Origin of the sequence: Glaesserella parasuis, assembly GCF_002015085.1 — a bacterium.
GTDB classification, from domain to species: Bacteria; Pseudomonadota; Gammaproteobacteria; order Enterobacterales; family Pasteurellaceae; genus Glaesserella; species Glaesserella parasuis.
In genome coordinates, this window is record NZ_MUXW01000031.1 from 1 (window position 1) to 55552 (window position 55552).

A 55552-nucleotide genomic window follows, 5' to 3' on the forward strand; every position below is an offset into this window, starting at 1 on the left:
TTTGCGTTTTGGTTGAGAATTTACCTTTAACATTCACCACTGGAATTAACTTAATCGAACCATCTTTAGCAGGTTCTTCCAAATAGAAATTACCGCCCATATTGATAATTGATTTGCCGTCTTCCGTTGTATACTCCATCGGTAAACCGCTGACACTCACATTTCCTCGCTCACCCTTAGGTCCCTGAATACCTGCTGTTCCCTGCGGTCCTTGTGGTCCTGCTGGACCCGTAGGTCCTTGAATACCTTGTTCACCTTTAGGACCCGGTTCACCCCTAGGCCCTGCTGGACCCGCAGGACCAGCTGCACCCGCAGGGCCAGTTTCTCCTCGGTCACCCCTAGGCCCTGCTGGGCCCGCAGGTCCAGCTGCACCTGCAGGGCCTCGTGGTCCTGCTGGACCCGCTTGTCCTGGATCGCCTTTATCCCCCTTCTGTCCCGGAGTACCCGGTATTCCTTGCGGTCCTTGTGGTCCCGTTGGACCCGGTTCACCCCTAGGCCCCGTTGGACCCACTGGACCTGTATCTCCTTTTTGACCCGGTTCACCCTTAGCCCCTGCTGGGCCCGCAGGGCCAGTTTCTCCTCGGTCACCCTTAGCCCCTGCTGGGCCCGCAGGTCCAGCTGCACCTGCAGAGCCTGTTTCTCCTCGCTCACCCTTCTGTCCCTGAATACCCGGTATTCCTTGCGGTCCTTGTGGTCCCATTGGACCCGGTTCACCCCTAGGCCCCGTTGGACCCGCAGGGCCTGCTTCGCCTCTATCGCCCTTAGGACCTGCTACCCCTGGAAGCCCTTGTTCACCTTTAGGACCCTGTTCACCCTTAGGTCCCGCTGGACCCGCAGGGCCAGTTTCGCCTGCTGGACCCGCTTGTCCTGGTTCGCCTTTATCCCCCTTAGGTCCCTGAGCACCCGCTATTCCTTGCGATCCTTGTGGTCCCGTTGGACCCACTGGACCAGCTTCGCCTCTATCGCCCTTAGGACCTGCTACCCCTGGAAGCCCTTGTTCACCTCTAGGACCCGGTTCACCCTTAGCCCCTGCTGGACCCGCAGGGCCAGTTGCACCTTGTTCCCCCCTAGGACCCTGCTCGCCTCGCTCTCCCGCTGGGCCTGTTGGTCCTGTTGCACCTTGTGGGCCTGCCGGACCCACCAGACCTTGATCTCCTTTTTCACCTTTCGGACCCACTGGACCCATCGGACCTGTTGAACCAGCTTCGCCTCTAGGACCTGCATCACCTTTTGGACCAGCAGGCCCCGTTGGACCCGCAGGTCCTCGTGGTCCTGCTGGGCCCGCAGGGCCAGTTTCTCCTCGCTCACCCGCAGGGCCTCGTGGTCCTACTGGACCCACTGGACCAGCTTCGCCTCTATCGCCCTTAGGACCTGCTACCCCTGGAAGCCCTTGTTCGCCTCTATCACCTTTTGGACCTTGTATGCCCTGAGCACCCGCTGGGCCTGCAGGACCCATCGGACCTTGAGCTCCTTTTTCACCTTGTGGTCCTCTTGCTCCAGCAGGACCAGTTTCGCCTTTTGCTCCTGCCTCTCCTTTTGGACCCACAGGACCAGTTTCACCTTTCTCTCCCCTAGGCCCCGCCGGACCCACAGGGCCAGTTTCACCTCTTAGACCTTGTTCGCCTTTATCCCCCTTAGGACCAGGTACACCTTGTGGTCCAATTGGACCTGCTGGACCCGCAGGGCCAGTTTCACCTTTATCTCCCCTAGGACCCTGCTTGCCTGGCTCTCCCGCTGGACCTGCCGGACCCGCAGGACCAGTTTCACCTTTATCTCCCCTAGGACCCTGCTGGCCTCGCTCTCCCGCTGGGCCTGCAGGGCCAGCTTCTCCTCGCTCACCCCTAGGACCCGTTGGACCAGGTGCACCTTGTTCCCCCTTAGGACCCTGCTTGCCTGGCTCTCCCGCTGGACCAGTTTCACCTGCAGGGCCTCGCTCACCCGCAGGGCCTCGTGGTCCCGCTGGACCCGCAGGGCCAGTTTCACCACGATCTCCTTTTTCACCTTTCTTGATAGTGTCACTCGAACCATCTGTATAGGTAATTGTTAGATCGCCATTTTGTTCATTTTTCGTACTTTCAATTAACTTACCCATAGCGGCAATCTTATCAATTTTATCTTTGAGTTCTTGCTCTAATTTAACCGTAATCGTACTGCCCTGAGCATGGGAAGTAATACCATTTTCTCCTTTTACAGTGAGCATACCACTCCAAATGCCTACCTTGCCACTGCTGCCGTTATCGCCTCCTATTTGCATGGTGAGCGATTGAAGCTGTGCCACGTTTACTGCATCGGTTAATTCTTTACCTGCCGCAACGTTGACGATTTGGCGTTTGATTATGCTACTACCATCCTTTCTAAAAGTATTGATACCAACAGAAACCGCACCAATCCGATTATTATTAGCACTTTCTGTGGATTTAAATCCATTCTCAACAGTGCTTGCTCCCTCTGTCACAGAAAAAGTTTGTTTTGCTCCTTCAATACCCCCTGCCGTGTCTGCTTTAGAGTAATAACCCAATGCAACACCACCGATAACGTTAACAGATGAATTGTTACCCAATGCAGTGCCTCTATTTTGATTTGCAATAGCATTTTCACCGACTGCAACAGAGCCTATTGCTCGTGCTTGTGCTCCATAACCATAAGCCGCAGAATAACCGAATGCTTGTGCAGTTGCCCCAACGACTACGGCCTTGGGTTCGTAAAGGACTGCTTCAGCTTGATAACCTATCGCAATACTAGTCCTACCTTCAGCTTTTGCGTACCGACCGATGGCAATAGAACCAGGCCCAACATTACTCCCTTGACCAATACCAATAGTACCATCGTCAGCTGATTCACTCCTTCCGGGTCGAGAACCATCTTGATACCATGCAGCTGAACCTACTGGACTAAAAAATATACCTAGTAATACTAGACTTAAAAGACTTAATTTAAATTTATCTTGCTGTTTATCTAAAAAATAATCTGAGGTGCATACTTGAGCTCTTTTATCCGTGTGAGTGGATGTTTTGGTATGAGACTTTACTAACTCAGATACAACCACCCAAGCCTGTTGAGCATGACTCCAAATAACTCTAAATATTTTATTCATAATAATCTTCTCTACCGCTTTTCCTAATAAGCATCATAAACCTTTATTTACATTTTCAGGATGCACAAATGAACCCTCCCATTGTAAAAAAAAACAATGTAAAGATAAAATAACAGGAATTTTTCAACTTTTATCAATAAAAGTTAGAAATAATAGGCGGAAATCTAATGAAAGCGGTGATTTAGATAAGGTATCTATTAAAACTGATACACCAAATTCACGACCAAAGAAGGTCACGTCTGCAATAATATTGAGATAGGTTTGTTGTAAAGGAATTAATTTAGCTTTGGGGGATTTTTCAATATAACGTTGAATAGTTCTAATGGAACAGTGATATTTTTGGATATTGTTCTTAAGGCAAAAAGGACAGTTTTTTGTTCATATTTCAAAAAGCGGGCTAAAGCCTTGTGCTATAAGGCTTTAGCCCACTTTTTACCAACACTTTTGTCTACTATGCCGCATACCAAATGCTTAAAAAGTGATTGAAGTAGACTAATCCCAGTATAATCTACTTCAATATTTTCATTATTTTAGTGCACTCTTCAATGCTTCTGCTTTATCCGTTTTTTCCCAAGGGAAATGCTCACGACCGAAGTGTCCGTAAGCGGCAGTTTCACGATAAATCGGACGGATTAAATCTAACATTTTGATTAAGCCGTATGGACGTAAATCGAAATGTTCACGCACTAAACGCACTAACACTTCATTACTCACTTTACCAGTACCGAAGGTTTCCACCATAATTGATGTCGGCTCTGCAATACCAATAGCATAAGAAAGCTGAATTTCACAACGATCTGCTAAACCTGCTGCGACAATATTTTTCGCAACATAACGTGCAGCGTAAGCAGCTGATCTATCCACTTTTGACGGATCTTTACCCGAGAAAGCCCCGCCACCGTGACGAGCTGCACCGCCGTAGGTATCAACGATAATTTTACGACCCGTTAAACCACAGTCGCCCATTGGACCGCCGATCACGAAACGACCTGTCGGGTTGATAAAGTATTTGGTGTTTTGGCTTAACCATTCGCTTGGCAATATTGGCTTGATGATCTCTTCCATCACACCTTCAAACACGGTTTTCTGATCAACGTGTTCTGCGTGTTGGGTTGAAAGCACCACAGTATCAATGCCTTTAATTTTGTTATCTTCGTAAATAAAGGTTAATTGGCTTTTCGCATCTGGGCGTAACCAATCTAATTTGCCTGACTTACGCACTTTCGCTTGTTGTTCCATTAAGCGGTGAGCGTAAGTGACTGGAGCTGGCATTAACACTTCCGTTTCATTTGTCGCATAACCGAACATAATCCCTTGGTCGCCTGCACCTTGCTCTAACGGGTTAGCACGATCTACACCTTGATTGATGTCTGGCGATTGTTTACCGATAGCATTTAATACCGCACAAGAGTGTGCATCAAAGCCCATATCTGAATGGGTATAACCGATGTCGCAAATCACTTGGCGAGTTAAGTTTTCAATATCCACCCAAGCAGAAGTGGTGATTTCACCGCCCACGAGAGCCATACCTGTTTTTACATAGGTTTCACACGCTACACGTGCTTTCGGGTCTTGTTTGAGGATTTCATCTAATACTGCATCTGAAATTTGGTCTGCGATTTTATCTGGGTGACCTTCAGATACCGATTCTGATGTAAATAGATTGATAGCCATAATTATTCCTTGTAGGGTACGCAACTAACGCACCATGATTGTTATTTGGTGCATTAACGCACCCTAAGAAATTCAACAAGCAGTAAGATATTGCAAAAAAATACGACAATGCTTACCGCTTGTAAGAAATTTGTTTTAGAAGTTTTTCCGTCTAGATGGCTATAATACGTTGTTTAAGTAATAATGACAAATATTTTTTGAATATTTATGCTTTCTAAACATAGAAATAATTCTCTAGCTCTTAGAAGAAAAAAAGGGGAGGACCATTTATGAAAATCTCTTAAGAAATATAGGAACAATAGTATATTTATTGCTTTTTTCAAAAATCACCTTAGAATGTCTAAGTTATTTATTTCTACAGGAGTATAAAAATGGGTACACTAGGCTATGCATTATTAACAGTCGTTGGTGCATTGGGCATAATCGTGATGTTTGCAATCAACATTTTCTAATGTTGCATTTTATGAAATGGTGAGTTGGGTGACTGGCTCACCATTTTTATTTATGGGATAAGCTATGTCAAAAATTACCTTTGCTTCTTTAAATTTTAATCAATCAAATACCCCTGTTTCAGCACAGTTTGATGATATTTATTTTTCTACGCAAGATGGGCTGGCGGAGAGCCACTATGTCTTTCAAGAGGGTAATCAACTGTGGGAAAAATGGCAACGACACCCCCGATCTTTCTTTGTGATTGCTGAAACGGGCTTTGGAACAGGACTGAATTTTTTTGCAGTGGCAGAAAAGTTTAAGGCATTTTTAGCGGAATATCCGACTTCACCACTTAAACGGCTCTATTTTATCTCTTTTGAAAAATTTCCGATAAAAACCGAACAATTACAGCAAATTCACCAACATTATCCGCAATTTGCAAACTTTTCGGCACAATTAACCGCTTGTTGGCAGCCTAGACAGAGCGGTTGTCAGCGTTACCATTTTGAACAGATTTACCTTGATATTTGGTTTGGTGACCTATTAGAGAATTTGCCACAACTGGGAGACTATTATAACAATCTGATTGATTGCTGGTTTTTAGATGGTTTTTCGCCAGACAAAAATCCTGAAATGTGGAACGAAACCCTGTATCAGCAAATGTTTCGCTTAACACAAGCGGGCGGATCTTTTGCGACTTTTACCGCATCAAGCAATGTCCGCCGTGGTTTGCAAGCGGTCGGTTTTGAAGTGAAAAAACACAAAGGCTTCGGAAAAAAACGAGAAATGCTGTGGGGCGAGAAGCCTGACAATCAAACGGAAAACCACATTCGCTTTCCTTATTTTTATCAATCTAACCAAACAGAGAGCGATGATGTGGCGATTGTCGGTGGCGGTATTGCAAGCCTTGCTGTTGCCTTGTCTTTGCTAGAACGGGGCAAACAGGTCACACTTTATTGTAAAGATGAACAGTTAGCAAAAAATGCGTCTGGCAATTTACAGGGGGCGATTTACCCACAGTTAAGCGACGATGATGAGCGAAATGTGCGTTTTTATGTGCATAGCTTTGATTATGCGTTGCAACGTTTTAAGCAGTTGGCTCAAGTGGTCATATTTGAACACAATTTTTCAGGGGTGGCGTTATATGCTTATAACGATAAAACCGCACACAAACTACAAAAAATGGCGGAGCAAGGTTGGGATAGTGAACTTTATCAACTCTGTTCAGCTCAAGATTTGAGTGAAAAAATAGGCTTAACGGTACAAAATGGTGGTGCTTTTATTGCTCAGGGCGGTTGGCTTTCACCTGTGCAGTTTGTACAAAATGCTTTTACCTTATTGCAACAACGAGGTTTGAAAGTGGTGTTAAACCATCAGGTGGAAAACCCTGAGTGGTTTGCAGGAAAATGGCAATGGCAACATCAAGGGCGAACCTTCGCCCATCAAACCTTAGTGTTGGCAAACGGGCATTTATTAACTGACTTTACTCAAAGTCAAGGCATTCCCCTTTATCCTGTGCGCGGGCAGGTCAGCCAAATCCCAACGACAGAAGCCTTGTCGAAGTTAAAATGCGTGGTTTGTTATGATGGCTATTTAACGCCGATCTCAGCTCAACAAACCCATTGTATCGGGGCAAGCCATTTAAGAGATAATGCCGATGAGCAGTTCAGTTTAGTTGAACACGAGCAAAATATTGCAAAACTTCAGCAGAATTTGACCGCTTGTGAATGGACGCAACAGATTGATTTTTCAGGAAATCTTGCCAAAGTCGGCATTCGAGCGGCATTTCGAGATCGTGTGCCGATGGTGGGGGCTGTGCCAGATTTTGAAGCACAAAAAACACAATATGCCAACTTGTATAATCAACTTCGCCGTCGAGAGCCGATTGAAACTGCCAACTGCTATCCAAATCTCTATTTAGTGGCAGGGCTTGGCTCACGAGGTTTAACCACCGCCTTTTTATTGGGCGAGTTGTTAGCCAGCCAAATTTGCGGTGAACCGCTTCCCCTTAGCCAAGATATTTTGCAAGGGTTAAGTACAAATCGAACGTGGATACGGAATTTGTTGAGGGGAAGACAGATAACATAAAGGGCCAAATATATAGGCATAATAGACAAAATAGTTGCTATGCCCCCAATGAAAACAACTTTATTTGTTCAGGCCCCTATCAAAAGTGCTTTTGGGTTTCAAGAGAAAGTAACTTTATGGGGCTTATCAGGCGGGATTATCAATATCAATAAATTCGACCTCTAATCCATACTCTTTTGCCAGCCATTCACCTAAGGCTTTCACGCCATCTCTTTCGGTTGCGTGGTGTCCGCAAGCAAAATAGTAAATGCCTTGTTCTCGTGCCGAATGGGTCGTTTGCTCTGAAATCTCACCGCTAATAAAGGCATCGATCTGTTTATTTGCGGCTAAATCAATATAACCTTGTCCACCGCCGGTACAGATAGCAACAGTCTTAATTAATTTTTGTGGAAAATCTGCAATAAATTCGTCACATAAAATCGGTTTACGCTTAAGAGCTTTTTCTAGTCTGTTCGCTAACTCTTGTGCTGAAATCGCTTCATCTAATTCACCATAGACGGGAATAGAGAGAGCTTTATCTTCCAAACCTTGTAAGTTTTTTACCCCAATATGTTTTGCAAGTTGAGCGTTGTTGCCTAATTCCGTGTGCATATCAAGGGGAAGATGATAGCCAAACAGATTGATGTCGTTGACTAGCAGTTGTTTGATCCGCTTTCCTTTCATACCACGAATACAAGGGTTTTCGCTTTTCCAAAAATAGCCGTGATGAACAAGGATTGCATCGGCTCTTTTCGCAATAGCCTGTTCAATTAAGGGTAAACTAGCGGTGACACCTGTGATAATTTTGCGAATTTCACGACGACCTTCGACCTGTAAGCCATTTGGAGCATAATCTGCAATGGCTTTACTGTTGAGTTTTTCATCAAGAATTTGTTCAAGTTGTAGATTAATGAGCATTGTCACTCCTCTAGGGTGATCTTTTATCTAGGATATAGATGCATACGCCATACATTTAGCGAAATAATTTATTGCTTAAAAGTCAATACGTTATAAGTAATTATAAATTTAGATATGGAGGCGTGTACCGATATGTTGGATCTGTTCATTGCCTTTACTTATCAACAGGATAAGTATCAATTATAGTGTTAATACTCCAACCTTACTACCATAATCAAGCCCGATCATAAATATACTGCAAAATTGCGAAAATTTGTATAAAAATGAGTAAAAAAGATCTGAATTAAAGATCTAGTTCGCCTTTTGTGTGGCTTGGGAAGATCGAGATTTTGCACTTGCGTAAAAATCGACACATTTAGTGTGCGGGCGTGGCGAGGGTTTGACTGCGATTTTTGGGGTGGGAAAAGGGTGAAAAAATGGGCGATTTTTTATTTTTTCACTTTGGTTAGCAGATCGGTTTAGTATAATAACGTGGGGCGGAATTATTTATCATCAGGCAAACGAAGGCTTGATATTTCAGGCGTAAATGATAGGCAGGTGTGGTTGTAGGCAATAAAAAGCCCCGACAATTCGGGGCGGTAGGTTATTGTTTGAGAAGTATGTAAGGCTTGAAGGTAATCACTTCTTTGCCTAGCCATTGGTTAATCTCGGCAAGTCGTTGTTGCAGTGGTAAGATCTCATTAATGAAGAACACTTTGCCAGCTTTTTCAATGTCCCCAAAGCCGCCTGTATTATTCGGGATAATACCCATCAGTTGAGGTGGCACTCGATGGGCTGCAAGAATATCATCTCTGCTGGTGTTTTTAATGTTTAGAAACTCATCTTTTGCGACCACATCTGACAGCGGAATCACTTTAATCCCATTCTCTTTGCCGTCAGGGGCATATAAAAACAGGTTTTTAAAATTGCCCTTGCCCTTAGCTTGTTGGAGTTGCTCTTTTAAATCATCAACGTCTGTTTCACTTGCCATCGGGTCGGTCATATAAATAATGCTTCCTGCGTGCGCCCCATTTAAATAATACTTACGGCGAAAGAGCGTGGCAGATTCATTGAGAAAAGCAGATTGAAGTGAAGCCAAATAATCAGGCAAGCCGTAGATTTCTTGATTGACATCAGGCTGTTTCAAATGGAAAACGCTATCGCTTGGAAATTCGTACTCCTGATAGCCATTAGCCAGCAAAAAGAACTTACCTTGCTCTCGACCACGGCGGACATATTTCGCAAGCGGTGCGTTTAGCCCTAAAATTTGCTTTTCCTTGCCCATTCGTTTTTCAAGGTAAGCATTACCGAAAATCAGATAGTCCTGCACCACTTTTTCCAACTCATAACGTGGCAACAACGGCGATGTTTGACAGGTGCTCATCAGAATATTTTTCTTCACTGCTAACGCACTCTGATGATGTGCAGACGATTTTACTGCCCGTGCCAATCCTGAAAAATCGACAGGCGGATTGTAATATTTCTCATACATCAACACCGATTCGAAATAATTCAGAATATCGGCATTGTCTAATACTGGCGTTGGATCGCCAAAAGTAAATTGTTCAATTTTCATAAATCACCTAGTTATTAAAAGGAATAATGGTCCGCTTAGAAGCCTGTGCATTGCCGTAAGGTTCATTCACTAAACAGCTCATAATCGCCCACGCAATATCGCCGTGACTGGCTTCGGCAGAACGGTCAGACACATAAGTCATCTGCCGACCGCTTCGGGTGGTCTGTTTCTTAATCGTCATAAAACTTGTAGCGATCTCTTTGCCGTCAAATTTCAACCGTTTTTTCTGGATAAGATTGAGCGTTTTTAGCACCATCTCATTTTTTAAATCCACGTTGTAAGTAATCCCGACGGCACGGGGAAAGAATTTTTTCACATTTTGGTAAACGCCATCGCCCATACCTGTACGGTCAATGGTGATTTTCGTCACATTGTAAGATTGGGTGTAATGGCGAATTTTGTCGGCTTGTTTCTCAAAATCTAAGCCGTGAAAGGTTTCCGTATGCAACACACGGTAATCACCGCCTTCTACTCTTGGTGGTGCAATAATTGCCAAGGCGGCACGGTCGCCCGTAAATGCTGGGTCATAACCGATCCAAACTTCCCGATTACCAAAAGGGCGTTGATAAAATGGCTTGAAGTCTTTCCATTCTTCGTACGAGTCCACCTGACAATATTGCAACTCATCAAATTTAAACACGCTGGAATTATCATCGGCGAACTGGCACATAAATAATTGCTCAAATTCTGCCGTTGAGTTCTCAAACTTCAAATCGTCAATATTGAACAAGTTACAACCGCCTAATTCGGCATCATAGATGTTCACAATCTGTCGCCATTGACGGTCGGCACACAATTTACCTGCACGCAAATTAGCGTGAGAAATATCAATTTCCACCCGTTCACTTTCAGGGCGATCACGGTTGAAGGCTTTGCCCGACCAAAAGTCATAGGCAGAATGGGCAATAGTCGTTGGGGTTGAAAAGTAGGTTTGACGATACTGTTTCTGTGAAGCCATTGCGGAAGCGACTTTACGCATTTCGTCAAATTTCGCCACCCAAAAGATTTCATCAAAGTACAAATTGCCGTGATAAGACTGAGCCGTTGCCGAATTGGTACCTAAGAAAATCAACTCAGCCCCATTCGGTAATAAAATCGTTTCGCCTTTCAGCTCCACATCGGCGGTTTTGCGTGCATACTGGGTAATGTAAGAGCGGAACATTAACGCCTGCTTCTTACTTGCCGACAAGAAAATCTGATTTCGCCCTGTTTTTAACGCATCAATAAAGGCTTCGTGAGCGAAATAATAAGTCGCACCAATCTGACGACTTTTGAGAATGTTACGAATACGGTGCTTTTCACCTGCTTGATACCAATTCCGCTGATATTGGAACATTCCTTGCATAAAGCCATTAATCAACAGCTCTTCTTGCTCAGGGCTAATCGGATTTTTCTCAGCAGGTTTACGTTCACCCCGATTACGATTACGATTTTGAATTTTGGGATTGAGATCGGCTTCATTACCGCCGTTGTTATATTTCTGAATGCGTGCGGCATCTTTCATTTGACGCATTAAAAAATCCAACTCTTTTAGGTCGGATCCTGTTTTTACGTCCTTTTGTAACAGCAACACATAACGGGTTTCAAGGCTACCGCTCACCCGTTCAAAAATTGTAGCTTCGTCCCATTTTTCCCGTTTTTTCCAGCTGGCGATAGTGGACACAGGAATGTTAAGCATTTTGGCAATTTCCGTGAGTGAATAGCCAGCCCAATACTTTAATTGTGCTTCACGGTGGGTATTCATATTAATTAAAGCGGTCTTTTCTGCTTGGTTTGTTGCAATATCCGTCATTGTTTTGCGTCATCGTTGAAAATATGGCTATTGTTATGAAACGGACGGCGTTTGTAGAACAGTCCCTTTTGTTAAATCCTGCTTAACAACCGCAACGCTTTGCACCTGTTTGAAAATCCAATCACCATATCGGCAATTTTGAACATTAATCGCAAAGGGTAATTTTATGGGAACAAAATCAAAATGGTTTGTGGTCGCAACGGAAGGAGCAACCACAGATGGACGAGTTATTAATCGTACTTGGATTGAGCAGATGGCGAAGAACTACGACCCCAAAAACACCTACGGGGCGAGAGTAAATTTGGAACATCTTCATTTTCGTCTGTACTGGAAAGATGAACCACATTCACAATGTTATGGCGACGTGCTTGCGGTGAAAGCTGAAGAACGTGAAGATGGCAAATTACAATTACTTGCTGAGATTGCTCCTACTCCTGAATTGATTGAACTCAATAAAAAAGGGCAAAAAGTTTATACATCTATTGAAGTAGATCCAAATTTTGCTGATACGGGCGAAGCCTATTTGGTTGGTTTAGCGGTAACGGACAATCCTGCAAGTTTAGGTACAGAAATGTTGAAGTTTGCAGCAGGTGCAAGCCAAAACCCATTTAACGCACGCAAAATTAAGCCTGAAAATCTATTTACTGCAGCAGTCGAAACTGTACTTGAATTTGAAGAAGTCAATGAAAAGAAAGTCGAGCCGTCACTGTTTGATAAGGTTAAAACCTTACTCACCGGCAAAAGCAAAAAAGACGATGAACGCTTTCACGACCAAACTCAAGCTGTGGAATTGTTATCCAATCATTTAGCCGAGTTATCGGAAAAATATGCAACATTGCAAACACAAGCGGTCGAACACGAGCAGAAAGTTGCAAAATTATCCTCCGATCTCACCGCTTTACAAAGCCGTGTTGATGTTATCGGCAGTGAGCCAGAACACGGCTACACGCCACGCCCTGAAATTACGGGTGGTCCTGCAGTCATTGAAACCGATTGCTAATTAACCTTTAACGTACCTAGAGAGCCAACATTTATGAAGAATGAAACCAAACAACTGTATAACGCCTATGTTGCCCGTATTGCACATCTTAACGGTGTAACAGCCGATGATGTCAAAGAAGGTTTTTCCGTACAGGCAGCACCTGAGCAAAAATTAAAAGAGAAGGTACTTCAAAATTCGCAATTCCTACAATGGATTAACACGCCAACCGTGACCAATATGAAAGGCGAAATGATCGGTTTAGGTGTGGCACAAACTATTGCAAGCACCACCGACACCAACGCACAAGATCGTCAAACCAAAGATTTACTCAATTTGGATAAACGTACCTACAATTGTGAACAAGTCAATTTCGATAGTCATATTCGTTGGGCTCGTTTAGACGAATGGGCAAAACACCCTGACTTCCAAGAAAAAGTTGCCAGCCAAACGCAAAAAACCATTGCACTTAACTTAATTATGATGGGTTGGAATGGTACAAGCCGTGCAGCAACATCAAATCCAAGTTCAAACACCTTATTACAAGATGTGAAAAAAGGTTGGTTGCAACAGCTCCGTGAAGATACGGGCGACACAAAAGTAATGAGCGGTGCAGATACCGAGAATAAAATCAAAGTCGGTAAAGGCCAAGGCACAGGTGAGAATGCTGGTAAAGGTTATGAAAACCTTGACGCGCTAGTGACCGATGCCGTCAATAATCTTATTCACGAAGTTTACGCCGAAGACACGGATTTAGTGGTTATCTGCGGTCGTGAAGTGTTGCACGATAAATACTTCACTATGATTAACCAAGACTTAAAACCGACAGACCAACTGGCAAGCCAAGTGATCGTATCGCAAAAACAGATTGGTGGCTTAAAAGCTATTCGTGTGCCATTCTTCCCGAAAAATGCGATGTTAATTACTCGCTTAGATAACCTTTCAATCTATATGCAAGAAGGTACAACACGTCGCTTTATCCAAAACAATCCGAAACGTGATCGCATTGAAGATTACCTTTCACAAAATATCGATTACAAAATCGAAGATTACGAATGTGCAGCATTGATTGAAAATATCGTACTGGAAGATGTGAAATAGGTAAGTAATGGAACGACTTTCCCCTGCGCAAATTCATCTTCGTAAGGCTTCCGCCGCACTTGCTCACTCTAATGAGCAAGTGTTGCTAGAAAACCTCGACGAATACGAAAAAATGCTCTACTTACTGGCACGTCATAAAAAAGACCTGAAAGCCATTGCCTCAATGGAACAGCGAGCCAGTTATAAAAAAAGCATTCTTCACCACTATTTGCCGTGGATTGAAGGGGCATTGAGTGCTGGCAATGGCAAACAGGACAATGTGCTGATGACGTGGCAAGTATGGTCGGTGGATTGTGGCGAGTATCACCTTACTTTACAAATTGCCGATTACGCTATTCATCAAGACCTGACATTGCCTGACGGCTTTAGTCGTTCGCTTTGTTCAATGCTGGCTGAAGAGTTTGCTGACGCAGCGAAAAAAGCCCTGAAGGTGCAAAAGCCGTTTGAAGTAAGCTACTTGTTACGAGTGGACGAACTCACCAAAGAGAAAGATATGCCAGACGAAAGTCGAGCAAGGCTCTATCGTGAAATCGGCTTACTACTTGAAACGACACAGCCTGAAAAGGCACTCAGCTACTTAGAACGGGCATTAGAACTGAATTTAAATATCGGTGTGCAAGGCAGTATTAAAAAATTGCGGAAGCAGTTAAACCAAGCCGACACCGACTAAACCGAGCAAACCACGCAGCCGACGGGGCGGGCGAAAAAGCGATCTTGATTGCCTTGATTAGCCCCCACCCCGTTTTTTTATTGGCAAGCGGTCAGATTATGGAGATAGATTGCAAATGAGCCACGTCATCAATATACCTAAAGTGGTCGTGGATAAAAATCAGGTATCTTCACCCACGCAAATTACCATTAGCAATAACGGCTTTTTCCCAGATATAGAGCTTGTCGACGTTCGCCACGCAATGCGAGCCGATGGCACAGTTACAGATGAACGCCTAACGTTTGCCGTGATTGAAGCAATGGCAACCGTCAATGCGGAATTACACACGTTACAAATGGAATACGCCACCTTTGACGACATACCGTCAGATCATATCAACGGCGAAAACCTGATGATTACTCGTTACAAGCGAGCCGTATTCTGTTTTGCAATGGCAAATCTCTATGAACGCTACCGCAGTTTTGACAGCACCAAAGAAGGTGCAGAAAAAGCGGAGCAGTTTGAAAATTCCGTAGATGACCTACGCCGTGATGCATGATTTGCTATTCGAGATATGCTCAAACGTAAACGTTGGACATCGGAGCTTATCTAATGATTTTAACCGCAACCCAACACGACACACTCGACCAACTGATTTTCAGGCATTACAGCAGAACGGCTGGCTTGGTGGAAATTGCATTGGAATACAATCCGCAACTGGCAAATGTGGCAATTTTGGAAATGGGGCAACGGGTCGAAATGCCAGACATCACCACCACAACCACGATTACCAAGCAAACGGTGAGCCTATGGGATTAATCAAAATGGATAGAAATGACAACACGTCACTATTGGGGGCATTCGTGACCGTTTTAACCAGCCTAAACCTTCCCGATTGGGGCGTGATTATGGGGATTTTATTCGGCTTGTTTACCCTATTGATGAATTGGTACTACAAAGACCGAGAAATCAAACTGAAAGAAAAAGCCCTTGAACGTTACAAAATCAACTTAAAGGACATTTTAGACGATGAACAAAAATCTTAAATTCGGCGGAGCGATGGTCTGCGGTATCGGTGCAATTATCGGCTTAGTACAGCTTAATCACCCTGAAATCCGCACCAGTCAAAAAGGCTTAGACATTATCGGCAACGTTGAGGGGTGCAGACGAGATCCTTATGTTTGCCCTGCGAATATACTCACCGTCGGCATTGGCTCGACCGAAGCCACAAGCGGTAAGATTGAACGCAAAATTTACAGCGACAAAGAAATTGCTGACCGCTGGGCAAAAGATTTAGCCGAAGCGGAACGGTGCGTAAACCGCTACGCCAACGGCAAAAAAATGCCACAAGGGGCGTTTGATGCTTTGACATCTATTACCTTCAATGCAGGTTGTGGAACAATGCGACATTCGACCTTGTTCAAACTCGCCAATCAAGGTTACAGCCCTGCAATGTGTGAACAGTTTAGTCGTTGGGTTTATGCCAATGGCAAAAAACTGCGTGGCTTAGAAATCCGACGTGAAAAGGAAAAAGCATTATGTTTAGCATTATAAGCGGTATGATTGAGAAAAGTTTTGGCAAAGCGATGATTATCGCCTTGCTGATTGGTGTCTGCATTAATGCCTTTCTCTGTTATGAACGCAAAACACTGCAGGCGGACAACCAATCCAAACAAGAAGAAATTGCTTTAGTGCGAGCGGATAACCAAAGCCTAGCCAACCAGCTAGAACAGGCAAACCAACATATTCTGCAGTATCAAAAGCAGGTGGATAAATTACATCAACAAGTTTTAACTAAGCTCACCCAAGCGGAGAAACGCACCAATGAAATTTTACTTGAACTGGAAAACAATTCATCTTGGAGCTATCAGCCTGTGCCTACTGACGTTAGTCGGTTGCTCAACCAAAGAAGCGGTACAGTATCGAACAGTAAAGCCAATTCCGCTACTTTGCCCCCAAATAAAACAGTGCCACAGCCCCAAGTTCGAGATAAAGACCAACGCTGATCTTGCAAAATCCCTCGACCAAAGTTTAACGACCATTGAGCTTTGTCAGGTGGAAATTCAAGGCTGGGAAGCGTGTGTGGAAAGTTACAATAAGCGCATTCAAGAGTAATGATTGCCCCGAATAGTCGGGGCTTTTTGTTGACAGCTGAAAATAAAAAGCCGACAATGCAGAATATATTGTACGTTTTCTATGTAATGGAGGGACAATATGAATAAAAATGCACCTTATATTCGTGAAATTGTTGAACGCACAAAACAAGTTGGTGGCACACGAATTGTCGGTAAAACCAAAGAAGAAATTCAAAAAAATGCTATGTTGGTACTACAACAACAATTAAAACAATCAAATCAAAATGTTAGAACGCAAACATATTAAATTTGTTGAAATCCATCGCCTGTTTACTGAAATTAGCCTTGCTTTAGGTTTTAGTGAACAGGATATTGAAACCCATTCGGCAAATTTGGCAGAATTAATCGCCTTATGGCAACAACAGCAATTTGTTGAAATTTACATTGAAAACCAAGATCGCCTATTTGGTCGGGCAAAAGATAGTAGCTTATCTTATGGTGCTTCGCCCTATTATATCGGTTTATACCACGCTCGCCTAAGTTATACTGAAAACGATCCACTTGTTGTCCTTACTTTTGAATATGAAGATAACCCAGAAGAAACAGCTGTATCGGTTCGTTTTATGGTAGATCACGACACTTTATTTGGAACCAAAGAAGAGAAATATATTCAACAAAGAATGAAAGCTATTCGAAAACGGATTGATGATTTTATTCAGCTAGGTAATCAGAAATAATCATCGCCCCGACCCATCGGGGCTTTTTGTTACCACCAAATCCACACCCACAACCATTCGCCCCACCTTTGCCAGTTGCTCACAATATCGCTATTTAACTCAACGAGAAAAAGCGATGAAAGACCAAATTGACCGAGCCAATGAGCTTGCCGAAAAAGAAAGAGAGTTCGCCCTTGCAAAACTTCGCAACAAACCGACCGCTTACAGCCTGACCCATTGCGAAGATTGTGATGAACCAATCCCCGAAGTTCGTCGCCAAAACGTGCAAGGTTGCACCCGTTGCATTGAGTGCCAACAAATTTACGAATACAAACAAAAAGGCTATCGCAAATGATTAAACCTGACAAACTGCGTGACCTGCTCACCAAAACCATTCCTTATTTTGCGAAAAATCCCGAACAGTTACAGATTTACTATGCCAACGGCAAAATTTGGACGACAGGGGCGACATCGCTCAGTTACCAATATCATTATGACTTAGAAATTGTGGTGGAAGATTTCCCAGAACACCCCGATTTGCTGTTTGTGCCTGTGATGGAATTTGTCCGCTTGCAACAACCGGAGCTGATGACCAATCCGAACAAACAGGACAGCATCACCTTTGAAATTGACCCAAACAACAACGCCACCCACGACATTTACATCAAAATACCGCTGACCGAACGTGTTATTGTCAAACAAGAAGGCGATCATTACCAAGTTCACCACGCCGAAGAGCCACAACCGACCGAATGGCAAGCAATGGAACGTCTGACAATTTTTGTGAAAGGGGAAAAGGTGTATGAGCAAATGGGAGCGGTGGAATAATGGCGACAGACGACATTATCAAGGTTAAATCAGCGTTTAATGCGTTGCTCAAAAATATCAGCAAACCACGGCGACGCTTGCTATATCAACAAATCGGGCGTGAATTGGCTCGTAGCCAACGCAGACGCATTACCGCACAGCAAAATCCTGACGGCACGGCGTACACTCCACGCAAAGTACAACGTAAAAAACGCAAGGGAAAGATTAAACAAAATGCGATGTTCTTAAAATTGAAGTCGTCCCGATTTATGAAGTTAAGAACCGCTGGGGATAATATCGAGTTGGGTTACAGTGGCAGTGACGCACATATTGCACAAATTCACCAATACGGGTTAAAAGGTCGAGTGGTGAGAAGTGCAAATTGGAAGGTGAAATACGATCAGCGTGAGTTGTTAGGCTTTACCGATGAAGATATTGAAATGATTGAAAATTTTGTGATTAAGGCGTTGGCTGATGGTTAGCTATTTGCAAAAAAACGGTCGAGTATGACCGCTTTAGGCTTTAAAAAAGGTCATAGATAGTTTTGATTAGCACTTTAAAAAATTCACATATTTCCGCAATGAATACATATATAACACTAATCAATATTAGCCAACCTAAAAAATCGATAAGTGAAACTAACATATTACCCCCTACTCTTGATAAGGACACTATATGAGCAAAGATTTAAAAATTCAAGTGGTTTTATCTGCGATTGATAAACTTACTGCACCATTTCGTAATGCTACACAAAGTGTACAAAAAACAGCAAAGACATTAAGTGAACATCAAAGCAAGCTAAAATCTTTACAAAAAGAGTATAACAGCAATGAGGCACAGATTAAAAAATATGCTTCAACGCTTAACCCACTCAAGTCTAAATTGAGTGAAAACACATCTCAGCTTGCAAAAGCCTATGCCGAAGTTCGTCGAATGGAAAGTGCAATGAAGGGAATGAACCAGCCAACTGCGGAATTTGCTAAAAAATTAGAGAAAGCAAAGCAAAATGTGGTTCAATTAAAAAGTGAGCAAGCTAAAACAGTAACTAAATTGAGAGAAGCTAGAGCTGAATTTGTTAAAAATGGCTTTAAAGCCTCTGAAATAGCAAATAAGCAAAGCATACTACGCAGAAGTATGCAAAGTGCAAATAACGAAATTGACAAGCAAAAAAGCAAGTTGGAAAAACTTAATGCCGTAAAAGTTCGCAATGAAAAATACCGTGCAAATATTGAAGCATTGAAAAGTGGTAGTGAACGCCTACACAATTTAGGATCTCGCTCAATGATTACAGGTGCTGCTTTAGCTGCTCCCGTTGTTGGTATGGGAAAAGGTGTAGCAAGTATGGCACAAACAGCAGGTAAATTTGAACAATATAAAACGGTACTTGAAACGGTGGAGGGTTCAAGTGAAAAAGCCAATCAAAGTTTTGAATGGGTAAAACAGTTTGCCGTAGATACGCCAGCAAATTTAGATGATGCAATGGAAGCCTTTGTACGATTAAAAGCCTACGGTTTAGATCCAACTAACGGTTTAATGCACACCTTATCAGATACCTCTGCTGCAATGGGTAAACCAGTAATGCAAGCGGTGGAAGCTATTGCTGACGCAGTAACAGGTGAAAATGAACGTTTAAAAGAATTTGGTATTAAAGGTTCTGCCATTAAGGGGACGAATTTTATTGAATATAGTTATACGGACAAAGATGGGAAACAACGAGTAGCAAAAGTAGATAAAAACAACCGTAAACAAATTGAAAGTACGTTACAAGCTATTTGGAACGAAAAATATAAAGGAGCCGCAGAAAAACAATCCAAAACGCTATTGGGTATTTGGTCCAAATTAGGAGATGTATGGACAAACTTTCAAATGCAAGTGATGGATACAGGCGCATTTGATTGGATTAAAGGCAAAATCCAAGGGGTTTTAGATACCTTAGACAAAATGCAACAAAATGGTGAATTACAAAAATGGGCAGAAGCATTTGGTTCCGTGATTATGGAAGTTGCTCAAGGGCTATGGGCATTTGGTGAAAAAGTCTTTACGGTGGTCAAATGGGTTGCTGAATTTGCTAAAGAAAATAAAGGTATCATTGCCACTTTTGTTCAATGGAGTGCTTATATTGGTAGTGTACTCATTATCGTTGGAATACTTAGTACCGCTTTAAGCTTTCTGTTATATCCTGTTTCCCGAATTGCCTTTGGTTTTGTACAATGGGGTTCAAAAGCAAGCATAGTGTTTTCGGTCCTACAAAAGGGAATAAAAATGTTAAGTGTTGCCTTCGCCTCTAACCCAATCGGGCTAGCCATTACTGCAATTATTGGCATTCTTGCCTTACTCTATTTCAACTGGGAAAAAGTCAAAAACGCCATTGGCACAGCGTGGGATTGGCTCAAAACGAAGTTTGCAGATAGCTGGTTTGTGAACGCAATTAACGGAATTATTTTTGCCGTAAACAACTGGAATGTCGTTGTTGATACAGTGACTAAATCCATTGGCAATAAATTTGAAAGCCTGAAAAATACCGTGATGGGATTATGGAATGGCATTACCTCATCTATCACCAACGCTTTTAATAAGGCAATGGAATTTTTAGGGCTTGAAACTCGTATTAATAGTGTCAGTGATGGTGTGGGTAAAGTGGCAAGTAAAATTGTTCCACCTGAACACGTCAACCAAATAGAAAAAACGGCACAAATGGCAGCTAATCAAGGTTTTGCTCAAGGTGGCTACACAGGCAACGGTGGCAAGTACGAGCCGAAAGGCATTGTACACGGTGGCGAATATGTTATGACCAAAGAAGCCACAAGCCGAATTGGTGTGGCTAATCTCAACCGCTTAAATTACGGCGGTGTTGCAGGTATGGCTGCGTTAGCTTCTACGGTGGCACTGGCACAGCCTATGCCTGCGGTAAAAGTGGATAACCGTCCGCTGATTGCCCCAACGCAAATCCAACGACAAACCCCACCGCCTGTTAATCAGTCGGTCAATATCACCGTCAATGCAACCGCAGGACAGAGTGCTGAAGAGATTGTTCGCCTTGTTGCACGGGAACTTGAAAAGCAACAACGCAACGCCCAAGCAAAAGCTCGCAGTCGATATTGGGATAAGTGACCTTGAATGCTTAAAGTGATCTCTTTTGATCTTATTTGACATAGAAAAGGTTATATTTTAGGATATAACCCATTGACAAAATAAGGAAGACCAAATGGAACATTTAAAAAATATCACTAATGGTTTTTGCTCTCTTTTTTCTGCAATTGCTGAACCTAGATCGTATCAACCTATCAGAAATGGTTTTCAGTTAGATAGAGAAAATTTACAATCGGATGTCAATAATGTTATGCAAACGCTAAATCGCAATACACAAAAGGTATATAGACAATATGGCAGCCAAACACGTTAAAGCGCAAGCGAGAGATAGTCGTGGGAATGAAATAGCCATAGCAAGTACAAATTCTGATAGTCCGCTATTACCTGTTGAGCAACTTGAACGATTACATCAATTTCGTCCTGATTTAGTGGATTTTGTAGTAAATGAAACCCAAGAAGAAGCAAAAACAAGACGCAATGAAAACAGAAAAATCAATTTTTATACTTTTATTGAACGTATAATCGGTTTAGTTTTCTCTCTTATCATTGCATTAGTAGGAATACTTGGTGCTATTTACTTAGGTTTAGAAGGTCACGATTGGTTAGCTGGAACACTTGGAACAGTCACAATTGGTACACTTGCTGTAGCGTATTTAAAAAATAAATAACCCTTTATCTTATACTCTAGCCCCGAATTATCGGGGCTTTTGCTTGTAAATTGACAATTTTCTTATTCAACGTTAGGATCCGACAAGTTCCCTTTATGAAGCGGAGAAAAACAATGATTATTTTACAAGCTCAGCCTATGGCACAAGTGCCGCATAATGCAGTATTTGCAGTGGTTGAAACACACCAAAAGCCATTGCGTGAAGTGCCAGCACTCAGCCCACAAGAATATAAAGTTTTTGCGAATGTTGAACGTTATGCCCAGCAAATGACAGAAGAAAGTCTAATGCGGGCAATGGGATTGATTAAATAAGTATTAGCTAAACCCAAGCGACTTCGGTCGCTTTTTTGTTACCACCAAATCCACACCCACAACCATTCGCCCTTTGCTCTCACCTTTCGCACAATATCCCCATTTTTAACTGACGGATTTTTATTGTGCATCACGACCACCCACGCCGATTAGATAACTTGCTACGCCTTGGCACAATAGCCGAAGTGGATTATGCCAACGCCACCGCACGAGTGAAAGCAGGCGGTATTACCACCGACTTTCTGCCGTGGATTACCTTGCGTGCTGGCGATGTAAAAACGTGGTCGCCTGTTAGCGTAGGTGAGCAAGTTTTAATTCTTGCGGTCAGTGGCGAATTTAACTCGGGGATTATTCTTGCTGGTGTTTATGCGTCCAATGCTCCGAGCCAAAGCAAAGATGAGTTTTCTACTCATTTTCCTGACGGTTGTGTCATTCGCTACAACCACGCAAGCGGTCATTTATCGGTGGAAAATTGCAAAACCGCAACTATTCAAGCCACACAAAGCATTACAGCAGATACACCGTCTTTGACTTGCACAGGTGATGTCACTATTCAAGGCACGCTCACAGTGCAAGGGGCGATCAGTACATCAAGTTCAGTGACGGCAAGCGGTGAAGTGAGTGGTAAAGGTATCAATCTCTCCACCCATACACACAGCGGTGTAGAAAGCGGTAGCAAACGAACAGGAACACCATAATGAACCGAAACACAGGCTTAACGATCAGCGATGAAAGCGAGCATATCAAGCAGTCTATTGCTGACATTTTACTGACGGCAAAAGGCTCTCGTGTAATGCGTCGGACTTATGGCAGTAATTTGTATCAGCTTATTGACCGCCCGATTTCCAGTGCCTTACTTCTGCAAATTTCTGCCGCTTGCGTAATGGCGTTAAAAATGTGGGAGCCCCGAATTGATGTGACGGCGTTTAAGGTTGAGATTGCAGACTTAAACCGCCCACATAGTTTAACTGGCACCATTGATGCCACCGTAAAAAGTAGTAACACCAAATTAACGATGACGGATTTAACCTTACGATGAGCCAATTAGTTGATCTATCAAAACTCCCAGCCCCTGATGTCATTGAAGAGCTTGACTACGAAACCTTATTGGCTGAACGCAAAGCCAAGTTTCTGTCGCTTTACCCTGAAAGCGAACGTGCCTTTTGGCAAGCACGGTTAGCGTTGGAGTCGGAGCCGATTACGAAGTTGTTGGAAGAAAACTGTTATTTGCAGTTACTTGAACGCCAACGAATTAACAATGCCGCAAAAGCCACAATGTTAGCTTATGCAACAGGAACAGACTTAGATGTGATCGCTGCAAATTTTAATGTGCAACGAATGATTATACAGGAAGCGGATTTACAAGCTAACCCGCCGATACTCGAAATCAAAGAAAGTGATGAAGATTTACGTTTAAGAGCTCAATTGGCATTTGAAGGCTTATCTGTGGCTGGTCCACGTTCTGCTTATGTATTCCACGCCCTTTCGGCTCATCCTGAAGTTGGCGATGTTTCTGTGGTTTCACCACAACCAGCCTATGTAACCGTGACAATCCTTTCCCGTTTAGGCAAAGGCATACCTAGCCAAGCGGTATTACAAGCGGTTGAAGCAAGGCTAAATGATGACAATGTTCGCCCGATTGCAGATAGAGTGACGGTACAGGCTGCTACTATTCAGGATTATCAAATCAGAGCCAAATTACATATGTTTCGTGGTCCTGAATATGAACCGATTAAACAAGAAGCGCAAAAACGTTTGGAAAAATACGCCTTAGAGCGCCGTCGATTAGGGCGAGATATTACCTTATCAGGTATTTATTCTGCATTGCATATTGAAGGAGTTCAACGGGTCGAATTATTAGAGCCACGAACAGATCTGATTTTGCCCAATAATAAAGCAGGATTTTGTACACAAATTAGCTTAGAAATGGCGGTTTCTGATGATTATTAATCACGCCCCACTTTTACCAAATGGAGCGACTACGCTTGAAAAACGAGCAGCAGAATGTTTACAACAAGCGGTCAGAAATCCGATTGTGATTGCAGATTTAATCAATCCCGAACGTTGTCCAGAACCATTATTGCCTTATCTAGCGTGGGCATTTTCAGTCGATAAATGGGACGAGCAATGGAGCGAAGAAGTCAAACGTATTGCAATTAAAAATGCGTTCCTGATCCATAAACAAAAAGGCACATTAACCGCTATTCGACGTGTCGTAGAGCCTATTGGCTATTTGCTCGAAGTGAAAGAGTGGTGGCAAGAAACACCAATGGGAACGGCAGGGACGTTTAAGCTGACCGTTGAAGTGAGCGAAACAGGGTTAAATGAACAAACTTACAATGAACTTGTACGATTAGTCGATGATGTGAAGCCTGTTTCACGCCATTTAACTCTTGCAATTGCTGTTACACCAACAGGCGAAATGAATGTATTTATTGGACAAAATAGCGGTGAGACGATCACCGTTTATCCACAATAGGAAACACTATGGCAAAAACCTATTACTCCGTTTTAACCACCTACGGTTCACAACTTTTTGCAAATGCGATGACAAATCGCCAAGCAGTGAACATTACCCATTTTGCCGTTGGTGATGGCAATGGGCGAGCTGTACAGCCTGATTCTACTCGCACATCACTTGTGAGAGAAGTCCACAAAGCGAGTATCAGTGCAGTCAGTCGAGATCCGAGAAACAATCGCCAAGTCATTTTTGAGCTAACCTTACCTGAAAATGTCGGTGGCTTTTGGATTCGTGAAATGGGGATTTTTGATAATGCAGGGCGATTGGTTGCGATTGCTAACTGCCCCGATACCTATAAACCACGATTAGAAGAAGGTAGTGGCAAAATTCAAGTGTTGCGAATGATTTTATTAGTGAGTTCGTCGGATGCAGTGACATTAAGTGTGGATGATTCAGTGATTTTTGTGACACGGGGACAGTTTACCCCAAAAACCATCACCGCAAATAGTATCAATGGTTTTGATGACACAGGACATTCTCACGCAATTGACACAGCCACTACGTCTCGCAAAGGGATTACCCAACTCACCAACGACACAGGACTAGACTCTGAAGTATTGGCATTAACCGCAAAAGCAGGTAAATCCATTGCTCAGTCTGTGGCACAGTTGCAACTTAGTACAACCAATGCGCTAAATCAAAAAGTCAATAAAACCGACATCAGTAACGCTGTCAATTCCACGTCGCAAACCACAGTGGCTTCTTCACAAGCGGTAAAAACGGCTTATGATTTAGCTAATAGCAAATACACAGCTCAAGATGCCAGCCCAACCCAAAAAGGCTTAGTTCAACTCGCCAATAACCTAACCACCGATGATGCCACAAAGGCGTTGACGGCGGCGCAGGGCAAAGCCCTCAAAGACAAGATTGATGGGATTGAGATTGGGGGGCGGAATTTAATTAAAAATTCTCGGCTGCTAAACGGCACCAATCACTGGACTGTAATTGGGGGACAAGACCTAAGGAATGGCATCGCAGTTTTTAAAAGTTTAGATACATCAACGGAATGGTGGTGGAGGCAAAGTTTTAATCTGCCCGAGAAGCAATATACATTTAGCGCTGAGGTCAAACCCGAAAGAACTGCGTTTTATATCCATCTACAGAATGGGGAGAGATGGCTTAATTTTTATGCAAGAAATTTGACTCCTGGCGTATGGCAAAAAATATCGATTACATTTGTAAGTGCAGTAAGGCAAATTACGTTTGTTAACCCAGGCGAAGGACTTGTCGAATTGCAAAATCCTATGCTTGTCGAAGGTAATCGAGCTATGACTTGGGCTCCAGCCCCAGAAGACGCAGAAGATTACAACCGTCAAAACTACGTCGCCAAATCTGGCGATACGATGACTGGCATACTCAATATCAACCACGCCGCCTCTTATTTAAGAGGTAAAAATAACGATGTGGATGATTGGTTTGTCGGACGAGTTAGGGATAATGACAACGACGTGGCGCTTGTGTCATATCAATACAGTACCGGCGTCCACCTCAAGGCGGACAGAGTTGAGAGCAACAAGGCCATCTATCATGGAGCGAATAAAGTCTTTGACGAGGGCAACCTGCTCCCGGTCAAGCAAATCAACTTGCGGTCTCATATTCCTAATACTCAAATTGAGTACCAAAACGCCACGCCCGCAGAGTTGCCTGTGGGTAGCTATATAGGATTTACAACCAATGCGCAGCTAAGTGGCAGCGGCATATTTAGCGGATGGGGTTTTGTCAGCAAAATAGATAATACCCAAGCCTTTCGCCAAGCTGTAAACTTTGATAGGCATTTTGCCCAATGGGGCAACAATGCCAGTGGCTGGGGGAGCGTGCATGAGTACTTTATGCTCCGCCCACGATTAGAAGTAAGCAACCTCAATGACGTCACTGTGTATGGCGTGTACTCCCAAATGGCAAATGCCAACGCTCAGCCTAACCTCAACTACCCTGCACAAGAGGCGGGGACGTTGCTGGTTACGCCATCTGCGTATGGTTATCAGCAAGAGTACACAACCTTTTACAGCAATAAAAAATTTGTGAGAGGCAGAGAAGGCAACAGATGGCTGCTGTGGAAGCAGATTGACGGAGCGGATTGGAGTGAAGTGAGAAATAAGCCAACGACCGCATCAGGTTTAGGTATTAATGATTTTGATAATAGAGTGACAGCGTTATTTACTTATCAAAAAATCGGCAACTTCGAAATCCGCAAATACCCTGATGGGACGATGATTCAAACCTATTTTTATGATGTAAATGATTTGAAAGAGTGGATAGAAAAGCAATTTACTTGGGCTGTCGCTTTTGCTGATAAACCTATGGTGATACCTAAAGTGGAGCATACCTATGGTATAAACAGCGATGTTGGTAGTGCTATTATGAGAAAAAGCACCAATGCTGTTTGTTATTATAAATTATATGAACACAACAGTGAGAATCAAGGTGACTGTCGAGTGCAATTTTTAGGTGTTGGTCGCTGGAAATAGGAGAATACAATGGCAATTTTTTATAAAGACGGTTTTTATAACAACGACCACGGCGGTTTTGTACCTGAAGGGGCTTGTGAAATTTCGGAACAAACCTACCGCTTGTTACTTGAAGGACAAGCTCAAGGTAAGCTAATCGTTGCCGATGATGAAGGGCTTCCGATTTTAGTTGAACCAGCGCCGATGCCTATTGAAGAACAACGCCAACAAACCCGTAATGCCATCAACGCTCTGCGAGATAAGAAAATCAACGGTGGCGTTTATGTGTCAGCGATTGACAAATGGATTGATACTGACGCCACCGCCGAACGCAATATCTTGTCTGTCAAAGCCACATTTGACTTATTCGGTGACCAAGAAATTCCGTGGACCTTCGCCGATAATTCGGTGGCAATGATTAACAAAGAGAAGCTACTGGTTATTTGGCAAGTGTTGATGGAAGCCAAAACGAACAATCACGCTAACGCCTTGAAGCATAAAGCGATGGTGGAGCAAGTAGAAAACCCACTTGAATATGATTATTCGAGTGGGTGGACGCAGACTTATGAGGAGTTTGTAAATGAACAAATCTAAATTGCTATTGTGGTTGTATCACGTTGTGATTGCCATTGACCAACTATTTAACGCCCTAACAGGCGGTGCGGCAGATGAAACCTTTTCAAGCCGTTGCTACCGTGGGGCGATACTTGCCGAGAAGCCACGCAAGCGGTGGCGTTTTTGGTTTGCTTTTATCAATGGGCTGTTTTTTGATAAACAGCATTGCCAAACCGCCTACGAAAGCGAAGTTAAACGCAAGCAATATCCCCCAGAGTTTAGCAAAATCCGCTGATTGTTATCCCCAAATCCACACTTCCAACCGCTCGCTTCAGGGCGGTTTTCTTTTCACAATAGCCTTCAATTTATCCCCTTTTATTTAAACAGAAGGATTTTCTATGGACTATCTACACGGTGTTCGAGTACTGGAAATCAACGAAGGCACACGACCAATTCGAACCATTGCCACCGCAATTATCGGAATGGTGTGTACTGCCGATGATGCCGACAGTGCAACTTTCCCCCTAAATAAACCTGTTTTAATTACCGATCCTGTCGCTGCAATTGGCAAAGCTGGCACACAAGGCACATTGGCACGCAGTCTTGACGCTATCGGTGATTCTGTTAAAACCCCTGTGATTGTGGTGCGTGTTGCCCACGATGAAAACGCCGATACACTCACCGCAAATGTGATTGGTACAGTGACCGATCAAGGCGAATACACAGGCTTAAAAGCCTTGCTGGTGGCAAATACCGTCTGCGGTTTTAAACCACGCATCTTAGGCGTGCCTGAATTGGATAATCAAGCGGTGGCAACGGAGCTTGCCAGTATCTGTAAAAAATTGCGTGCTTTTGGCTATATCAGCTCAAACGGTGCGAAAACCCGTGATGCGGCTATTCAATATGCCCGCAATTTCGGACAACGTGAATTGATGATGATCCACGGTGATTTTGTTTCTTTTGACACTGCAACAAAATCCTACAAACCGAACTCTGCCGTTGCTCGTGCATTGGGCTTGCGTGCCTTGTTAGATAAAACCGTCGGCTGGCACAAAAACCTGTCTAACGTAGTAATTGATGGGGTGACGGGTGTCACTATCCCGATGTCTTTTGATATTCAAGATTCAAGCACTGACGTGAATATGCTCAATGAGAAAAACATTTCCGTGCCAATCAACTTCAACGGCTATCGCATTTGGGGCGGTCGCACCTTATCAAGCGATAAACTTTTTGCTTTTGAGCAGTACACCCGAACCGCTCAGATTATTGCGGACACCTTCGGCGAAGCGTTCGACTGGGCGATTGATAAACCGCTTACACCAAGTTTGGTGAAAGATATGCTGGAAATGATCAACCAAAAATTCCGTTACTGGAAAAATTTAGGTTATATCGTGGACGGCTCGGCTTGGGTCGATGCCGATATTAACACCAAAGACATTATCAAAGATGGTCAGTTCTTTATTGATTATGACTATACCCCGATGCCGTCGTTGGAAAACCTGAATTTACGTCAGCGTATTACCGACAAATACTTGATGGACTTTGCAGCGAAAGTGGCTGCGGCATAAAAATCCCCCCTAGTCCCCCTTTTTCAAAGGGGGGAATGTTGAATAAGGAAAAAATATGGCTTTACCACGATTATTAAAATTGATGAACGTCTTCAATAACGGTTTTGGTTATGAAGGCGTAGCAGAAGAAGTCGAATTGCCGAAATTGACGATGAAGCAAGAAGGTTTCCGCACAGGCGGTATGTTGGGCGAAGTGTCGGCAAATCAAGGCTTAGAAAAATTAGAAATAACCCACAAATACGCGGGCATTGTGCCAGAGTTATTCAAAGGGTTTGCCACAGATACCATTGACAGCGAATTAATTCGTTTTGCGGGTAGCTATCAACGTGACGACACAGGCGAAATTACCGCCGTTGAAGTGTTGGTGCGTGGTCGCCACACAGAGTTAGACGGTGGCAGTAGCAAAACAGGGGAAAAAACCGAAACTACGATTAAATCGGCACTTTCCTACTACAAGCTAACGGTGGACGGCAAGGAATTGATTGAGATTGATTTAATCAATTCGGTGTTCAAAGTGGACGGCAAAGATCGTTATGCACAACACCGTGCGGCGATTGGGCTTTAATATCTAAGATGAAAACGGACACACGCAGTGTGTCCCTACAAGGAAAAAACAATGAAAAAGAAAACTGATCCAAATGTGACAACAGTCAAATTAAAAGCAGGCATTGTGCGTGGTGAACAGACCATTACCGAAATTCAGGTGCGTAAGCCAAACATTCAGGCACTCAAAGGCTTGAAGTTGCTCGATTTAATGCAGTCGGATGTAAACAGCATCATCACTTTACTTCCCCGAATTACCCAGCCGATGTTGCATAAATCCGACATTGACCGCTTAGATGTGGCTGATTTTACTAAACTCACTGGGGCTGTCTTTGAAGTGATGAACTTGAATGAAGATGACATCGAAAGTGACGAAGAGGGAAAGTCCGACTCATCCCTTATTGCGTAGAAGATGCCATTGCTGACATCGCTATTGTGTTCCATTGGCAACCCAATGCCTTTGACGATATGTATCTTGATGAATTAATGCAATGGCGAGAGCAAGCACGAAAACGGACAGAAACCAACGAAGAATAAGACAAGCGGTCGGATAACGAGAAAAATTTGCAAAAAAATCTCAATATCTGACCGCTTGTTATATTAAGGAAATTAAATGCTCCAAAACTCCGCTATGATGTGCCTTGGGTTGTTTGTTTTTATGCGACAAACCGTACCCTACCAAGAAACCAGCCGAGAATTATCGTGGAACCACCCGACAAACAGTGTCGTGGGGAAATTGCCACGCACGCAGTTTACAGGCAAAGCCAGCGAAACGATGACGATTAGCGGCACATTAATCCCTGAACTGACAGGCGGTCGATTAAGTTTAACGGCGTTGGAATTAATGGCAGAGCAAGGCAAACCCTATCCGTTAATTGATGGGGCAACGTTTATGGTGTTAGGCTGGTTTGTGATTGAAAATATCAGCGTGCAAAGTAGCCTTTTCTTTGGTGACGGTGCACCACGTCGCCTTGATTTTTCCCTTTCGCTAAAACGGGTCGATGACTCAATGATGACCGAAATCAGCGACGACATTATGAGCTTACTATGAATTTACTTGATAGATTAAAGCAAAACGGTCACCGTATTCCTGCCTTTCATCTTACCGTTCGACCAAATCCGAAAAAATCCACAGGCGGAACGAAAGACATCACTACTCTACTCTCTCAACGCTTGATGAATTTAACCCTGACGGACAGTCGGGGCTTTGAAGCCGATCAGCTCGATTTTACCTTAGATGATACCGACGGCTTGTTGGAACTGCCGAGCCGTGGAGCGATTTTATCTCTTGGGCTAGGTTGGAAAGATGAAGCCTTGACCTTTAAGGGTGAATACACCGTGGACGAAGTAGAGCATTCAGGCGCTCCCGACTGTGTCACCATTCGGGCAAGGTCGGCGGACTTGCGTGGCAGTTTAATGAACCGACACGAGCGAAGTTTTCACAAAACCACGCTAGGCAAAATCGTGCAACAGATTGCCGACGAAAACCAACTACAAGCGATGGTGGGCGATGAGTACAAAAACCTTGAGATTAAGCATATTGACCAAACGGACGAAAGCTCAATCAGCTTTTTAACTCGCCTTGCCGAAGAACACGATGCGATAGCCACCGTCAAAAATGGGCGATTATTGTTTATTAAATCGGGCAAATCCACCACTGCAAGCGGTCAGAAACTGCCTGAATTTATCCTCACCCGACAAGATGGCGACAGTCACCGCTTTGCCATTGCTGAAGGGGATAACTACAAAGCGGTTAAAGCCTACTGGCACGACACCGCAACGGGCAAGCGTGGCGAAGTGATTATTGATGAAAATACCGAAGTGAAGAAGGTCAATAAAACCACCAAGAAAGGCAAAATCAGCAAAAAGCAGACCACCGTTATTCAGCAAAATAAGCCAGTGGAAAGCGACAATGACCAAATTAAAACCCTACGTCATACCTACGCTACACAGCAAACCGCATTGAATGCTTGTAAACGCCACTTTGAAAAACTACAACGTGGCGTGGCGACCTTTAGCCTAAACCTTGCGGAAGGTAATGCGGAGCTAATCCCCGAAACGACAGTAAACGTGGTGGGCTTTAAAGCCGAGATTGACTCAAATGCGTGGATAGTGACGCAAGTTACTCATTCGATTTCTGAGAACAGCGGATTTACTACGGCGATTGAGTGTGAGTTGAAGGTGGTTTGATATGTGCAGTAAAATATTATTGTTCTATGCGTTTGGATAAAAGCAAATATCTCTTTAATAATTGGTGTAATGTATAGTAACTAAGTGAAGCGAGTACAAAAAACATCGTATATTTAACCGCTTTATTGGGTGCAATATAGATGATTATATCGGTTAAAATAGGGTTGCTTGTGAGTAAAAATAAAGCCACAAACAACCATTTTTTGAATAGATTAAATTGTACTCGTAATTCTTTTTGCATAACTCCCCCCTTGATGTTGGCATTATACAAAAATTATTCGTTCTTATAGAGCCTTATGAGTTTGTTTCTGTCAGCATATCCTGTAATTTGTTTGTTATTTTCGAGTTTATAAATGACTTTTACTCGTTTCTGATTTCCTTTTGGCTCAACTATCATACAAAGCTGAGTTTTATTTAATACAAAATCTACTGATTTATTCCCTTTCGGATATAAATAAATTGGGATACCAGCACGGTGGTTCACTTCCACAAATTTGGCTGCTTCTTTTTCTAGTTGAGATAAAGCCCCACAAATTTCAGAAAAAGGATCATCGGTGACATCTTTATAGATTTCTTTTATGGCAGGGTATGCAGAAATAATCCCAAAGAGAACAACCCATAATAACGTAATTAGTTTTTTTATTTGTTCTAACGATATTGGTTTCTCTTCTGATAGAACATCTGATAATTCAGATAAATTTTGAGAAATTCCCTGAGTATCTATTCCATTTTCTTGTTGTATCAAATTTACGACGGACTGGATTTTGGCAATTGTTTCTTTTAGATTTTCATCGCTTGCCGATTTAAAAATCAGAGGAATTTGACTTTGAACCTGTTTTAAATTTTCAAATTCTGGTGGCAATAGATATCCAGTTGTGATCCCAGAAAGATTTTGAATTTCAACTAAACCTTTTATTTTTTTAAACTCAGGGGGGAGTAAAAAACCTAAGGTTTTTCCACCAAGATTTTGCATCTTGATTAATTTATTTAGCTTCTCAAACTCTGGTGGTAGAGTATAGCCAAGCAATTTTCCACTAAGACTTCTAACTTCTTCCATTATTACCCCTACCCAAACACCCTTTTCAATATTTCCCCAATTCTACTCTTGGTCTGTTTTGTTTCTTGCTGAAATAACGCCACTCGGTTTTTTCGTAGTTAGTGAATAGCCTGATAACACCTACCGCCCATTTTATTTCATTGTGCTTTCCGATATTCTGCGGAAAAACCTTTAACACCGTATTCGTAAAGGAGAAATTTATGTGCGAAAAATCGGAAAAATCACCAGTTTTAAATGTTACATTTAGCAAACGTCGAGGCAAGGTAGCAATAACACTCAATGCTGACGTAGATAGTTTTTCATATAAAAATGTAGGCTACTATAATACTGGATTACAAACGGACGATGGTCAATACATCTACTTACGATTTGAACTTGCATCAAAATTAAAAACAATTGAGCACTTAAACCTAAACCCCAAATATGTGTTGCAAAAACAAACAACATTAAATCGTATTTGGCTCCCCTTTATTCTTAAAGCCGATATTTTTGAAGGCATACTCACAAAGCGTCCTGACGTTATTTTTGTAGACCGTGACACACCTACTGTTTTATAAAAGATATTTTGGGAGAAAATAATGAATTACATCGGTAAACTTATTCGCATTGGTAAAAGTCAAATTATTGAATTAAACAAAGATGTTGGCTGTTTTTTTACGAAAACAGCCCTTACTTTCCGATTGCATATGGGATATATGCCACACGCCAAGACTACGAAGAGCAAGAGTACCGCCTCAAACTAGGGCTTCCAACAGCCACGCTTTTAACATCTCAACCGGTATTGACTGTACCTGAGCTAGAATTGTCTGTTTTTGCGATTGAGATAATGCTTGCACCAACGGCTTTAAACTCTCCGCATCTAGCGTAACCTTTTGCATTTGTAAAATTGCCGACAAGCCACCATCATTTGCAATCAAATCAATGCCCTTTGCTGTCGCTTGATATTCTCCATTAAGCCGTCGAATAAGGGCGTGTTCTTCTAAATAAGCTAAATTCGCTTTTAAGTGGGCGTTAGCAAAACCGTCTTTTGGCTTTTTAATAAAGTCTTGCATTTCGTCCCACGTTTGCACGTTATCCAATTGTTCTTCTATATAAAACCAATAAAGCTCGTCGTCTGACAATGTTTGTGGATAGGCAATTTTAAGTAGCTTCAATAGTCCATTTTGCAACTTGCGATCAATGTCCATTACCCAAACACCCTTTTCAATATTTCCCCAATTTTACTCTTAGTCTGTTTTGTTTCTTGCTGAAATAACGCCACTCGATTTTTTTCGATGGCTAAATCCATTTCTAGTTTAGTGACTTTGGATTTTTCTTCAGAAAGGGAAAGACGGTGGTTTTCTTTTTCTTGGTAAAAGGAGAACAGGATATTTTTAATTTCGTAGAATTTAAGAAATTCTTCATCGTTGAATTTTATAAACATAAAATCGCCACGCATTTGTGTGCAAATGTCTTGAAGGGCTTTGAAAAATTGTGGGTCGGTGGATTTGAACCCCATTAGTTCTTTGGTGAGTTTTTTTCTATCCAAAGGCGAAATAAAATGTTGGTGAATTTCGACTTTGGTTTGTGAATCAATTTTCACGCCATTTGCCATACCTACGGAACCGCTAAAATATTGGTGGCTAACATCGCCCATATTTACTCCTTGGCTAAATAGTTATTTAATTCTTTTGATCTTTGTCGCTCTCGTTACTTTCTTCATTTTCTGAATCATTTAAGAGATTTTGAATAGTTTGTTTCGATTTTTTACTCTGTTTTTTCCCACCTTTGCCACAAACATTTTCACAAGGCACACCATCGCCGTCACGGTCTAACCGTACAAGACCACAGATTTTAAGATGATAATAGGCTTCATCACAGTTCACCATTTCTTTACAGTATCTTTTATCGCAATCGTATTCTTGGGCAAAACTGGGGAATGTAAAGAAAGCAGAACAAACAAATAAAAATACTTTAAACTTTTTCATAACATTCCCCCTTATTCGCTTTTATTGTTTGCAATAGGCTTGACCGAGTACTACCCATTCACCTGTGCTAACCAATTTTTTAATATCAATGACGTGAACAAAAACGCCAGTATCTTTAAAGCCGTTTTCATATAGAACAAGACAAACATACCCAGCATAACCATCTCGTCTTGTGCCGTCATCAAACACACCTACTTTAAAGGTGGTTGGCGTTGTCCAAATCGCATCTTTCACTTTCGGCTCTTCATCACTTAAGAAAATTTGTTTTACTTTTTCTCTCTGAGCGTCCAAATTGTCTGCTGAAGCTGAAAATGTCAGAAATAATGCACTTAATAACACAAATAATTTTTTCATTTTGGTTCTCCTATTCATTAAAATTTACAGGTTCTTGTTTAATTTTTTTATACGATAGATAACTTAATCCACCCATATTTTTAAATACTTTTAACTCCAATGTAATACCATCAATAACTTTCTTCACTTTGATAGTTTCTTCTTTTTTCATTCTTTTACCTGCAATATCAATCATTGCATTAATTTCTTTAAAGGCTTTATCAGGGTCTGGCATTACTAAGACTGTTGTAGCAAGACCAGCTAAAGTATGCAGAATAATATCATTGTCGTTTACCATTCCAAATTGAAGTGATACCGTTTCTATTTTTTCCCAATCATTACCAACTGCTTCAATAGATACAACTTTATTTAATGGAATTGTATAAGCATTTTTGCCTGACTCTAATTTTCTAATATCAAAGTCGCCATTCATTCCAATTTCTCTTAATTTGGTTTGAATAGTCAATAAATTAAAGTTTAACGGATCAATTACATCTTGCATTGGAATTTCAATTTTTCCAGTCGAAAGTGCTTTTATAATATTTGTAGCGTAAGGGCTATTATAAAATTTACTTGATAAGTTCGATGAAGAATAACCTAGCACTACATATTGATTTTGTTTATCAAAACTAACTAAATCATTAAAATCTTTTGCAGGGCTAAAAGTCTGTAATACGTTTAGGGCTTTTTCTCTTGTTGCCTTAATTTTGGTGTGATATTTTTTAGGAAGTGGCTTATTTGTTTGAACATCAATAGGCACTACTTCTAAAGTAATTTCATCAGTTAAAGTGTTGGTAAATATTCTGTAAAGTGCAGAGAGAAATTCATATCGACTATCTTTTAATGTGATTTCTTCATCTGATTTTGCAATAGTTGGATGTAGCAATATATGCAATGGTTTTTCAGAAACCAGTTTTATATTTTTGTCTTCAACATCATATAAGCTAAGCGCAGAAAACATATCTAAAACGTTGTTGAAAATAACTGTTCCTTTTTCATTTTTAGAAAATGGCACGTCTTTAATCATATTTTCGGGCAATATTGCCTTTATGTCGGGTTCAGATTTTATGGACTCAGTTTGTTGAGATGTATTTGCGTTTGTTTCAGTACTTGCTGATTGCGGTGTATCATCACAAGCTGAGAGAGTTAAGCCTAAAAATGAAAGCATTAGTAGTTTTTTCATAACATTTCCTATTTTTTTATCCCTATAACTTCCCCAACATCACCACTAAACACTTGCTGGTTATTGCCGTTGCCGTGAGCGGTTTGATGTGTGCCACTTTTTGCAAAGTCACCCTCTTCTAGGCTGGTGAGTAATTTTAATTTTTGTTTGAAATCCAATTTGGCAAAGCGTGCTAGAAGTTCGGTTTCCATTTCGTCTTGGGTGTTTTCTTCTTTTCCCAATACTAACCAATCTAAAGTTAGAGAATGGGTATTAGCAAACTCAATAGCTACTTCAAAAGGAAAGTTATTTCTGTTTCTCCAATTTCTTATTGTTGATGATGGTTTGTTGATAATTTGAGCTAATTCATCATCTGTACTGACAGATAAGACTGATTTCATTCGTTCAATAATTGAGCGACTATTTAATATATCCATAAAAAACCCCTTGCAATGTCGCAAAATTGGTTGCAATGTCGCAAAATGAGATATAAAATACTTCACAACAAAGCAAAACCGATCGAAATGGATCGTTTTAATAAAATGTACTAACAATATCAATAAACACAAGGGGTGTCTAGATGGAAAAAGGTGATCTCAGTCACAAAACTGGGAGAAAAATCCGCCCGACGCGTGAAGTGTCTGTGGCGTTTCATATGACGTTAAACGAGGAAGAAGGCATTGCCTTTGAGAAAGAGCGTGAACGTTTGGGGCTCGCCACTAAGGCGGCATTGGGGCGGATGTTAATCCGTCAGGGTTTGGGGTTGGCTGTTTGATGAAAGAAGCCTTAAAGGCAAGGGGGGATAAGGGGAATGTGTGAGAAAGATTGTTTAATGTTCAGCCGTAGCATTTTGGACTTAGCCAAAATGCACGGCGTGCAGTGTGCGGAAAAAGTATTGAATAGTTTAGACACTACGGCTTCAAATGCTGAGCAAGAGCCGTCGTTATCGCAGAGTGCAAAATCTGCTGGTTCTGTTGTAGTAAATTTACATATTCACGTTCCAGCGTTGCATCTTCAGGTAGGGTCTCAAGATGAGCATTTATTTGCGAAAGCTGTTCAGAAAGAGATTGAGACATTGACGTTAGCGATGTCGAAAAATCTTCGAACTTCGTTGAAATAATGAATTTAGCAATAGATGTGGTGTACTGGTTTTGCTGGTAAAGCAGTTCAGAGAGTAGTGCAAGGCGTATTTCTAGTTTTGCAAGTCGAGTTTCAATTGTCATAGTAAGTTCCTTTTTTGAGTGAATGGAAATGGGATTATAAACAAAGGCAAATTTTGAGATCAATTGATGTGTTTAATAGGAGGGAAAGATGAAGCTGAGTGAAGAGACAAAAGGTGATATTTTGGCTGGTCATTCATATTTGAGCTTGTATCTGCTTTTTATTGAATCTCCAGACGGCTACGAACATTGGATTTTTTTAGCGTTGCTCATTAGCCGTTGGTTTTTGTTGGTTTGGTTATACCCTGAACAGTCTAGGAACGATAGTCACACTCACAACAAAAAAGATGAACTTTAACCAAAAATATTGCGAAATGGCTTGGATTTCATCTGTTGCAAAGTTAAAGCCGAGTTGTTGAAGCTCTGTTTGTGAAAAGCTACTAAGGGTAATCGCTACGATACATAAAAGCCTAAGAAACTCTTTAAGCGCTGATACAGGGACTTGTTCAATATGGCGTTTGGTGTATCGGTAGATAAGCTCAAAAGACACAACAAGTAAGCACAGTAGGCGGATTTGCCAATCAAATGTGAACTCTGGTGTAAGTACGTTGTGGTAGTAAAGGAAAGAAGCGCTAAACACAATAGCGTAACCTGATATGTTGATGAGATTAGATTTCATATCGAATTCCTTTTTTGAGTGAATGGAAATGGGATTATAAACAAAGGCAAATTTTGAAAGCAATTAATGTGTTTAACACGAGGAGAAAAGGGAATGTGTGAGAAAGTTAAATGCCCTGTGAGTGCAGGGCTTGCAGAATGGGCGGATATTGGCAGTTTTAGCGAGTATTTACGCTTTCGAAAAAGTTCAGCAAATGACCGTGGAGCGTTTCCAAATCGTCAAGGAGAAAATCATCGTCCGTCTGCTCAATTAATTGAGAGATGTAAGTTGCGTAGCCTTGCAAAGCGTCAATCTGTGATGGTTCGACAAGTTTTTGAAACTCGTCAATCAGCTGAAAATAGCGAGTGCGTAGGGTGTTAAATGTTGCTTCGTCCGTAGCTTGTAGAGCCGTTTCTAAGGCTTGAAAGGTAAGCGGTAATTTGCGTGGGTCGAACTGCAAGCGACTTTTTAAGGTTTTAAGTTGGTCTTTGGTAAGTTGTGCAACAATCGCTTTTGCAAATTGTCGCTCTGGATTAAGCATTGAAATATTTTCAAATTGTGTTGGGTTCATTCTGATTTCCTTTTTTGAGTGAATGGAAATTGAATTATAAACAAAGGTAGGTGATATCAGCAAAATATAACCAAAAACAAACCGCTTGCATATTGGGGAATGTGCAAGGGGAAAACTGAGTTGAAAACGTGGGGGCCGTTGGGGAACGGCAGAAAAAAGTGGAAAAAGGATATCGCCGAAAGGCAGGGGAAAGATGAAAACAAACACGAAATGTCTTAAATGTGGTTCTGCTCTTAGTGTGAGAACATCGACTAATCCGACATTGCAGACCTGTGTCACTATTTTTAGGTGTCATCAGTGCGGTTGTTATGGCAAAGCAATGACTGAGATTGTTGAGTTTTATGAGCCTGAATACCGTGAAGCTGAAGGGTGGCAGTCAGCGACTAAACCGCTAAATCAGCTTGATAGACAGACTGTTGATATGTTCGCACCAGAATATACACATTCATCTGATTTCAAATATTAATCTTTAAATTGTGTAAAAAATCGCCTTTTTATTAAAGGGCTGGTTTTTTGCACCCTGAAAACAGGAGTTTGAACAATGAGTAAACAATTTAGACGTAATCAACGCTGGCGTATGAACAGACAGATGAAAGACCGCCGTCGGTTAAATCTGTTTTTGGTGGAAAAACGTGTGCGTCATTTGGAAGGTCGTCAGGAAGTGGTGACGCTGGATTTAGAGAATACCCACGATTTATTGACGGCGCTAGAAACAAAGGTGGCAACGTTGGTGGCTGAGAAGAAAGCCCGTGAGCAAGCAGAGAAAGAGTTGCAATGGGTTGCCTATCCAAAACCGAAAAGCCTTGTTTGTCGTTTGTGGCAGTGGTTGCTTGGGGTGTTGTGTAGTAAGGGTAATCCGTAGGGGTGAACGATGACACGGTCAGAATGGGAGGCTTATCTCAAAGCTCAAGAAGCGGAAGGGGTAAAGCAGGTGCAAAATTTGAAAGCTAAAGGGTTGAAGGGTTGGGCGTTGATCGATCAGTTTGTTGCTGGTCGAGTATTAGCCAGCCAAATTTGCCCTGAGAAACCTGAGCTGAACCGTGTCGATAGAGCTTTTTTAAGTCTGGATTATCTGCAACGAAGACGTTTATTAGGTATGGCAAATTTACTTGCACAAGAGCAAGGGCAATCCGTGGAAATCAATGCAAATAAGCCTCTTGATGAATTTAAACAAGCGGAACGTGCGTGGATTGCCTGTGCTTTGCGAGAAATGCGAGAGATTAGCGGTAAATTCGGGCAGAACCTGAAATTTTATGAGTTCCACGAAACAGCAAAACGGAAGGGAAATTATGAATAGCGAGCAACAATTTTATGATTTATAAAAAATCTATTGGCAGGTGTACAAGCAATATGGGCAAGCGACAACGGAGCAAGCTAGGCAAACACAGTGGGGTAACCTACGAAGATTATTCGATATCGGGCTGGAAATGAGAGAAAACAGTTATGGCAACATCAATCATCACATTAGATCAGTATTGCATTGAGCAACGTAGCCAAGGCGAGCAAACCGAATATGTGTTGTGGAAAGGTGATGCCTTTATCGCAAAAGCCGATAACGTGACCTATGTGTTAGATGCGTTACTTGATGACTTTAAGGCGTTACGCCAAACCACGATGCAACGGGTTAATAACCCAAAAATTAAAATTACGATGGCGATTAGATAGGAGATAAACAATGAACCGCAAAATTATTTTTAGCCTGAATAGTAATGAGCAATTCGAAATTCAGCACACGGTAACAAATGGCTATCGTGTTTTTAGATTAACCGAACACGGCAAGATTAGCCAAATTGGCGATTTATATCGTAATGCCACTGAGCTTACTGAAGGTTTGGTGCAGTTGGCGATTTTTAGTGGTGAGGAAGATGGCACGCTGGCAGATGTTTCCAATGCGATTCAGTCTGTCGCTGATACGATTAAAGAATACTGCACGTTGAATGCGGGTTATGACTGTTAGTGTTGGGCAGTATCGCACCTTTTACCCTCGTTTCATTTATGGTAAGCGGTGCTATAGCCTCGAATATCGGCAAATTAGTCGTACCTTTGATTTGTATCGCAATGGTCGGTTATTAGGGAAATATATCCATAGTGATTTTGTCCTACTTGCTGTTATTAGAAATATCACGGGATACAAGGGCGATGAGGTTCCTGAAAAATATCGTCCTTTATTGCAACAAGTTGAGAAAGGTTTTTCTCTTTGCTACCAAGGGTTAGTAGATGAATAAGGAAAATTGGATTTTATCAGACAGTGAACAGGCGGAAATTTTTCCGCCTATTGTCGTTGCTGAACAAGCTCCCTCCTTTGTCCATTTTCCTTATTCATCTGTTACTTCATCATCAGTTGTTCGTAAAAAACCTCACGATTTACACCGCTTGTCTATGGTGCAACAAGATCTATTTGAGCTTGATCCCGATCATCATTATGAACGTCAAGCACAGTTCGATAAATTGCCCCGTCAGTTGAGCGATTATTTAGGCAAGTTATATCAAAAACGTTTGAAAGCCTATGGTTCTAACTATGCAAGTCAATGGTTCAAACAGAAAATGGCTGAGGTCTTACCTCGAGTGAAAATGGTGATGTCGCAATATGCGGACGTGCTGAGCTTGTGGCATTTACCTTATCAAGATTTAAGTTTTCTTGATGGGATAGATATGCCAGAAAACGATGAAAAATACTGGAAAGCTATTCCGAAAGAGGAAACAAATGAGCAGTATCAAGAGCGTGTGGAACGAAAAATTAGACGCTATAAGGTAGTAATGCCTGATATTGCTGAACGTGTAAAAAATAGTAAGGCAATCTTTAGCCATCATCAATTGACCCCTCTTTGTTATCAGCGTCCAGATCAGCTTGAACAATTGGCAAATACGCTTGCGTTCACTATGGGAGAACGTCAGCAAGAGTTCGGAAATCAGTGTGTTCATCAAGCAAATAATGGTGAAACTGCACTTGCGTTATTGCGAGAGTTGTATCTTGAATTGGTGGAAATTTGTGAGCAGTATCAGATCCCTGCTCCTTATGCCAAGAAAGCCAAAAAACTTAAAATCGGTAATGATGAAGTCGTTTCGGGGCTGTTGAAATTGGCGTGTCCGAATTATTGGCATAATAAGTTAAAACGTGCGGCTGTGCGTATGAAAGAGCATTTGGCAATTGCGGTTGGAATGGTGAATATTAATACTGGTGGATATGTCAGTAATGAACGCTTGCACGCCCATCAACAACAACGCCGTGCGAATTTTGAGTTTATTAAAAATTCTATTATCACTAATTTACTTAATGATGAAGAACAAGTTGAGTTATTAGAAACGTGGCTCAAGTCAAATAGTAATCCGAAAAAACGCCGTATTGAGCTGATGACGAGAATGAATGGTTTTGACCAAATTGCTGAGAAGAATGGCGATGAGGGTGTTTTTGTGACCTTGACTGCTCCGTCAAAATATCACGCAATGCTACACGAGGGGGGTATTAATCCAAAGTGGAATGGTTCTGCTCCCCATCAAACCCAGAAATATCTTTGCAGTGTTTGGGCAAAAATTCGAGCCGAATTAAAACGTCGTGGTATTCAGATCTATGGTTTCCGTGTTGCCGAACCTCACCACGATGCCACACCGCACTGGCATTTAATCCTTTATACCCGTCCTGAACAGGTTCGTGACTTGAAACGTGTCTTTTGGCATTACGCTTTAGAAGAAGATGGTGATGAGGCGGGGGCGAAGAAACGCCGTTGTACTTTTAAGAAAATAGATCGTTCTAAGGGGTCTGGAGCTTCTTATCTTGCAAAATATATTTCTAAAAATATCGACGGCAAGGGAATGAGTGACCTATTAGATGAAGAGACAGGTACGCCAGTAAATTTAGCTGCAGAACGTGTAGAGGCGTGGGCAAGTGTGTGGCGTATTCGTCAGTTTCAGCAGATCGGTGGGGCGAGTGTTGGGGTGTGGCGTGAATGTCGTAAGCTAGGCGATGAACAGCAGGAAGATGAGGTAATTGATACCTTAAGAGCAATCGCCGATGTGGGTGATTGGGCTGTCTATACGGAATTTCAAGGTGGTGCATTAGTACTGCGTAAAGAATTGAAAGTACGTCTGCACTACGCTTTGTATGGGCAAGATAAATATCAACAAGACCGTAAGAAAGTAAATGGTGTTGCTAACCAGTTAAACGGTACGGTGGCTATTACTCGTAAAAAAGAATGGAAAATTGGCAGAAAGCCGACAAATTGGGAGGAAATGAGACAACAGAAATTATTAGGCTACCACGAACAAGCCGAGCATAGCGAGGCAAAAATAGGCGAGCTTGCTCGCCCTTGGACTTGTGTCAGTAACTGTACGGGGTTAAAAAATAATCAGGTTAGTCAGGAGGTAAGAGAAAGGATAAAAAATGAGCTAATCACAATGCGAGGGCGGGTCACCGATTATCAAATTGATGATTTATTAAACGGTAAACCGCTGAAAATTTACAGTAATGAGCAAATCGGCATCTATGTGAGATATAGCCGAGGACAGCTTATTGAAGAAAAACGGTATTTTAATTAACAGAAGGTATTTGTTATGGATTTTATTACTTGTAATGCGTTTGTTGTATTTTCTACTGAGAATGGATATACACTCAGTCTTAGCCCTATTAATATCAGAAAGGATAAGATTTTATATGTTGATCTTGCTAGTGTTATTTCTGAGTTCGGTGAGTTTAATAAACTGAGAAAAGCTAAATCAAGAGAACCTGCGAAATTCCATATTCTTTCAGGAGAAATCCAAGGAGAGTTTACTAAATTGACTTTTGATGAGGAGTATTTTAAGTTGATTTGTAAAAATGTACCTAATCCTCTTACGAGTGATGTATTTTCATTTTTTGATGATAATCAAGATACTTGCTCAATTGTTGTAGATATCAGTTTTACTGATTTTTTAGAAAAATACTCTGAACAGTTTGAGGGGTGTTGGTAAATATGTCTGATATTAAACAAACCATCGCCCAACGTGGCGAGCAGTACGGGGATTTTACAGATACGGCAATTACAGCCCAAAAGATGAAAGGGTTGTTATTTGATGATGTGCCTGATGATTTTTATACGCCCCGTCAGCGTGAGGCGTTAGAGATGATCTGCACGAAATTAGCCCGTATTTCAACGGGTAATAATCCAAGTTATGAAGATAACTGGCGAGATATTGCGGGCTATGCGGTGTTAGGGGGGAATTTAACGGAGGTAGATGATGGAACAAGAAATTGTACAAGCGGTCAGTAATGAGCAGAATTTAGTAACAAAAAATGAGCCTGATATTGAATTCATTAGGTTAGGCGAAGCAGTGAGATTATTTGGAGTATCTCGAGCTACATTTGACCGTTGGCAACGGAAAGATTCGGAGTATTATATTCCAGACTTTCCAAAGAAAATTAAAATTGGGAATTTTTCCTTTTATGTTCGGTCGGAAATTCGAGCTTATATGCAAAAGCTGATAGATGAACGCTAAAAAAGGCCCCACATTATTATGATGTGGGGCTTTGTTTTTAGACAAGTGGCTTCCAACGTAAGCCTTGTTGTTCAAGATAATTTCCCCAGTAGTCCATTATTTCTATTCGTTCCTTGAGATAGTCGTGACGATTATAAACTCGTCTTACTGAGGATCCTTTAATTTTATGAGCAAGTACCATTTCTATAGCATCGGGATTAAAATTCTGTTCATTAAGATGTGTGCTGATTAAAGCACGCATTCCGTGTGAGGTGAAAATACCTTTATAGCCGTTCCTTTTCATTGCTCGATTAACTGTTTCGCTACACATTGGGCGGTCGCCTCCCTTAAAATGTGGAAAGACAAAACGGGAATGTCGGCTGAATGCTTTCATTCTTTGCAGTATGTCAAGTGATTGCTTGGAGAGTGGCACGATATGCTCTCGTTTTTTGTAGCGTGATCCTTTCATTTTTTCTTTGGGGATTCGCCAAAGTCGGTTTTCCCAATCTATTTCTCGCCATTCTACTGCAACGGCTTCAGATGGGCGAACACCAGTAAGCAGGTTCCAGAAAATCAGATGTTGGGTATATGGCTCAATATTGGCAAACATCATCTTGGTAATGAAGGTTGGAAGTTCTTCAATAGGTATTGTAGGATTGTTTTCTGCAGGCTTGTAATGAAATGCTTTTTTTGCTTTGTGGCAATTGTGCATTTCGATAAGTCCGCAATTTTCGGCGTGGTCCATTATGCCTTCAACGCTACGCAGTACTTTTTCAATGACAGAGGTATGACCTTTGCGATAGACAATTTGTAAGGTATCAACTAATAACTTTGAAGTGATACGTTCAACTTGAATGTCGGCAAGAGTTGGGAAAATGTGTAATTCTAAACGTCGCCAATCTTCTTCCATTGTTTCTTTCGTTACTTTAGAAGATTTAAATACTTTCCATTGTAACGCTACTTTGTAAAACGTTTTTTCTAGATTATCTAGTATTTTTCGCTCAATTTTGCGTTTGTGTTCTTGTGGGTCAATACCTTGTCTGATGAGTTCTTTGAGTTCATTTTTCTTTTCCCTTGCCTGTCTAAGCGAGAGAGTCGGGTAATAGCCTAACGTGATGGATGTTCTCGCTTTGGTTATAGGCTTTTTATAATCAAGACGCCAAACTTTATTTTTCTTTGTTACTTGTAAAATTAAACCTTCGCCATCTCGTAGTAGTTCGCCTTCGGTGGCATTTTTGATGTCTAAGTTTGATAGAGGTTTTATTAAAATTGCCATATTAATCACCTAAAATGAGGCGTATCAATAGCCTAAAATATACTGCTATTTCTACTGCCTTAGAGCCGTTTTAGTCTGATCTAGCGTGATCTTTTATACAGGTGTGAAAATACTGTAACATATTGATTTTGCTAGAAAATGATCGGGGATGATATTATGGGGCTTGGGGTGTGGAGGCGTGTACCGGAATCGAACCGATCTACATGGATTTGCAATCCAGTGCATAACCGCTTTGCTAACACGCCCTAAGAAAATATATTGGAGCGGGAAACGAGGCTCGAACTCGCGACCCCGACCTTGGCAAGGTCGTGCTCTACCAACTGAGCTATTCCCGCATTTGAATTGTTCTTGAAAACGGTGTGCATTTTACCTATTTCTAAATAAGTATCAAATATTTATTTTATAAAACAAAATTAATTGATGAAAAAAAGGGCATTGATTGTGTTTATCTCAATAAATGGTTAAACGGCTGAATAGTCACTTGCTCACCTACGGCAACATTGCCACGTTCTTGCTCAAGCACAATAAAACAGTTGCTTTCATTAAACGCACTAAAAATATGTGAGCCTTGTGTACCGATGGTTTTCACTTCAAGTTGTCCATTTTCATTCGCATAGAAAAAGCCCCGTTGGAAATCTTGGCGACCAACGGCTTTCTTAAGCGGAACAGCGGTGTAAGCGGTTAAATTTGGTGAAAAGTTTGCAATATGTTCATCGGATCTACCCGCTAGTTTCAATAATGCAGGCTGAACAAGTTGATAGAAAGTGACTAAAGCAGACACAGGATTGCCTGGTAAACCAAAGAACCACGCTTTTTCCAATTTACCAAATGCAAAAGGTTTACCCGGTTTCATCGCAATTTTCCAAAAACCGATTTGCCCAAGTTTTTCCAAGATATCTTTGGTGAAATCCGCTTCGCCAACGGACACACCACCACTTGTGATTAACACATCGGCGTTTTGTTGTGCTTCGGTAAAGGTCTTCTCAAACAGACTAGGATCATCAGGCAAAATGCCGTAATCGACAATTTCACAATGCATTTTTTCCAGTAAAAGGCGGACGGTAAAACGGTTGGTGTCGTAAATCTGTCCTTCTTGTAACGGATTTCCAACAGACACTAATTCATCACCTGTTGAAAGAATAGCGACTTTCAAACGTGGATAAACGGCAACTTTATCAATCCCTAGCGAAGCCAATAGCGGTAGGCTTGCTACATTTAATAGGCTACCTTTAGCGAGAACCAATGCCCCTTGCTTCATATCTTCACCAATACGACGGATATTATCCCCCAATTTCTTCGGTAAGCGATTAATGGTGACAGTACCATCGGCATTCAGCTTCGTATCTTCCTGCATCACTACGGCATCAGCTTCCACTGGCACTTTTGCCCCCGTCATAATTCGTACACAGCTTCCTTGTGGCATTTCAGCCAGAAACGGATTACCTGCAAAGGCTTTACCTGCGATTTGTAGCGTAGTGGAATGTTCTAGATCTGCCATTCGTACCGCATAGCCGTCCATTGCAGAGTTATCAAAATTCGGCACGTTAATCGGTGAGAAAATATCCTCGGCACAAATTCGGTTTACCGCTTGATCAAGCGGAATAATCTCTTGTGATGTTGGACGTGGTAGTTGGTTTAGCATCGTATCGAGTGCTTGAGAAAGTGGAAGTAAAGACATTGGGTGTTCCTTAATATAAGTAGTAGGGACACACTGCGTGTGTCCGCCAAATTGTGAGGGGCAGTCTTTTTTAAATGGACACACGCAGTGTGTCCCTACATCTATTTATGACATAATTTTGTTGTAAGTAATACATCACCCCATCTGCGCCTGTGTAATAAAATCTTTCAACCCGAGCAAAATATTATTAATAGCAACCGCAGAAAGAATTAAACCCATTACACGACTAATAATCGCCGCCCCTGCGTGTCCGATAAAATGTTGAATACGGTTTGCCACTAAAAAGAGAATATAGGTAATTAACAGTACAGATAACATAATCCCCGTGGTAATCACCTGATCACCAAAACTGTAGCGATGGTTATCGGTCAATAACACCACCGCCATCATTGCCCCTGGTGATGCAATTGACGGCACTGCCAACGGATATACCGCTAATTCGTGTAGATTACTTTTCATTTTGATCTCTTGATCTGGCTTACTTTCACCAAAAATCATTGTTAATGCAAAAAGCAATAATACCAAGCCTCCAGCAATTTGGAATGCCGATAATGGAATTTGCATTGCATCAAGTAGCCATTGTCCTAACACCAAGAAAAAGAGTAAAATCCCTGCTGCAATTAAAATCGCATTACGGGCAATCTTACGGCGATCTTCTGGTGATAAACCAACGGTTTTTGCCAAATAAACTGGAATGGAGCCAATAGGGTCGATGACCGCCCAAAGAACAACGAATTGGACAACTAACGAATCAAACATTTACTTTTCCTCATAAAACAAAATCTTCGTTATTGTGCAATAAATTTACCCTAAAACCAAACAACTTATTTAATTTTCAATGATTTTTTTTACAGATTTAACCTTAAAACGTGGTCAAACCATCTTACTTGAACAAGCAAATGCAACTATTCATACAGGGCAGAAAGTCGGCTTAATCGGCAAAAATGGCTGTGGTAAATCGTCACTGTTTGCCTTATTAAAAAATGAACTACAAGCAGAAGGCGGTGATGCCAGCTATCCGAAAAACTGGTCGATTGCGTGGGTAAACCAAGAAACACCCGCATTAGATATCTCTGCGTTGGATTATGTAATCCAAGGTGATCGGGAATATACCCAACTCACTGCCCAACTTGAGCAAGCCAACCTTGAGAATAACGGCAATTTGATTGCCACCTTACACGCCCAACTGGATACCATTGACGCTTGGACAATTCAATCTAGAGCTTCAACTCTACTTAATGGCTTAGGTTTTAGTACCGAACAGCTTCAACTGCCAGTAAAATCCTTTTCAGGTGGTTGGCGAATGCGGTTAAATTTGGCTCAAGCTTTAATTTGTCGTTCCGATTTGTTGCTACTTGACGAGCCAACCAACCACTTAGATTTAGATGCTGTGATCTGGCTTGAACGCTGGTTAAGCAACTATCATGGCACCTTATTGCTCATTTCCCACGACCGAGATTTTCTCGATCCGATTATCGACCGAGTTCTGCATATTGAACAGCAAAAATTGTTTGATTACACAGGTAATTACAGTGCGTTTGAAATCCAACGAGCGACGAAACTCGCTCAACAAAATGCAGCTTACCAGCAACAGCAACAAAAAATCGCCCATTTACAAAAATTTATCGACCGCTTTAAAGCCAAAGCCACCAAAGCAAAACAGGCTCAAAGTCGTGTCAAAGCCCTTGAAAAAATGGAACTGATTGCCCCAGCTTATGCCGACAGCCCATTTTCCTTTGAGTTTAGAGAACCACTTTCACTGCCTAACCCTTTGTTAATGATGGAAAAAGTTAGTGTAGGTTATGGGGAAAGAACCGTGTTGCAATCGGTCAAACTTAATCTTGTACCAGGTTCTCGCATTGGTTTATTAGGACGAAACGGTGCAGGGAAATCCACCTTAATTAAGCTACTTGCAGGCGAAATTCAAGCACAATCAGGACATACACAACTAGCTAAAGGCGTTCAACTTGGTTACTTCGCTCAACATCAATTAGACACCTTGCGAGCAGATGAAAGTGCCTTGTGGCATTTAGCTCGCCTTGCCCCAGAAAAAACCGAACAAGAACTACGCAACTATTTGGGTGGCTTTGCGTTTCACAGCGATAAAGTCAAACAAGCGGTCAGTTCTTTCTCTGGCGGTGAAAAAGCTCGCCTTGTGCTTGCGCTTATCGTATGGCAACGCCCGAACTTACTATTACTCGACGAACCGACCAACCACTTAGATCTCGATATGCGTCAAGCCTTAACAGAGGCGCTGACACAATATGAAGGATCGTTGGTGATCGTATCCCACGACCGTCATTTATTACGCAGTACCGCCAATGAATTTTACTTAGTTCACGACGGCAAAGTCGAAGAATTTAACGGCGATTTAGAAGACTATCGAAAATGGCTAAATGAGCTAAATGCTCAGTTAGAATGTGCAAAAAAAGCGGACAATTCGACCGCTTGTAACAATGAAAACAGTGCGGTAAACCGCAAAGAGCAAAAACGCCAAGAAGCCGAATTACGCCAACAAGCTGCCCCACTTCGTAAAAAGCTGACGCAGTTGGAAAAAGAGTTAGAGAAGCTCACCGCTAGTTTAACAACCCTAGAAGAAACGCTGGCTTCCCCTGAAATCTATGATGCAGAAAATAAAGCCAAATTGACAGACATCTTGGCAAAGCAAGTGGCAACCAAAAAACAGTTGGAAGAAGTTGAAATGGAATGGCTGGAAGTGCAAGAGCAGTTGGAAGTATTGATGAACGGATAATTTAAAATATTGGCATAGTAGACAAAAGTGCTGGTTTTAATTATTTCCTTTAATTATCACCAACATTTTGGTCTATTATGCCAAATGTTTTCGTAGCAACTGTGTTCACACACAAAAAAGTTATTCAATTTTGACCCACAGATTCTGTGGATAAGTAGCATGTAGCATCCCATTTTTCATTGCGTTTAACCAACGCATTTATAATGGTGAGCAGTTTACGCATACACGCCATAATAGCGACTTTCTTCGCTTTGCCTTTTGCAACCAATCGGGTGTAAAAGGCTTTAAAAACGGGTTCAAAACGAATTGCCGATAGTGCTGCCATATATAAGGCATTACGAACAATCGCTCGACCACCATAGCAAAAGGATTTTCCTTTCCATTGACCGCTTTCCTGTGGATGCGGAATAACGCCAACGAGTGAGGCGATTCTTTTGCTACTTAGCTTGCCTAATTCCGGCAGGCTTGACATCATCACGGCAACGCAATTTTTGCCAACGCCTTTGATGTCTGAGATAAGGTCAGCTTTATCACTAAAATGCTTACTTTGGTCGTCGATATCTTTATCAAGTTCGGTGATTAATTTATCAAGCATTTCAATGTGTTGTTGGATATTGTCCAACTGGGTTTCGTGGCTTTGTTGCAAACGATTTAGCTCTGCAACTCGCATATCCACAAGCTGACGACGGCGAACCACAAGGGCTTCAAGCTGTTTTTCTTGCTCAGTAAGCGGAACATACAACTGATGTTCTACTTCGCCTTTAAGCTCACAAGTGAGCCCATAGAAAGCGAGATTAACCGCATCTTTTGCATCGGTTTTGGCTCTCGTTTGAGATTTTGCAAACTCACTGGCTTTCAGTGGATTAGCAATAAATACACGATAACCTGCTCGAGCAAGGGCTTTTTTAAGGGGCATAGTTTTTACTGAACCAGCAACTATTTTGTCTACTATGCCGAAAGATAATACAATTTGAGAATAATAAAGGCAGAAGATACCCTCTGCCTTTATTAGAAAACTACAGTTTGCCTTCTGCTTCTCGGCTTGCAACTGCATCGCCTAAATCCTGATTATCCACAGATTTTTCTTCAGGTTTATCATCTTGAACCGTTGATGCTTTATCTTCATCATCGTTCCCCGAATTACTCCAGCCTGATGGTTCACCAACAGGTCTGCGGTTCATTAAATCATCAATTTGCTTGCGATCAAGCGTTTCGTACTTCAATAAAGCATCTTTCATTGCGTGCAAGATATCGATGTTATCTAACAATGTCTGCTTCGCTCGCTCATAGTTACGATCAATGATTTTACGCATCTCTTGGTCAATCAAATTTTGCGACGCTTCGGAAACCCCTTTAATTGCTCCCATTCCATCTTCATTTTGATAGAACAATGGTCCTAGCTCTTTTGAAAAGCCCCATTGCGTTACCATCGCTCTCGCAATTTGTGTCGCACGGTGAATATCTGATGAAGCCCCTGTGGTAATTTTATCTTCACCAAAAATAATACCCTCAGCAATACGCCCTGCAAATAAGGTAGAAAGTTGGCTTTCTAATTTCGTAAAGGTTTCACTAACACGATCCCCCTCAGGTAAAAACTGTGCAAAACCCAATGCTTGCCCACGAGGTACAATAGTCACTTTATTCAGTGGATCGTGTTCTGGCATTAAATAACCAACAATAACGTGTCCTGCTTCGTGATAAGCCGTATTGATAATCTCTTTTTCCGTCATTGTATTTGAACGACGTTCTGGCCCCATATTGATTTTATCTCGAGCTTTCTCAAAATCGTCCATCGTTACAACACGTTTATTTTGACGAGCTGCAAATAACGCGGCTTCATTCACAAGATTAGCAAGTTGAGCACCTGAATAACCTGGAGTACCACGAGCAACAACCATCGGATCTACATCTGGTGCAAGCGGTACTTTTTTCATATGCACTTTCAAAATCTGCTCACGCCCTTTCACATTCGGTAGATCTACCGTCACTTGGCGGTCGAAACGACCTGGACGAGTTAATGCGTTATCAAGCACATCTGCACGGTTAGTCGCAGCAATAATAATGATACCTTCACTACCTTCAAAACCGTCCATTTCCACAAGCATTTGGTTTAAGGTCTGTTCACGCTCATCGTGACCACCACTAAAACCTGCACCGCCACGCTTACGACCTACCGCATCAATCTCATCAATAAAGATAATACAAGGCGCATTTTTCTTCGCCTGATCGAATAAATCACGCACACGAGAAGCACCTACCCCCACAAACATTTCAACGAAATCTGAACCAGCCATTGAAAAGAATGGTACATTCGCTTCCCCTGCAATCGCTTTTGCTAATAAGGTTTTACCCGTACCTGGAGGCCCAACCATCAAAATCCCTTTTGGAATACGTCCACCTAATTTCTGGAATTTTGTTGGATCACGCAAGAAGTCCACAACTTCAGCAACTTCCTCTTTTGCTTCATCACAACCTGCCACATCAGTAAGACGTGTTTTGATTTGATCAGGGGCAATCATTTTTGCCTTGCTCTTACCAAAGCCCATCGCACCACGACCGCCACCGCCTTGCATCTGACGCATATAGAATACCCAGAAGCCAATGAGCATAATCATCGGAAACCAAGAAATCAAAATTTGCGATAACAATCCACGACGTTCCGCAGGTTCACCAATCACCTTGACGTTTTTATTTAAGAGATCATTTAACAAATCACGGTCATACATCGGCATTACCGTTTGATATTCTGAACCATCAACCTTTGCCACAGTAATCGTTTCATCGTTACTCTTAAAATTCACTTCTCTGAGGCGATTTTGTTTCAGATCGTTAATGAAAGTCGAGTACTCCACCGTATTCGCACTATTAAAATTGCTTTCAAAGCCTTGGAAAGCCGTCATCAACGTAATACCAATTACCACCCAAAGCAAAATATTTTTAAACATATCGTTCAAGGTTTGTACCTCTTTTTAATCAAAAACTTGTCAAGATTACTATAATTTCACAGGATAAGCTACATTATCCTTTATAGCCTATCGCCACAATATAAACTTCACGAGAGCGATCACGAGAAGCCTCAGGTTTACGCACTTTTACTACACTAAATAATGAACGAATTTCACGCAGATAATCATCAAATCCTTCCCCTTGAAACACTTTGACAACAAAACTGCCTTTTGGTGCTAACACTTGACGGCACATATCTAACGCTAATTCAACCAAATACATCGCACGAGGAATATCCACAGAAGGCATACCGCTAAAGTTTGGAGCCATATCTGACATCACCACATCAACTTTTCCTTCCCCCACTCGCTCTAACAACGCATTTAGAACGCTTTCCTCACGGAAATCGCCCTGCAAAAAATCGACCCCGACAATCGGGTTCATATCCAAAATATCACAAGCTATCACACGCCCTTTATCACCAATTTTCGTGACAACGTATTGAGACCACCCCCCTGGAGCAGCCCCCAAATCCACTACAGTCATACCGTGTTTAAACAAGCGGTCAGTTTGTTGAATTTCATCTAACTTAAAATAGGCACGAGAACGAAGTTTTTGCTTGTGTGCCTTTTGAACGAATTGATCTTTGAAATGTTCTGCAAGCCAACGAGATGAACTTGCACTGCGTTTTCTACCCATTCTCTACTCTGATTATCCAAATTAAATAACAAATGTAGGAACACACTGCGTGTGTCTACTATATTAAATTCAAACGGACACACGCAGTGTATCCCTACATTGAAATATAAATCTATAAAAAATTACTCTCTATAATAAGGGTGAAATGGCTGATTTCAAGGGAAAAGTTAAAATTTTGTGGCAAAATGATTGAATTTGCAAAAAACAGCTCGGATCTGACCGCTTATATTTGCTCGACACCCTAATTTTTCGTTATAATCGCCACAATTTTCGCCAATTTGGCATCTTTTTATTTAAACAGAGGACAGATTTATGGGCTTTTTAGCTGGAAAACGTATTTTAGTAACAGGTTTAGCAAGCAACCGTTCGATTGCTTACGGTATTGCAAAAGCAATGAAAGCACAGGGGGCAGAATTAGCCTTTACCTATTTAAACGACAAACTTCAACCACGCGTTGAAGAGTTTGCCGAAGAGTTTGGTTCAGACATCGTATTACCATTAGATGTAGCAACCGATGAAAGCATCACAAACTGCTTTGCAGAATTAAGCAAAAAATGGGAAAAATTTGACGGTTTCGTTCACGCAATCGCCTTCGCACCAGGTGATCAATTAGATGGCGACTATGTAAATGCCGCAACTCGTGAAGGCTATCGCATCGCCCACGACATCAGTGCATACAGCTTTGTGGCAATGGCACAAGCAGCACGTCCATTCTTAAACAAAGACGCAGCATTATTAACCCTTTCTTATTTAGGTGCAGAACGAGCAATCCCTAACTATAATGTGATGTGTTTAGCAAAAGCATCACTTGAAGCAGCAACTCGTGTAATGGCAGCGGATTTAGGTAAAGAAGGAATCCGTGTGAATGCGATCTCAGCAGGTCCAATCCGTACGCTTGCTGCATCAGGTATCAAAAACTTCAAGAAAATGCTTGCAGCATTCGAACAAACTGCCGCATTACGCCGTACCGTAACGATTGAAGATGTGGGTAATTCAGCAGCATTCTTATGTTCTGACCTTGCTTCAGGCGTAACAGGTGAAGTGTTACACGTGGATGCAGGCTTTAGCATTACTGCAATGGGCGAATTAGGCGAAGAGTAATTGCTTTTTAAATTGATGCATAAGGGCAGGTTTTATTCCTGCCCTTTGTCTACTATGCCTTTTTAAATACTAATACTTTTCCATTTATCAAAACCCAATCCGTCTTGCCACTTTCCCTTGTTTAATCTCACACTCTGCTTTAATCGCCTTTAACCATTCATCAAGATTATCAAACGGTGCAAAACGATGTCGGCGAGCGACTGCGGCAAAATCACCAGGGGTCAGATTTCTTAATTGAGCAATGCGATCTTGTTCAACATCAGTTAAATCAGGCAAGCTCAATTTATTGACTTGTTCTTGAGCAAATTTAATCGCTTGTTCCGGCTTGAGATAATTAAAATGCAATTTAAGATCAAAACGGCGTAAAGCGGCAGGATCAAGCCCATCCATTAAATTCGTTGAGACCACCAATAATCCTTCAAATTTCTCAATTTGGGTCAGCATTTCATTAACTTGACTGCGCTCCCAACTACGTTGCCCATTTTCACGGGCAAACAAGAAAGTATCAATTTCATCAAAGACTAACACCATATTATTTTCTTTGGCTTGAGCAAAGGCTTGAGCAATTTTTTTCTCTGTTCCACCTACATATTTATCCAACAAATCTGAACCTTGGCAAATCAATACTGACATTCCCAACTCTTGCCCCAACCAATTCGCCCAAGCTGTTTTGCCCGTTCCTGGTGGACCATAACAACAAATTCTACCCCGTTTAGTCCGCTTTAACCCTTCAGTAATTTTATAAATATCATCATTGCAAGCGACCCAATCTAAGTTGTAGCTAATTTTCCCTTCCACAAGCGGTTCGATTTTCTTAAAACCTTGCGATTTCAACATTTGATTAAACCAATTTAACGTTTTTTCGGCAAAATCCTGTTGAGAACAATCAGAATACGCCTGTTTCATCACCGTCAATCCACGCGTAATTATCGCAGGCGACAAGGCTTTTACTTGTGAAAAATGGCGAATGTAATCGTGAGATAACTGTTCAT

The 55552-nt window shown here is 41.8% G+C and carries 67 protein-coding genes, 2 tRNA genes and 1 pseudogene (1 of these 70 cut by a window edge); 45 read left to right on the plus strand and 25 right to left on the minus strand.

The features are described 5' to 3' along the window. Both B0183_RS12940 and metK read right to left on the minus strand, forming a co-directional pair. A partial coding sequence (locus B0183_RS12940) for an ESPR-type extended signal peptide-containing protein (RefSeq protein ID WP_207552019.1) occupies positions 1 to 3094 on the minus strand: 3094 nt, incomplete at its 3' end. A 525-nt stretch (positions 3095 to 3619) separates the two neighbouring features. Further along, a complete protein-coding gene (gene metK, locus B0183_RS07715) occupies positions 3620 to 4768 on the minus strand; it encodes a methionine adenosyltransferase (protein WP_078208602.1) in 1149 nt (382 codons plus the stop codon). 516 nt (positions 4769 to 5284) lie between these two features. On the opposite strand from metK, the gene mnmC reads away from it, so the two are divergent. Beyond that, positions 5285 to 7288: a bifunctional tRNA (5-methylaminomethyl-2-thiouridine)(34)-methyltransferase MnmD/FAD-dependent 5-carboxymethylaminomethyl-2-thiouridine(34) oxidoreductase MnmC gene (gene mnmC, locus B0183_RS07720; protein ID WP_078208603.1), complete on the plus strand. Its 2004-nt coding sequence runs from the start codon at positions 5285 to 5287 to the stop codon at positions 7286 to 7288. Positions 7289 to 7414: 126 nt separating this feature from the next. Here the strand turns inward: mnmC and B0183_RS07725 are convergent, their stop codons facing one another. The 3 genes from B0183_RS07725 to B0183_RS07735 all read right to left on the minus strand — a co-directional run bounded on the left by B0183_RS07725 (position 7415) and on the right by B0183_RS07735 (position 11532). Beyond that, entirely contained in the window at positions 7415 to 8185 is a 771-nt protein-coding gene (locus B0183_RS07725) for a Nif3-like dinuclear metal center hexameric protein (protein ID WP_021113589.1), read from the minus strand. A 583-nt stretch (positions 8186 to 8768) separates the two neighbouring features. Beyond that, positions 8769 to 9740, minus strand: coding sequence for a phage portal protein (locus B0183_RS07730; RefSeq protein ID WP_078208604.1), 972 nt, complete (start codon positions 9738 to 9740; stop codon positions 8769 to 8771). A gap of 7 nt (positions 9741 to 9747) precedes the next feature. Beyond that, the gene (locus B0183_RS07735) at positions 9748 to 11532 is read right to left on the minus strand and encodes a terminase large subunit domain-containing protein (RefSeq protein ID WP_078208605.1); all 1785 of its coding nucleotides are present in this window, start codon (positions 11530 to 11532) and stop codon (positions 9748 to 9750) included. Between the two features lie 166 nt (positions 11533 to 11698). Between B0183_RS07735 and B0183_RS07740 the strand changes: the two genes are divergently transcribed. From B0183_RS07740 to B0183_RS07880, 31 genes and pseudogenes are all read left to right on the plus strand, one after another. Further along, positions 11699 to 12532: a GPO family capsid scaffolding protein gene (locus B0183_RS07740; protein ID WP_078208606.1), complete on the plus strand. Its 834-nt coding sequence runs from the start codon at positions 11699 to 11701 to the stop codon at positions 12530 to 12532. A gap of 33 nt (positions 12533 to 12565) precedes the next feature. Continuing rightward, positions 12566 to 13612: a phage major capsid protein, P2 family gene (locus B0183_RS07745; protein ID WP_078208607.1), complete on the plus strand. Its 1047-nt coding sequence runs from the start codon at positions 12566 to 12568 to the stop codon at positions 13610 to 13612. Between the two features lie 7 nt (positions 13613 to 13619). After that, on the plus strand, positions 13620 to 14282 hold the full coding sequence (locus B0183_RS07750) for a phage terminase small subunit (RefSeq protein WP_078208608.1): 663 nt from the start codon (positions 13620 to 13622) through the stop codon (positions 14280 to 14282). 115 nt (positions 14283 to 14397) lie between these two features. Further along, positions 14398 to 14820: a head completion/stabilization protein gene (locus B0183_RS07755; protein WP_078208609.1), complete on the plus strand. Its 423-nt coding sequence runs from the start codon at positions 14398 to 14400 to the stop codon at positions 14818 to 14820. A 53-nt stretch (positions 14821 to 14873) separates the two neighbouring features. Beyond that, positions 14874 to 15080 (plus strand): tail protein X, encoded by a 207-nt coding sequence (locus B0183_RS07760; RefSeq protein ID WP_021115823.1) that lies wholly within the window; start codon positions 14874 to 14876, stop codon positions 15078 to 15080. Beyond that, a complete protein-coding gene (locus tag B0183_RS07765) occupies positions 15071 to 15307 on the plus strand; it encodes a phage holin (protein WP_052323615.1) in 237 nt (78 codons plus the stop codon). The genes B0183_RS07760 and B0183_RS07765 overlap by 10 nt, the downstream gene beginning before the upstream one ends. After that, on the plus strand, positions 15291 to 15815 hold the full coding sequence (locus tag B0183_RS07770; protein ID WP_035522662.1) for a lysozyme: 525 nt from the start codon (positions 15291 to 15293) through the stop codon (positions 15813 to 15815). Before B0183_RS07765 ends, B0183_RS07770 begins: the two co-directional genes overlap by 17 nt. Further along, the gene (locus B0183_RS07775; RefSeq protein ID WP_078208610.1) at positions 15800 to 16267 is read left to right on the plus strand and encodes a hypothetical protein; all 468 of its coding nucleotides are present in this window, start codon (positions 15800 to 15802) and stop codon (positions 16265 to 16267) included. Before B0183_RS07770 ends, B0183_RS07775 begins: the two co-directional genes overlap by 16 nt. Continuing rightward, a pseudogene (gene lysC / locus B0183_RS13120) lies at positions 16170 to 16376 on the plus strand (Rz1-like lysis system protein LysC); the annotation flags it as partial. The gene B0183_RS07775 and the pseudogene lysC, both read left to right, overlap by 98 nt. Before the next feature lie 99 nt (positions 16377 to 16475). After that, on the plus strand, positions 16476 to 16643 hold the full coding sequence (locus B0183_RS12340; RefSeq protein ID WP_021110836.1) for a hypothetical protein: 168 nt from the start codon (positions 16476 to 16478) through the stop codon (positions 16641 to 16643). Continuing rightward, positions 16621 to 17073 (plus strand): hypothetical protein, encoded by a 453-nt coding sequence (locus tag B0183_RS07780; RefSeq protein ID WP_021110837.1) that lies wholly within the window; start codon positions 16621 to 16623, stop codon positions 17071 to 17073. The genes B0183_RS12340 and B0183_RS07780 overlap by 23 nt, the downstream gene beginning before the upstream one ends. Before the next feature lie 115 nt (positions 17074 to 17188). Continuing rightward, positions 17189 to 17407: a TraR/DksA family transcriptional regulator gene (locus B0183_RS07785; RefSeq protein ID WP_075630890.1), complete on the plus strand. Its 219-nt coding sequence runs from the start codon at positions 17189 to 17191 to the stop codon at positions 17405 to 17407. Continuing rightward, positions 17404 to 17880, plus strand: coding sequence for a phage tail protein (locus B0183_RS07790; RefSeq protein ID WP_078208611.1), 477 nt, complete (start codon positions 17404 to 17406; stop codon positions 17878 to 17880). The genes B0183_RS07785 and B0183_RS07790 overlap by 4 nt, the downstream gene beginning before the upstream one ends. Further along, positions 17880 to 18341, plus strand: a complete 462-nt coding sequence (locus B0183_RS07795; RefSeq protein ID WP_078208612.1) for a phage virion morphogenesis protein — start codon at positions 17880 to 17882, stop codon at positions 18339 to 18341. The genes B0183_RS07790 and B0183_RS07795 overlap by 1 nt, the downstream gene beginning before the upstream one ends. A gap of 193 nt (positions 18342 to 18534) precedes the next feature. Continuing rightward, on the plus strand, positions 18535 to 20970 hold the full coding sequence (locus tag B0183_RS07800; protein WP_078208613.1) for a tape measure protein: 2436 nt from the start codon (positions 18535 to 18537) through the stop codon (positions 20968 to 20970). Positions 20971 to 21064: 94 nt separating this feature from the next. Next, positions 21065 to 21262: a hypothetical protein gene (locus B0183_RS07805; protein ID WP_021113101.1), complete on the plus strand. Its 198-nt coding sequence runs from the start codon at positions 21065 to 21067 to the stop codon at positions 21260 to 21262. Further along, positions 21243 to 21617, plus strand: a complete 375-nt coding sequence (locus tag B0183_RS07810) for a hypothetical protein (RefSeq protein WP_021110841.1) — start codon at positions 21243 to 21245, stop codon at positions 21615 to 21617. Before B0183_RS07805 ends, B0183_RS07810 begins: the two co-directional genes overlap by 20 nt. A gap of 113 nt (positions 21618 to 21730) precedes the next feature. Continuing rightward, entirely contained in the window at positions 21731 to 21928 is a 198-nt protein-coding gene (locus B0183_RS07815; RefSeq protein ID WP_021118249.1) for a hypothetical protein, read from the plus strand. Between the two features lie 125 nt (positions 21929 to 22053). Next, positions 22054 to 22626, plus strand: a complete 573-nt coding sequence (locus B0183_RS07820) for a phage baseplate assembly protein V (RefSeq protein WP_078208614.1) — start codon at positions 22054 to 22056, stop codon at positions 22624 to 22626. Then, entirely contained in the window at positions 22626 to 22967 is a 342-nt protein-coding gene (locus tag B0183_RS07825) for a GPW/gp25 family protein (protein ID WP_021110844.1), read from the plus strand. Before B0183_RS07820 ends, B0183_RS07825 begins: the two co-directional genes overlap by 1 nt. After that, positions 22964 to 23878 carry a baseplate assembly protein gene (locus tag B0183_RS07830; protein ID WP_035522644.1) on the plus strand — a complete coding sequence of 305 codons (915 nt, stop codon included), beginning with the start codon at positions 22964 to 22966 and terminating at the stop codon, positions 23876 to 23878. Before B0183_RS07825 ends, B0183_RS07830 begins: the two co-directional genes overlap by 4 nt. Continuing rightward, positions 23868 to 24407: a phage tail protein I gene (locus B0183_RS07835; protein ID WP_021110846.1), complete on the plus strand. Its 540-nt coding sequence runs from the start codon at positions 23868 to 23870 to the stop codon at positions 24405 to 24407. The genes B0183_RS07830 and B0183_RS07835 overlap by 11 nt, the downstream gene beginning before the upstream one ends. 8 nt (positions 24408 to 24415) lie before the next feature. Next, positions 24416 to 26917: a phage tail-collar fiber domain-containing protein gene (locus B0183_RS12505; RefSeq protein WP_078208615.1), complete on the plus strand. Its 2502-nt coding sequence runs from the start codon at positions 24416 to 24418 to the stop codon at positions 26915 to 26917. Between the two features lie 9 nt (positions 26918 to 26926). Continuing rightward, complete coding sequence (locus B0183_RS07845; protein ID WP_078208616.1) at positions 26927 to 27490, plus strand: DUF4376 domain-containing protein; 564 nt, start codon at positions 26927 to 26929, stop codon at positions 27488 to 27490. After that, the gene (locus tag B0183_RS07850) at positions 27477 to 27746 is read left to right on the plus strand and encodes a hypothetical protein (protein WP_035524125.1); all 270 of its coding nucleotides are present in this window, start codon (positions 27477 to 27479) and stop codon (positions 27744 to 27746) included. The genes B0183_RS07845 and B0183_RS07850 overlap by 14 nt, the downstream gene beginning before the upstream one ends. Positions 27747 to 27849: 103 nt before the next feature. Next, entirely contained in the window at positions 27850 to 29019 is a 1170-nt protein-coding gene (locus B0183_RS07855; protein ID WP_021115806.1) for a phage tail sheath protein, read from the plus strand. Between the two features lie 55 nt (positions 29020 to 29074). After that, on the plus strand, positions 29075 to 29584 hold the full coding sequence (locus tag B0183_RS07860) for a phage major tail tube protein (protein ID WP_021113117.1): 510 nt from the start codon (positions 29075 to 29077) through the stop codon (positions 29582 to 29584). A 51-nt stretch (positions 29585 to 29635) separates the two neighbouring features. Next, positions 29636 to 29971 carry a phage tail assembly protein gene (locus B0183_RS07865; RefSeq protein WP_042905885.1) on the plus strand — a complete coding sequence of 112 codons (336 nt, stop codon included), beginning with the start codon at positions 29636 to 29638 and terminating at the stop codon, positions 29969 to 29971. A gap of 8 nt (positions 29972 to 29979) precedes the next feature. Beyond that, positions 29980 to 30099, plus strand: coding sequence for a GpE family phage tail protein (locus B0183_RS07870; protein WP_071610269.1), 120 nt, complete (start codon positions 29980 to 29982; stop codon positions 30097 to 30099). A gap of 76 nt (positions 30100 to 30175) precedes the next feature. After that, a complete protein-coding gene (locus B0183_RS07875; RefSeq protein WP_021113040.1) occupies positions 30176 to 30613 on the plus strand; it encodes a phage tail protein in 438 nt (145 codons plus the stop codon). After that, complete coding sequence (locus B0183_RS07880) at positions 30610 to 31752, plus strand: phage late control D family protein (protein ID WP_078208617.1); 1143 nt, start codon at positions 30610 to 30612, stop codon at positions 31750 to 31752. The genes B0183_RS07875 and B0183_RS07880 overlap by 4 nt, the downstream gene beginning before the upstream one ends. 16 nt (positions 31753 to 31768) lie before the next feature. Here the strand turns inward: B0183_RS07880 and B0183_RS07885 are convergent, their stop codons facing one another. Together B0183_RS07885 and B0183_RS07890 are read right to left on the minus strand one after the other, a co-directional pair. Beyond that, complete coding sequence (locus tag B0183_RS07885) at positions 31769 to 31993, minus strand: hypothetical protein (RefSeq protein ID WP_062924433.1); 225 nt, start codon at positions 31991 to 31993, stop codon at positions 31769 to 31771. Positions 31994 to 32026: 33 nt separating this feature from the next. Next, positions 32027 to 32809 (minus strand): hypothetical protein, encoded by a 783-nt coding sequence (locus B0183_RS07890; protein WP_078208618.1) that lies wholly within the window; start codon positions 32807 to 32809, stop codon positions 32027 to 32029. 200 nt (positions 32810 to 33009) lie between these two features. On the opposite strand from B0183_RS07890, the gene B0183_RS07895 reads away from it, so the two are divergent. Beyond that, complete coding sequence (locus B0183_RS07895; RefSeq protein WP_062924431.1) at positions 33010 to 33366, plus strand: hypothetical protein; 357 nt, start codon at positions 33010 to 33012, stop codon at positions 33364 to 33366. A gap of 177 nt (positions 33367 to 33543) precedes the next feature. Here the strand turns inward: B0183_RS07895 and B0183_RS07900 are convergent, their stop codons facing one another. From B0183_RS07900 to B0183_RS07945, 9 genes are all read right to left on the minus strand, one after another. Continuing rightward, positions 33544 to 33996 (minus strand): hypothetical protein, encoded by a 453-nt coding sequence (locus B0183_RS07900; protein WP_078208619.1) that lies wholly within the window; start codon positions 33994 to 33996, stop codon positions 33544 to 33546. Beyond that, the gene (locus B0183_RS07905) at positions 33996 to 34445 is read right to left on the minus strand and encodes a hypothetical protein (protein WP_078208620.1); all 450 of its coding nucleotides are present in this window, start codon (positions 34443 to 34445) and stop codon (positions 33996 to 33998) included. Before B0183_RS07905 ends, B0183_RS07900 begins: the two co-directional genes overlap by 1 nt. A gap of 25 nt (positions 34446 to 34470) precedes the next feature. After that, positions 34471 to 34776 carry an excalibur calcium-binding domain-containing protein gene (locus tag B0183_RS07910; RefSeq protein ID WP_078208621.1) on the minus strand — a complete coding sequence of 102 codons (306 nt, stop codon included), beginning with the start codon at positions 34774 to 34776 and terminating at the stop codon, positions 34471 to 34473. 21 nt (positions 34777 to 34797) lie between these two features. Next, a complete protein-coding gene (locus B0183_RS07915; protein WP_021113041.1) occupies positions 34798 to 35130 on the minus strand; it encodes a hypothetical protein in 333 nt (110 codons plus the stop codon). Between the two features lie 10 nt (positions 35131 to 35140). After that, positions 35141 to 36292, minus strand: coding sequence for a hypothetical protein (locus tag B0183_RS07920; RefSeq protein ID WP_062924426.1), 1152 nt, complete (start codon positions 36290 to 36292; stop codon positions 35141 to 35143). A gap of 8 nt (positions 36293 to 36300) precedes the next feature. Next, positions 36301 to 36708 (minus strand): helix-turn-helix domain-containing protein, encoded by a 408-nt coding sequence (locus B0183_RS07925; RefSeq protein ID WP_078208622.1) that lies wholly within the window; start codon positions 36706 to 36708, stop codon positions 36301 to 36303. Positions 36709 to 37182: 474 nt separating this feature from the next. After that, positions 37183 to 37494 carry a hypothetical protein gene (locus B0183_RS12160; RefSeq protein ID WP_131826769.1) on the minus strand — a complete coding sequence of 104 codons (312 nt, stop codon included), beginning with the start codon at positions 37492 to 37494 and terminating at the stop codon, positions 37183 to 37185. A 235-nt stretch (positions 37495 to 37729) separates the two neighbouring features. Beyond that, a complete protein-coding gene (locus tag B0183_RS12165) occupies positions 37730 to 38110 on the minus strand; it encodes a hypothetical protein (protein WP_043896102.1) in 381 nt (126 codons plus the stop codon). A gap of 157 nt (positions 38111 to 38267) precedes the next feature. Beyond that, on the minus strand, positions 38268 to 38660 hold the full coding sequence (locus tag B0183_RS07945) for a hypothetical protein (RefSeq protein ID WP_078208624.1): 393 nt from the start codon (positions 38658 to 38660) through the stop codon (positions 38268 to 38270). Between the two features lie 193 nt (positions 38661 to 38853). On the opposite strand from B0183_RS07945, the gene B0183_RS12170 reads away from it, so the two are divergent. The 10 genes from B0183_RS12170 to B0183_RS07990 all read left to right on the plus strand — a co-directional run bounded on the left by B0183_RS12170 (position 38854) and on the right by B0183_RS07990 (position 44129). Next, positions 38854 to 39126: a hypothetical protein gene (locus tag B0183_RS12170; protein WP_131826770.1), complete on the plus strand. Its 273-nt coding sequence runs from the start codon at positions 38854 to 38856 to the stop codon at positions 39124 to 39126. A gap of 75 nt (positions 39127 to 39201) precedes the next feature. Further along, positions 39202 to 39522, plus strand: a complete 321-nt coding sequence (locus B0183_RS07950; RefSeq protein ID WP_021113112.1) for a hypothetical protein — start codon at positions 39202 to 39204, stop codon at positions 39520 to 39522. Between the two features lie 9 nt (positions 39523 to 39531). After that, positions 39532 to 39957, plus strand: a complete 426-nt coding sequence (locus tag B0183_RS07955; protein ID WP_021115791.1) for a hypothetical protein — start codon at positions 39532 to 39534, stop codon at positions 39955 to 39957. A 146-nt stretch (positions 39958 to 40103) separates the two neighbouring features. Then, complete coding sequence (locus B0183_RS07960) at positions 40104 to 40325, plus strand: hypothetical protein (protein WP_021113116.1); 222 nt, start codon at positions 40104 to 40106, stop codon at positions 40323 to 40325. A 10-nt stretch (positions 40326 to 40335) separates the two neighbouring features. After that, positions 40336 to 40617 carry a hypothetical protein gene (locus B0183_RS07965; RefSeq protein ID WP_021115789.1) on the plus strand — a complete coding sequence of 94 codons (282 nt, stop codon included), beginning with the start codon at positions 40336 to 40338 and terminating at the stop codon, positions 40615 to 40617. Next, positions 40607 to 40885 (plus strand): hypothetical protein, encoded by a 279-nt coding sequence (locus tag B0183_RS07970; RefSeq protein WP_042905896.1) that lies wholly within the window; start codon positions 40607 to 40609, stop codon positions 40883 to 40885. The genes B0183_RS07965 and B0183_RS07970 overlap by 11 nt, the downstream gene beginning before the upstream one ends. Beyond that, on the plus strand, positions 40878 to 43193 hold the full coding sequence (locus B0183_RS07975; protein WP_078208625.1) for a replication endonuclease: 2316 nt from the start codon (positions 40878 to 40880) through the stop codon (positions 43191 to 43193). The genes B0183_RS07970 and B0183_RS07975 overlap by 8 nt, the downstream gene beginning before the upstream one ends. A 15-nt stretch (positions 43194 to 43208) precedes the next feature. Beyond that, entirely contained in the window at positions 43209 to 43604 is a 396-nt protein-coding gene (locus tag B0183_RS07980; RefSeq protein WP_021113043.1) for a hypothetical protein, read from the plus strand. Between the two features lie 2 nt (positions 43605 to 43606). After that, positions 43607 to 43903 carry a DUF6378 domain-containing protein gene (locus tag B0183_RS07985; protein ID WP_071610274.1) on the plus strand — a complete coding sequence of 99 codons (297 nt, stop codon included), beginning with the start codon at positions 43607 to 43609 and terminating at the stop codon, positions 43901 to 43903. Continuing rightward, complete coding sequence (locus B0183_RS07990; RefSeq protein ID WP_021113109.1) at positions 43872 to 44129, plus strand: helix-turn-helix transcriptional regulator; 258 nt, start codon at positions 43872 to 43874, stop codon at positions 44127 to 44129. The genes B0183_RS07985 and B0183_RS07990 overlap by 32 nt, the downstream gene beginning before the upstream one ends. A 37-nt stretch (positions 44130 to 44166) precedes the next feature. Here B0183_RS07990 and B0183_RS07995 read toward each other — a convergent pair whose 3' ends face one another. The 5 genes from B0183_RS07995 to B0183_RS08015 form a co-directional block, all read right to left on the minus strand. Further along, on the minus strand, positions 44167 to 45384 hold the full coding sequence (locus B0183_RS07995) for a tyrosine-type recombinase/integrase (RefSeq protein WP_021110873.1): 1218 nt from the start codon (positions 45382 to 45384) through the stop codon (positions 44167 to 44169). A 171-nt stretch (positions 45385 to 45555) separates the two neighbouring features. Continuing rightward, positions 45556 to 45629: transfer RNA gene (locus B0183_RS08000), tRNA-Cys, on the minus strand. 14 nt (positions 45630 to 45643) lie between these two features. Beyond that, positions 45644 to 45719 (minus strand) — tRNA-Gly (locus B0183_RS08005). 110 nt (positions 45720 to 45829) lie between these two features. Beyond that, complete coding sequence (gene moeA, locus B0183_RS08010; protein ID WP_035491294.1) at positions 45830 to 47062, minus strand: molybdopterin molybdotransferase MoeA; 1233 nt, start codon at positions 47060 to 47062, stop codon at positions 45830 to 45832. A 135-nt stretch (positions 47063 to 47197) separates the two neighbouring features. Then, positions 47198 to 47821, minus strand: a complete 624-nt coding sequence (locus tag B0183_RS08015; RefSeq protein WP_012621765.1) for a MarC family protein — start codon at positions 47819 to 47821, stop codon at positions 47198 to 47200. Between the two features lie 79 nt (positions 47822 to 47900). Here B0183_RS08015 and B0183_RS08020 point away from each other — a divergent pair, with 79 nt between their 5' ends. Beyond that, entirely contained in the window at positions 47901 to 49814 is a 1914-nt protein-coding gene (locus B0183_RS08020; protein WP_078208626.1) for an ABC transporter ATP-binding protein, read from the plus strand. A gap of 124 nt (positions 49815 to 49938) precedes the next feature. Here B0183_RS08020 and B0183_RS08025 read toward each other — a convergent pair whose 3' ends face one another. The 3 genes from B0183_RS08025 to rlmE form a co-directional block, all read right to left on the minus strand. Then, positions 49939 to 50730: a transposase gene (locus B0183_RS08025; RefSeq protein WP_234802049.1), complete on the minus strand. Its 792-nt coding sequence runs from the start codon at positions 50728 to 50730 to the stop codon at positions 49939 to 49941. Between the two features lie 100 nt (positions 50731 to 50830). Next, positions 50831 to 52759, minus strand: a complete 1929-nt coding sequence (ftsH, locus tag B0183_RS08030) for an ATP-dependent zinc metalloprotease FtsH (RefSeq protein ID WP_078208629.1) — start codon at positions 52757 to 52759, stop codon at positions 50831 to 50833. Positions 52760 to 52832: 73 nt separating this feature from the next. Continuing rightward, positions 52833 to 53459, minus strand: coding sequence for a 23S rRNA (uridine(2552)-2'-O)-methyltransferase RlmE (gene rlmE / locus B0183_RS08035; protein WP_042905901.1), 627 nt, complete (start codon positions 53457 to 53459; stop codon positions 52833 to 52835). A gap of 312 nt (positions 53460 to 53771) precedes the next feature. Between rlmE and B0183_RS08040 the strand changes: the two genes are divergently transcribed. Next, positions 53772 to 54560, plus strand: a complete 789-nt coding sequence (locus B0183_RS08040; protein WP_021113594.1) for an enoyl-ACP reductase FabI — start codon at positions 53772 to 53774, stop codon at positions 54558 to 54560. An 87-nt stretch (positions 54561 to 54647) separates the two neighbouring features. Here B0183_RS08040 and B0183_RS08045 read toward each other — a convergent pair whose 3' ends face one another. Further along, positions 54648 to 55552: the 3' end of an AAA family ATPase gene (locus B0183_RS08045; protein ID WP_078208627.1), read on the minus strand. The gene runs 1153 nt beyond the window's last position; the window shows 905 of its 2058 coding nt (coding positions 1154-2058); its start codon lies beyond the right edge, outside the window — the gene reads right to left on this strand; the stop codon is at positions 54648 to 54650.

What these genes read in the sequence shown, in the direction of transcription:
- metK (WP_078208602.1), bottom strand. Translation starts at nt 4,768, where the DNA reads ATGGCTATCAATCTATTTACATCAGAATCGGTATCTGAAGGTCACCCA.
- mnmC (WP_078208603.1), top strand. Translation starts at nt 5,285, where the DNA reads ATGTCAAAAATTACCTTTGCTTCTTTAAATTTTAATCAATCAAATACC.
- B0183_RS07725 (WP_021113589.1), bottom strand. Translation starts at nt 8,185, where the DNA reads ATGCTCATTAATCTACAACTTGAACAAATTCTTGATGAAAAACTCAAC.
- B0183_RS07730 (WP_078208604.1), bottom strand. Translation starts at nt 9,740, where the DNA reads ATGAAAATTGAACAATTTACTTTTGGCGATCCAACGCCAGTATTAGAC.
- B0183_RS07735 (WP_078208605.1), bottom strand. Translation starts at nt 11,532, where the DNA reads ATGACGGATATTGCAACAAACCAAGCAGAAAAGACCGCTTTAATTAAT.
- B0183_RS07740 (WP_078208606.1), top strand. Translation starts at nt 11,699, where the DNA reads ATGGGAACAAAATCAAAATGGTTTGTGGTCGCAACGGAAGGAGCAACC.
- B0183_RS07745 (WP_078208607.1), top strand. Translation starts at nt 12,566, where the DNA reads ATGAAGAATGAAACCAAACAACTGTATAACGCCTATGTTGCCCGTATT.
- B0183_RS07750 (WP_078208608.1), top strand. Translation starts at nt 13,620, where the DNA reads ATGGAACGACTTTCCCCTGCGCAAATTCATCTTCGTAAGGCTTCCGCC.
- B0183_RS07755 (WP_078208609.1), top strand. Translation starts at nt 14,398, where the DNA reads ATGAGCCACGTCATCAATATACCTAAAGTGGTCGTGGATAAAAATCAG.
- B0183_RS07760 (WP_021115823.1), top strand. Translation starts at nt 14,874, where the DNA reads ATGATTTTAACCGCAACCCAACACGACACACTCGACCAACTGATTTTC.
- B0183_RS07765 (WP_052323615.1), top strand. Translation starts at nt 15,071, where the DNA reads ATGGGATTAATCAAAATGGATAGAAATGACAACACGTCACTATTGGGG.
- B0183_RS07770 (WP_035522662.1), top strand. Translation starts at nt 15,291, where the DNA reads ATGAACAAAAATCTTAAATTCGGCGGAGCGATGGTCTGCGGTATCGGT.
- B0183_RS07775 (WP_078208610.1), top strand. Translation starts at nt 15,800, where the DNA reads ATGTTTAGCATTATAAGCGGTATGATTGAGAAAAGTTTTGGCAAAGCG.
- B0183_RS12340 (WP_021110836.1), top strand. Translation starts at nt 16,476, where the DNA reads ATGAATAAAAATGCACCTTATATTCGTGAAATTGTTGAACGCACAAAA.
- B0183_RS07780 (WP_021110837.1), top strand. Translation starts at nt 16,621, where the DNA reads ATGTTAGAACGCAAACATATTAAATTTGTTGAAATCCATCGCCTGTTT.
- B0183_RS07785 (WP_075630890.1), top strand. Translation starts at nt 17,189, where the DNA reads ATGAAAGACCAAATTGACCGAGCCAATGAGCTTGCCGAAAAAGAAAGA.
- B0183_RS07790 (WP_078208611.1), top strand. Translation starts at nt 17,404, where the DNA reads ATGATTAAACCTGACAAACTGCGTGACCTGCTCACCAAAACCATTCCT.
- B0183_RS07795 (WP_078208612.1), top strand. Translation starts at nt 17,880, where the DNA reads ATGGCGACAGACGACATTATCAAGGTTAAATCAGCGTTTAATGCGTTG.
- B0183_RS07800 (WP_078208613.1), top strand. Translation starts at nt 18,535, where the DNA reads ATGAGCAAAGATTTAAAAATTCAAGTGGTTTTATCTGCGATTGATAAA.
- B0183_RS07805 (WP_021113101.1), top strand. Translation starts at nt 21,065, where the DNA reads ATGGAACATTTAAAAAATATCACTAATGGTTTTTGCTCTCTTTTTTCT.
- B0183_RS07810 (WP_021110841.1), top strand. Translation starts at nt 21,243, where the DNA reads ATGGCAGCCAAACACGTTAAAGCGCAAGCGAGAGATAGTCGTGGGAAT.
- B0183_RS07815 (WP_021118249.1), top strand. Translation starts at nt 21,731, where the DNA reads ATGATTATTTTACAAGCTCAGCCTATGGCACAAGTGCCGCATAATGCA.
- B0183_RS07825 (WP_021110844.1), top strand. Translation starts at nt 22,626, where the DNA reads ATGAACCGAAACACAGGCTTAACGATCAGCGATGAAAGCGAGCATATC.
- B0183_RS07830 (WP_035522644.1), top strand. Translation starts at nt 22,964, where the DNA reads ATGAGCCAATTAGTTGATCTATCAAAACTCCCAGCCCCTGATGTCATT.
- B0183_RS07835 (WP_021110846.1), top strand. Translation starts at nt 23,868, where the DNA reads ATGATTATTAATCACGCCCCACTTTTACCAAATGGAGCGACTACGCTT.
- B0183_RS12505 (WP_078208615.1), top strand. Translation starts at nt 24,416, where the DNA reads ATGGCAAAAACCTATTACTCCGTTTTAACCACCTACGGTTCACAACTT.
- B0183_RS07845 (WP_078208616.1), top strand. Translation starts at nt 26,927, where the DNA reads ATGGCAATTTTTTATAAAGACGGTTTTTATAACAACGACCACGGCGGT.
- B0183_RS07850 (WP_035524125.1), top strand. Translation starts at nt 27,477, where the DNA reads ATGAACAAATCTAAATTGCTATTGTGGTTGTATCACGTTGTGATTGCC.
- B0183_RS07855 (WP_021115806.1), top strand. Translation starts at nt 27,850, where the DNA reads ATGGACTATCTACACGGTGTTCGAGTACTGGAAATCAACGAAGGCACA.
- B0183_RS07860 (WP_021113117.1), top strand. Translation starts at nt 29,075, where the DNA reads ATGGCTTTACCACGATTATTAAAATTGATGAACGTCTTCAATAACGGT.
- B0183_RS07865 (WP_042905885.1), top strand. Translation starts at nt 29,636, where the DNA reads ATGAAAAAGAAAACTGATCCAAATGTGACAACAGTCAAATTAAAAGCA.
- B0183_RS07875 (WP_021113040.1), top strand. Translation starts at nt 30,176, where the DNA reads ATGCTCCAAAACTCCGCTATGATGTGCCTTGGGTTGTTTGTTTTTATG.
- B0183_RS07880 (WP_078208617.1), top strand. Translation starts at nt 30,610, where the DNA reads ATGAATTTACTTGATAGATTAAAGCAAAACGGTCACCGTATTCCTGCC.
- B0183_RS07885 (WP_062924433.1), bottom strand. Translation starts at nt 31,993, where the DNA reads ATGCAAAAAGAATTACGAGTACAATTTAATCTATTCAAAAAATGGTTG.
- B0183_RS07890 (WP_078208618.1), bottom strand. Translation starts at nt 32,809, where the DNA reads ATGGAAGAAGTTAGAAGTCTTAGTGGAAAATTGCTTGGCTATACTCTA.
- B0183_RS07895 (WP_062924431.1), top strand. Translation starts at nt 33,010, where the DNA reads ATGTGCGAAAAATCGGAAAAATCACCAGTTTTAAATGTTACATTTAGC.
- B0183_RS07900 (WP_078208619.1), bottom strand. Translation starts at nt 33,996, where the DNA reads ATGGACATTGATCGCAAGTTGCAAAATGGACTATTGAAGCTACTTAAA.
- B0183_RS07905 (WP_078208620.1), bottom strand. Translation starts at nt 34,445, where the DNA reads ATGGGCGATGTTAGCCACCAATATTTTAGCGGTTCCGTAGGTATGGCA.
- B0183_RS07910 (WP_078208621.1), bottom strand. Translation starts at nt 34,776, where the DNA reads ATGAAAAAGTTTAAAGTATTTTTATTTGTTTGTTCTGCTTTCTTTACA.
- B0183_RS07915 (WP_021113041.1), bottom strand. Translation starts at nt 35,130, where the DNA reads ATGAAAAAATTATTTGTGTTATTAAGTGCATTATTTCTGACATTTTCA.
- B0183_RS07920 (WP_062924426.1), bottom strand. Translation starts at nt 36,292, where the DNA reads ATGAAAAAACTACTAATGCTTTCATTTTTAGGCTTAACTCTCTCAGCT.
- B0183_RS07925 (WP_078208622.1), bottom strand. Translation starts at nt 36,708, where the DNA reads ATGGATATATTAAATAGTCGCTCAATTATTGAACGAATGAAATCAGTC.
- B0183_RS12160 (WP_131826769.1), bottom strand. Translation starts at nt 37,494, where the DNA reads ATGACAATTGAAACTCGACTTGCAAAACTAGAAATACGCCTTGCACTA.
- B0183_RS12165 (WP_043896102.1), bottom strand. Translation starts at nt 38,110, where the DNA reads ATGAAATCTAATCTCATCAACATATCAGGTTACGCTATTGTGTTTAGC.
- B0183_RS07945 (WP_078208624.1), bottom strand. Translation starts at nt 38,660, where the DNA reads ATGAACCCAACACAATTTGAAAATATTTCAATGCTTAATCCAGAGCGA.
- B0183_RS12170 (WP_131826770.1), top strand. Translation starts at nt 38,854, where the DNA reads ATGAAAACAAACACGAAATGTCTTAAATGTGGTTCTGCTCTTAGTGTG.
- B0183_RS07950 (WP_021113112.1), top strand. Translation starts at nt 39,202, where the DNA reads ATGAGTAAACAATTTAGACGTAATCAACGCTGGCGTATGAACAGACAG.
- B0183_RS07955 (WP_021115791.1), top strand. Translation starts at nt 39,532, where the DNA reads ATGACACGGTCAGAATGGGAGGCTTATCTCAAAGCTCAAGAAGCGGAA.
- B0183_RS07960 (WP_021113116.1), top strand. Translation starts at nt 40,104, where the DNA reads ATGGCAACATCAATCATCACATTAGATCAGTATTGCATTGAGCAACGT.
- B0183_RS07965 (WP_021115789.1), top strand. Translation starts at nt 40,336, where the DNA reads ATGAACCGCAAAATTATTTTTAGCCTGAATAGTAATGAGCAATTCGAA.
- B0183_RS07970 (WP_042905896.1), top strand. Translation starts at nt 40,607, where the DNA reads ATGACTGTTAGTGTTGGGCAGTATCGCACCTTTTACCCTCGTTTCATT.
- B0183_RS07975 (WP_078208625.1), top strand. Translation starts at nt 40,878, where the DNA reads ATGAATAAGGAAAATTGGATTTTATCAGACAGTGAACAGGCGGAAATT.
- B0183_RS07980 (WP_021113043.1), top strand. Translation starts at nt 43,209, where the DNA reads ATGGATTTTATTACTTGTAATGCGTTTGTTGTATTTTCTACTGAGAAT.
- B0183_RS07985 (WP_071610274.1), top strand. Translation starts at nt 43,607, where the DNA reads ATGTCTGATATTAAACAAACCATCGCCCAACGTGGCGAGCAGTACGGG.
- B0183_RS07990 (WP_021113109.1), top strand. Translation starts at nt 43,872, where the DNA reads ATGGAACAAGAAATTGTACAAGCGGTCAGTAATGAGCAGAATTTAGTA.
- B0183_RS07995 (WP_021110873.1), bottom strand. Translation starts at nt 45,384, where the DNA reads ATGGCAATTTTAATAAAACCTCTATCAAACTTAGACATCAAAAATGCC.
- moeA (WP_035491294.1), bottom strand. Translation starts at nt 47,062, where the DNA reads ATGTCTTTACTTCCACTTTCTCAAGCACTCGATACGATGCTAAACCAA.
- B0183_RS08015 (WP_012621765.1), bottom strand. Translation starts at nt 47,821, where the DNA reads ATGTTTGATTCGTTAGTTGTCCAATTCGTTGTTCTTTGGGCGGTCATC.
- B0183_RS08020 (WP_078208626.1), top strand. Translation starts at nt 47,901, where the DNA reads ATGATTTTTTTTACAGATTTAACCTTAAAACGTGGTCAAACCATCTTA.
- B0183_RS08025 (WP_234802049.1), bottom strand. Translation starts at nt 50,730, where the DNA reads ATGCCCCTTAAAAAAGCCCTTGCTCGAGCAGGTTATCGTGTATTTATT.
- ftsH (WP_078208629.1), bottom strand. Translation starts at nt 52,759, where the DNA reads ATGTTTAAAAATATTTTGCTTTGGGTGGTAATTGGTATTACGTTGATG.
- rlmE (WP_042905901.1), bottom strand. Translation starts at nt 53,459, where the DNA reads ATGGGTAGAAAACGCAGTGCAAGTTCATCTCGTTGGCTTGCAGAACAT.
- B0183_RS08040 (WP_021113594.1), top strand. Translation starts at nt 53,772, where the DNA reads ATGGGCTTTTTAGCTGGAAAACGTATTTTAGTAACAGGTTTAGCAAGC.